The sequence below is a fragment of the Acidiluteibacter sp. genome (genome assembly GCF_055129545.1).
Genome location: NZ_JBSRUB010000025.1, coordinates 1 through 57,671 on the forward strand (window position 1 = coordinate 1; position 57,671 = coordinate 57,671).

A 57,671-nucleotide genomic window follows, 5' to 3' on the forward strand; every position below is an offset into this window, starting at 1 on the left:
CAATTTATCAAACTCCTCAGCCGTATGAACAAATGAAGCTCCAGTCCCTCCTAGTGTATAAGATGGGCGAATAACTAAAGGAAAGCCTATTTCTTGAGCAAAGTTTTTTCCTTCTAAAAATGAATTTGCGATTTTAGAGGGAGCCACAGGAATTCCGATTTCTTGCATTAGAGTTTTAAACTCGTCCCTGTCTTCAGTGACATTGATTGCTGCTATATCGACTCCAATCATTCGCACATTATACTTTTCCCAAAGTCCAATCTCATCGCATTTTATGGCCAAGTTTAGTGCAGTTTGGCCTCCCATTGTTGGCAAAACAGCATCTAGGTCTGGATGTTTAATTAAAATCTCTTCAATCGACTCTGGTTCTAGAGGAAGCAGGTAGATATTGTCTGCAACAACTTTATCAGTCATTATCGTGGCCGGATTAGAATTTATCAATGTCACTTCTATTCCTTCCTCACGCAATGATCTTGATGCTTGTGAACCCGCATAATCAAACTCACATGCTTGTCCAATTACAATTGGACCGCTTCCAATAATCAAAACGTGTTTAATACTATTATCCTTTGGCATTACTTTTAGTTTTCTTAAAATTAGTTTGATTAATTAGTTTGCAAAACTACTATTTCTAGATAAATTTTTCGATTGATTTTATTAACAAGAGGGCATAAAAAAAGCGGAACAAAATGTTCCGCTTTTTCTTTATTTCTTAGCCTACTTAGCAACTATAAACTTTGCTGTTTTAACTTCAGTAGCTCCTCTTAATGTTAAGAAGTAACTTCCGTTACTCAAATCACTCAACTGTAATTGAATTTTTTGGGCTCCTTTTGGCATATTCCCTAATTGTTTTGTTTGAACAATTCTCCCTGAAAGATCATAAACTGTAATGGTCAAATTTTCAGATTTCCCTGTAGTAAATTCTATTGTAGAATTTGATACAACTGGATTTGGATACATTTTAATTTTAGACTCAAACGTATTGGTTGACGCCATTATTTCTCTTGCACTAACAAACTTGTCTGATTTAAATATTCCTCGACCATGACTTCCTGCGTATATAACACCAGAATTAGTGGCATATTTATATCCAAAAATTTGTTGCTGAACCTCATAAACAGGAACTCTAGCTAAACCAGCATTCTCCTCAGTCCATACTACATCATTTGCGTTAGCGGTAAATGCATTGTCTGTTGCATAAACACCGAACTCTGTCCCAATTACAACATTGTTGTTATTTGCTTTATCAATCACAGCAGAATAAACAGGAAACTTACCTAAACCTGTACCTTGAATTGATTCAAAAGAAGTAACTGGATCTCCTGCTGTAGTTGCAAAAGTGGTTCTGTAAACATAAACCTGATTGCTATAATTACCACATGTTACAATCACATTATCAGCATTATTAGGGTCTACTGCTATTCCAGTTACTGCTCGACCTGAAAACCTACCGAACCTTTTACATTTGATAAGGCTTGATCCAGTTGTAAAGGAATAGTCATTTGCAGACCATGCAGCATTCAAACCAGAAACTCTATATAAGTCTCCACCAGAAGTACCAGCGTAAATAATATCTCCGTCTCTAGATACGGCCATTGAAATAACAGTTCCATCAAATCCATCAGGCAATGAAGTTGACCCTGCAATTCTATTCCAGCGAATTTCTGTGCTTGCTATACTTTTAACAGCATCGCGAGTAATGTGCAAACTACTTGAGTTTCCTGAAACAGCAGCATTTGCTAAAATTGCCATAGATTGATAAGGATCAACAACTCCCTCAAAAGTAACTTGTATATTAGAATCTAACTTAACAACAGTAGTATCAGCAACAACAGTTACCTCATGCTTGATAAAGCGATTTCTAGTTTGACTAGGTAACAAAATTGAATCACCATATCTATATTCTTTATCAGTTCGGACTGTTATATCTAAAGTATCTCTTGAGTTTACATCGTTGAATGTCTCCCATAACCTAAATGAGGTATAAAATGGACCACAACCGGCAGTACCTATAGTTGGAGAGCATCTTCCAGACAAATCACTATTGTAAAAATTTCCCCCGTTGATATTCAAGCTTAGTATATCATCAGATATACCTGTCATCTTTAACACCTTACCATAATATAGAGAAGCAAAACCAACTTCAGGTACTAAGGCTGATAATTCACTATCAAAACCATCACCACCTCGAATCTCGACTCCAGTTCGTCCTTGACCGACGCTAAAACCAACCAGAAGTGATCCATTATCTTGAGCTCCACCCAACACTTTTCCAGTTGGACCAACACCAATGTCATAAAACTGAGTAACGTTATATCCTCTATTCGTAGATACGAACTGAGGCGTTTTGTCTGTTAAATTAGAAGATCTAAAAATCCCACCATCTGTTCCAATTAACGCTTCATTTCCACTTACAAACGTAATTCTATGAATATCTGAATGCACATAATTAGGATTACCGGTTGAACCAAAATTATAAGCAATTTGTGCCCATGATCCGGTAAAATTATTATTTTGTGATTGTTTCCACTCCCATAAGGTAACTCCACCAACTAAAATGTGTCCAGGATTAGTTTTTGAGACTGCAATAGCATTATCATAACCACCTTGGCATTGTTGCGAACTACAAAAAGGATCAAAAGAAGTAGTGCCTCCTGGTCCAATTACAGTCCAGTTTACTCCACCATCAATTGATTTTAGTATTCCAGACAATCTACTTACGGTAGCAGAAGCATAAACTACATTTGGATCAGAAGGAGCTATTGCGATTTCAGTTCTACCTGAAACAATTGGCAAAGGTGAATTCACAAATGTACCTGAATCACCATTTGGAGACAAGTAAATATCTTGCCCAAAAGCAGCAATCACTTTTCCGTTAGATGCAACGTCTACATCCTGACATGCTCTAGTCATGGCAGGTATTACTTCTTTCCAAGTTACTCCTGCATCAGGAGACATCATTAATCCGTCGACTTGTGCTACAAAAATCCGATTTGAATTTGTTGGATCAACAGCAAGGTGGTTAATTCCAGACCATCTTATCCCTCTATTATTTGCGAAAGATGGACCCACTAATTGTTGAACTTGACCATTGCCAATTAATTTAAACACTCCTTCTCCAATCATTTCTGAACCGAGTCCTTTGTTATTAATTGATCCGTCAAATAAAGGCCCTGTACCAAAATAGATAGTTCCATCAGGTGCTTGAGCTAAATCAGCAATAGCCATATTGTCTAGACTATTGTTGTAAGCTGTCCAAGAAACACCTCTATTCTCAGAAATCCAGATTCCTCCGGAAACAGCCCCTGCAATGTATCTGTTTGGATTTTGGTTATCTACGATTAAAGCTCTAGTCCTTCCACCCACATTATCAGGCCCCATTTCTTGCCAATTAATATTGGCCGCCTTTGGAACGTACTTAGCTTGTAGCTCTTTCCTTACTCTTAGAACTTCATCAACAGGAATTTTACCAGTTGCATCAGCACGAAGCATTTTATAATATTCTGCCATTCCTTTTGCTAGTGGTGCGGATGCAGAAAGTGTTGTATTTTTAGGATAATAAGCCTGTTCTTGATTAGACAACATAGAGTTGGCACCTAAAATGACACCACCTAATGCTAATAACCCAATGGTAAACTTTTTGACTTTCATATTATTAATTCTTTTTAAATAAAAACTACAGAAAACAGCCACAAGATAAGTAAATTTAAAATAAACATACTACTCTTTTGACAATTTTACACTTTAATATCTTAGACTATTTTAACAACTAAAACGCTGCCTTGTTCATTCATTTTTTTTCACTCCATAAAGTAAATTAATAGAGAGACTGTAATAAAACTGCTGATTTTCTGAGTAGGCCATTATTGGAATTTTTCTGGCAAATCCATCAAAAGTAAAACCTACTTCTATTGCTTTTAACACATTATTACTGTTAGCATATTCAAAATTCAAACCTAATTTAGCATGTATACCAGGCTCTAATTTTATTTTTTCGATTCCCTTAAGTATGGACGCTCTACCATATATATTACTTGATTCATGATTAACAGGATCATACCTTTCTGTAGAATAGTAACTATTAGATAAAGGGTCATTGGGGTCTATTTCATCTTTAATAATAATTAAATAGACGGGTTTTAAGAAAGCAATTGTAGGACCGATTAACGCCGTATAATTGATTGAAACTCCACTGATGCTTTGTTTAGAAATAAATGATTTATGAACACCTATTGATGGCCTTAAAAAAGTTAATGTATTTAATTTACCAAATACATAACCTTTTGCATCTTCATGAAAAGGGTGATAGGTTTTAATTTCTCTGTGATTTTTCCAATTTACAATCTCAATTTGATACAACCGTTGTTTAAACCCAGTTAAAAATTTGCCATATCTAAAATTCGCACCAAAACCATTGGTATGGATTAAAAGTCCACCTGCCAATTCCGTATTGTACTTTACCACTGTTTCTTCAAAAATAGTTTCTTGAGAAAAAGCAGAGTTAAGAATTAGGGATAAAAAAAATGTTATTATTGCTTTATTCATAATCTCAAACAAAAATAGCAATTAAATGAATAGTATAAACGAGACACCAACCATTATAGGAAGTTATGCAAAAAACTTAAGAACTGAACTGATTCATCAGAAATCCAGTACTAAAATTTTGACAGATGCTCCATTAGATAACAATGGAAAAGGTGAACAATTTTCCCCAACTGATTTATTGGCAGGAGCGCTAGCATCATGTATTTTAACGGTAGCAGCAATTAGAGCAACTGAAAATAATTTTGAAATCGGGGAATGTGAATTTAATGTCTTGAAAAAAATGCAATCGGATCCAAGGAAAATAAAGACCATTCAAATTCAATTTATTTTCCAGAATGAATTTAATGATTCACAAAAGAAAATTATAAATAAGGCAATTAAAACTTGCCCGGTGGCGCTGAGTTTAAATCCAGATATAAATCAAGAAATATCTACTATTTATGCTAACGCGCTTAAGATAGATTGAGGCACTATGGAGTTATGCGATGCTGTATATATGACTTCGCCATTTTTGAAAATTAAAACTTGAGGACTTTCATGTTCTACCGAGAACTCACTAGCTATGAAATTAGATAAATCCCGATAACGGATCAAGTCAAGATAAAGAAACTGATCAATTGGAATAGATTCAATCCACTTATTCTCCAACCTATTTTTAGCCATTGAACTTATGGAACATCTAGTGCTATGTTTAAAAAGCAAAAACAGTCGCCCTGAATTGTCTTTTTTTACATTGTCAATAGATTCTATTGAATTCACTTCAATCCAATTCATTTTTTATGAAGGAGAGTTTGATTTCACAATCTCTGCTTTACTGTAAGCAGCACATTTGTGGGACGACTTACATGAAAATAAAACTACTGCTAAAACTACTAGAGAAAATACTAATGCTATTTTTTTCATCTTTGAAATTTCAAATTATTTTACAAATGTAAGAATTAGGAAACTAACAAATTTAAATAATTGTTATTTTATGAACATCAAATATTGAATAACCGAAATTGAAATCTATGAAAATAAAAAATAGAGAATGGCAAAAATGGCTCCATAATGAACTTGACAAAGGCTATTATAAAAAATTGGAGCAGTTTCTTGAGCATGAATATGCGAATAAAACAATATTTCCCCCACAGAGAGAAATTTTTAATGCCCTAGAAATAAATCCTCCACAAAAAATTAAAGTAGTTCTTCTTGGACAAGATCCTTATCATAAAAAAGGTCAAGCTCACGGATTATCATTTAGTGTGAATAATGGCATTGCGATTCCTCCAAGTCTCAGAAATATTTTTAAGGAAATAGAAAGTGATTTGGCTGTTAAAAATATACATACCGACTTAACTCCTTGGGCTCAACAAGGTGTACTTTTGTTAAATACTGTTTTAACTGTGGAGGAAGGAAAAGCTGACTCGCACAAGGATAAAGGCTGGGAGGAGCTTACAGATTCTATTATTTCTCAGATAAGTAAAAATAATAAAGGTGTCATTTTTTTGTTATGGGGTAGCAAAGCCATCAAAAAGAAAATCTTGATTGACGTTTCAAAACATTATATATTGGAAGCCCCCCACCCTTCTCCACTGTCGTCTTACAGGGGATTTTTTGGTTGCAAACACTTTTCAAAGGCTAATAATATATTAGTTGAATTGGGAAAAGAACCCATAAATTGGCAAACTTAAATCGACCATTAATTGAAACTCATTTTTTCTATACTATTATTAGTCATTCTACCTTTGATAACGGTTGCACAAAAGATATCGATTCAATATTTTAGTGATTTAAAAATTGATACTCGGATTCAACTTCCAAAAACTGCGAAAGACTCCATTGGCGTAATTCGAATCGCACAAAATATTATTAATCAATACAGAGAAAATTCATACCTCACTGCATCAGTTGACAGTATTGTTTATACCAATTCAGACTCAGCCAATCTCTTTCTATACATTGGCAAAGAGTTTTCATGGAGTAAATTAAGTAAAGGAAATATCAGTGATGAAGCATTAAGTAAAGTAAACTATAGAGAGAATATTTATTTCAACCGGCCATTTAAAGGCAAAGAAACTGGCATCTTCTTGGAAAATCTATTGAAATATTATGAAAACAATGGTTTTCCATTTGCTCAAATAAGCCTAAAGGTTCAGGAAATAAACAACACAGGTTTAATTGCAGATTTAAATGTTGAAAAGGGTCCGGAATATAAAATTGACAGTATTTTAATTTATGGAAACTCTAAGGTTGGTGAGCGATTCTTATACAATTATATTGGTCTAAAGCCCGGCAGCGCATATAACGAGACTTTAATAAATGACATTGGAACTCGATTGGATGAGATTCCATTCCTCGTGCAGACTAGACCATTTGAAGTACAATTTTTTGAAAAGGAATCTAAAGTACTGATATACCTTAAAAAGAAACCTGCAAGCAGGTTTGATGGAATTTTAGGAGTATTAACCAATGAAGAAACAGGAAAAATTGACATTACTGGAAACATCGAATTAAACCTAAAAAACGCAATAGGGAAAGGAGAAGCATTTGATTTAGAATGGCGGAAGCTTATTGGTGAAACGCAAAACCTTAAAATTCATCTAAACTATCCTTTCTTGTTTAATACTCCGTTTGGAGTTGATGCAGGATTTGAGCTTTACAAAAGAGATACCTTATTTTTAGATGTTTCTTTTAAATTAGGTTTGCAATATGTCTTTAAAGGCTATGATTACATTCAGGTTTTTATAAAAAATAATTCATCTCGGAGACTTGGTTCAAATACAACATCATCTGCCCCGCTTCTTGACCTGCCTCCATATGCTGATTACAATTCTATATTATACGGTATAGAATATAATAAAGAAAAATTGAACTATAGATATAACCCACAAAGAGGTTATCAATTAAATATCAATGCCTCAACCGGAAATAAAAACATTCAACCTATAGCATCACTGCAAGAAACAAACCCTTCCATTTATGAGGGCATTCCATTAAAAAGCAGTATTTTCCAAGGGAAATTTGATGGCAGTTATTACATTCCAATCGCCAAAAGAAGTGTTATTAAATTAAGAAATCAAATGGGATACTTATTTAATGAATCTTTGTTCGACAACGAATTATTTCGAATTGGGGGAATAAAAACACTTAGAGGATTTGACGAAGAATCTATATTTGCTTCTAGTTACATCATTGGAACAATAGAATACAGATTTATTCTTGACAAAAATTCAAGTATTTACTTATTCTCTGATGGTGGATATTATGAAAAAATAAAAACGACCATACACGATACCCCTATTGGCTGTGGGGTGGGAATGAACTTTCAAACAGGAGCCGGTATATTCTCAATAAATTACGCTGTTGGAAAGCAATTTGACAATCCAATTGATTTTAGGGCATCTAAAATTCATTTCGGCTTTGTTAATTTTTTCTAAACCAATTACCTTTGCTCAAACTCAAATTATTTGAAATCTAAATTCACCTTCGCGATACTGTTTTTGTTTTTAATCAATTTCAACCCAGCACTAAAAGCAGGAGGAATTGCCACATTTATTGATGATTACATTAATATAAAATACCAGCGGTCTTTTGATTCATACCTTTTTGTTTCCGTGAAACGACAAAAAATATTTTATATAAAAAACGGGAATGTGGAGAAAATCTTTCTGATCTCTACAGCAAAAAAAGGATTAGGCCAAGAAATTCACAGTGAAAAAACCCCAGAAGGATTACACCAAATCAAGCAAATGATAGGAAGTAATCTTCCGAAAGATGCAATTTTGAGGGAGAGAGAATACAGTGGAGAAATAGCTACTATCTACACAGATGAAACAGATGTAGAGGATGATTTCGTAACTAGTCGAATTATGTGGTTAGAAGGATTAGAAAGTGGAATTAATAGAGGTGGAAATGTAGATTCTTATAGTAGGTATATCTATATTCACGGCACTCCTGAAGAAGGGTTGATCGGCAAGCCAGCAAGCCATGGATGTGTCCGAATGAAAAACAGTGAAGTGATAGAATTATTTGATTTGGTTCAAGTGAATACTCCTGTTCTAATTTTGAACTATTAAAATTTCGTCCATGGAAATCTTCATCTATTCAATCATTTCTATCCTAATTGGAATTGCAGTAGGATTTGTTATTCAGAAACAAATCCTGCCGAAAGTTGAAAAAAGTGAATCCTTTTTAAGAATGGAAGCTGAATACAATTCTATTCTGTCTCAATTGATAGAATTGAAAAATGAAAAAAACAACCTTCAAGGAGAGAACAATTTGCTTCTAGCAGCAAAAAGTTCTTTGGCAGAAAGAAATAGTCAGCTCACTATTAATCAAGAAAAACAGAAGGAAGAAATTGAGAAAATGAGCATTCGTTTTCAGAATGAATTCGAGTTACTAGCGAATAAGATCCTTTCAAAAAACACCAAAGATTTTTCAGAAACACATCAATTAAAACTCGCTGAAATCCTAAACCCATTGCAGACCAAAATAAAGAACTTTGAAGAATCGATAGAAAAAAAATATATCGATGACACCAAAGAAAGGGCGGGTTTAAAGCAAGAGTTGAAACAATTGTTATTATTGAATGAAACTTTAAGAGATGAAGCAAACAACCTGACCAATGCATTAAAAGGAGAATCCAAAACTCAAGGAAATTGGGGGGAGTTAGTTTTAGAACGAATTCTTGAAAATTCTGGATTGCAAAAAGGGGAAGAGTATGATACTCAGTTTAGCGGTAAGAATGAGGCGGGCAAACGACTGCAACCTGACATTATCATAAAGTTGCCTGAAAACAAACATCTAATTATTGATTCAAAAGTTTCATTAACCGCTTACGAACGATTTTCTACATCAGATGATATCTTAGAAAAAGCGACTGAGCTAAAGTCCCATATTGTGTCTATAAAAAGTCACATCAAATTATTATCTGAAAAACATTATCAAAATATTAATCACCTGAATACTCCTGATTTTGTGATGCTTTTTATTCCAATTGAAAGTTCTTTTGGCATCGCCATCAGAGAGGACAAGGCACTTTTTCAATATGCATGGGATAAGAAAATCGTCATTGTTTCCCCTTCGACATTATTGGCTACTTTGCGCACAATAGCCTCCGTATGGAAATATGAAAAACAAAATAACAATGCGATGGAAATTGCCAAGAAAGCAGGCCAATTGTACGATAAATTTGTAGGTTTTTTAGATGATCTAGAAAAGCTAGGAAAAAACATGGATCAGTCCAAATCCAACTATGATCAATTGATGAATAAAATTAGCTTAGGAAATGGTAATTTAGTAAAACGAACCCAAGAGTTGAAAAAGCTTGGAATAAAACCGACAAAAGATATTCCTAAAAACTTTTTAGAACCTAATGAAGATTAAAAATCAACTACTTCCGACATTACTAATAACTCTAATACTGTTTAGTTGTAGTACTACACAAAACACATCAAATATCAATTTCGCCTACATGTATGATCCAGATCCTGCGATCATCCGTCCAAATTTTAAAATTTTTCATTTAAACGAGACTGAATCTAACTTCTATTTTGGGATTGAATCCACGGAAGTTTTGTACAGTAAACTCGAAAAAGACACTCTTTCTGTAGCAAATTTAAAAATTAAATATAAGCTATTCGAGCAATCCAATTTAGAAGTTATTTTGGATAGTACTACTTACCACATGAGAGATACTGTAAGTGTAAAAGTTGCAAAAACACTATATGGAGGCTTTCTTATTCCTGCAGAAGCGAACAAAAAATATTTCTTAGAGGTAAGAATAAGAGATGTAAATAGGGATTTGAATACTGTTGAGTTTTTTACTTTTGTGAAGTACCAGCAAGTCGATGAAAGCAACTTTATGTTGTTAGATTCAAATGACCTACCCATTCTAACTAGCATTGTTAATCCCAATCAACCAATTAAAATTGTCAAGAGTCCTTGGATTGCAAACAAAGAGTACAAGATTGAACAATACATTGAGCCATTTGCACTTCCTCCTCCGCCATTTGCAGACAAAGGGTTGGCATACACTCTGCCTTCAACCTCCGACTATGAAAAGGATGTGTATTTGGAGGATACTATTAATTATACTTTTATAAGCAATGGATTATATGCCATACATGATGATAGTTTAAATCAAGTTTATGCTATTTTGTGCTTACATGAAGGGTTCCCAAAGCTCACTAAAGTGGATTATTTAATAGAGCCAACTAGATATATTTCGACTCAATCCGAATTTGAAAAGCTAAAAATAGACCTTGACAAAAAGGCGGCTGTAGATAATTTTTGGTTAACCATTTCGAATGATTTTAACCGAGCGAAACAGATTTTAGGAGAGTACTACAAACGAGTAGAAAGTGCCAATAGATATTTCACTGACGTGCAAGAAGGTTGGAAAACAGATAGAGGATTGATTTACTTGATTTACGGGACTCCATCAACAATTTATAAGGGCTATAATTATGAGAATTGGGTGTATGGAGAAGAGACCAACATGCTTTCCATTACCTTTAAATTTAGACGATTAAATAGTCCATTATCAAAAAATACATACATTTTAGAACGCAGTCAAAGCTTCAAGAGCGCTTGGTATAGAGCAGTAGACAATTGGAGACAAGGACGAGTATATTAAAACCATGAGAGAAAACGAAAACGATAAGAAAAAACCAAATGAATTATTTTTTGGTATCCGAGCAGTAATTGAAGCAATAAGAGCTGGGAAAGATGTAGAAAAGGTTTTGGTTCAACAGGATTTAAGAGGCCCGTTATTAACTGAGTTAAGAAAAACCATCAAACAGTATGGTATCCCTAGTCAAAATGTTCCTGAAAACCGGTTAAAGTATATTGATGGAAATCATCAGGGAGTTATCGCTTATCTTTCTCCCATAGAGTTTTTTGATATCGACGATTTATTAGCCGGGATCTATGAAAGAGGTGAAAATCCATTTTTGTTAATTGCTGACCGAATTAATGACGTGAGGAATTTTGGAGCGATTTGTCGTTCGGCAGAATGCGCTGGAGTTCATGCCATCATCATTCCTGCAAAAGGATCAGCAGAAATCACAGCTGATGCTGTTAAGACATCAGCCGGCGCGCTAATGCGAATTCCGGTATGCCGTGTTAAAAGTTTACCAGCTTTAGCAGAGAATTTAAAAAACTCAGGAATTCAATTAATTAGCTGTACTGAAAAAACTGAAAGATTGATGACTGATGCAAACCTGAAGGGTCCAGTAGCAATAATTGTTGGAAACGAAGAAGTGGGAATTTCTTCGACACTTTTAAATTTATCAGATCAGTGTGTTAAAATTCCATTGAAAGGTGAGATCGGTTCGTTAAATGTATCAGTAGCAGCTGGAATTATTGTATTTGAAGCTTTGCGCCAAAGAGATTTATGAAGTTTGATGAGAAAACAAGTGTAAAGTATCTTCTATGGCTGATTGTTATTCTGGGCACAGCTCTAAGGCTCTTCCATTTGAACGATTGGAGTCTGACTAATGACGAATTAAGTGCAATAACCAGAACGCAACATGACTCAAACTTATCACTTTGGCTATCATACGCTTCTGCACCAGACACCCATCCTCCTCTAGTTCAGTTTTTTATTTATAATTGGACTTTACTATTTGGGTTTAATCAAGTAGCTTTAAGGATCCCATTCATTATTTTTGGAATCATTTGTATTCCACTCAGCTATCGTGTATTTCGGATGTGGTTTTCTGACATTACAGCAGTATATGTGGCTGCCGGTATCGGATTATTGCAGTACCCGATTCTATACTCTCAAATGGCAAGACCTTATAGTGTCGGCCTGCTATTCATGTTATTATTCGCTTATTACTGGACCAAGTTAGTTTTACTAAATCGGTATAATTTTAAAACGTATCTTTTATATATTCTCATTGGGATCTGCTCCCTTTACATTCATTATTTTTTATCTTTAAATATTTTCATTCTAGGAGTTTCAGGATTATTCCTAATAAAAAAATACCGTAGAAAAGCCTATTTAATAATTAATACAATTGTTGCAATTGGCTTTCTACCCTATTTGAAATATTTTCTAATTCAGCTCAAAATTGGAGGAGTTGGTGATTGGTTGCCCTTACCTGAATTCAACTTCTACCTTACCTATCTATTTTATACTTTCAATTATAGCTGGTTAACTATCCTAATAATTGCAACTATCTCTATTTTAGGATTGGTGTCTTACAAAAACAAATTCAATAAAAACTCTTGGGTTTTGCTCGTTTTGGTTTTGGCGCCTTATTTAATTGGTCATATCTATTCCATTAAAGTAAATCCAGTTTTACAATACTCTACCTTAATTTTTAGCTTTCCATTTTTATTGGCTTTCGTTTTCTCGTCAATAGAGGGCAAAGACTTGAAAGGTTTGTATGGTATTTTATTAATTATTTTTATTGGGGTTGCTACTTTCACTTCTTATAGAACTTGGGATAATTATCATTTACACCCATTTGGCAATTTCAAAAATGCCTCTACAGTGATGCACAATTGGGCTGATGAGTTGCCAGAAAACAGCAGCGATATTATTATAAATGCCGTAAACTATAACTATTACGAATTCTATTTAAAGCAGTTAAATTGCCAACATCAATTTCTAAAAACTACAATAAAAAGTGAAAAAGACTTGGGTGATTTAAGCAAGCATTTTGCAAACAGCAAAAAGGAAAATTTAATCTTTTCATGGTCTGCGGTCAATAATTATTACGAATTGAAGGAGTTGATACGGTATTACTTTCCAGAGATTAAAAAACTTGATGGTCATTTTAATTATGAAGTTATTCATTTTACTAAGGGAATACCACCTGTAAAAACGATTGATTATTATTCTAGTTTTGAAAGCCCAAATACAGAATGGAATTTCAATACCACCTTCATTGATACAATGAATAGCAAAACTGGAATTAAATCCATATTAGTAACTCCTGAACAAGAATATCCAGTTTCATTGAAAGATATTGACGCATCAGATTTTAATCCCGGAGAAGCCAATATCATTACCTTCTTAGTTCATTTTAAATCCAACCAACCCTTGGATGCTTTACTTGCCATTTCTATTGATAATGAATCAGGCAATCAGAATTGGCGTGGAATGTCGTTAAAGGAATTTAACCAACAAGGACAGTGGTCAGTGGGTTTAGTTTCTATATTTTTAGCTCAGCCCTTGGAGAAAAATGACAAAATAAAGGCTTATGTTTGGAATCGAAATCATGAAACTTTTTGGCTGGATGATGTCTCCTTTTATGCTTATTCAGACAGCAAATATTATCTAAAAAAATAACCCTTGCTTTACTATTTCATTAAGTACATAATGCGGTTTTCGTTATTCGTTTTCTATAAACGAATCATTAAAAATGGTTTTGCAAACATCCCATTAAACAAACCGAGTATTTTTGCCTGTACTCACCCCAACTCTTTCTTGGATGCTATTATTATTGGGGCTTATAGCCCTCGAAAATTATATTTCTTAGCTCGATCAGATGTTTTCAATACTTCATTTAAAAAGTGGTTGCTTTCGAAGATGAACTTGATCCCCATCTACCGATTACAAGAAGGAAGTGAGAATTTGCACAAAAACGAAGATACTTTCGCCAAGTGTTTTGAGATTATGAAAAAAGGGGGTTCTATTCTTATCTTCTCCGAAGGAATTAGTATCACCGACAAATTGGTGCGTCCCTTAAAAAAAGGAACTGCTCGAATTGCTTTTGGAGCAGAATCATACAATAACTTTTCTCTCGATTTACAAATCGTGCCGATGAGTTTAAATTACAACTATCCAGCAAAATTTAGAACCGAAGTTGTTGTTGGTGTTGAGAAGCCGATTGCTCTAAAAGAGTATAAAGAATTATATGAAGAATCGGAAGTAAAAGCGATTCGACAATTTAACGAAGCACTGCTTGCAGGAATAAAAGCAGCCAGTATCATCGTAGACGAAAAAACGGAAATTGGGAAAACCTATGAGATCATTGCTCCTATTTATCGGTCACAATTATCTGATCAATCGGTTCGTTTGGATCAAGAACAGCGCTGGGCCAATTTAGCAGACAACTCAAAATTAATCGAAACGGCAAAAGAATATTCAGTGTTAAATAATGGCATCACAAATGAAGATGCGATTGAAGAAGGAAGAGTAAATCCAGTCTACAGTTTAGGGGTTCGACTTGCTTTTTATATTTTATTTATTCTAGGCTACCTTCCAAATGCTTTACCCTTTATTTTAGCTGAAAAGGTTACAGACAAAAAAGTTAGACTTATAGAGTTTTACGCTTCGGTACGGCTATGTTTATCAGTATTAATCTACCTCGTTTACTTTCCAATTGTTAGTTATATTGTTGGTGCACTATTAAGTATACCGACAATCATAATCGGGTCCTTCTTTATTCTTTCAGGAACTTTATATACTTCCATAAGAGATACTTTTAGAAAGCAGATAGAATCCTATCAATTCTTCTCATCAACTAATTTTGAGAAGGCTATTGTGTTAAGAAATAAATTATTGGATTATCGAAAAATAACTGATTAGATTCTAATCTTTCACCCGATTAAATCGCAATGCTTTAACCATCCAAGTAGGTAAACTTTTTTCAGGATTCCGATTCTTCAAATTCAAGTACCAACCCATTTTTTTCATGATTGGAATTTTATGTGTTTCCACAAATTCTATTAGAGTTCCATCAGGATCTGAAATGTATGAGAAATGGCCTGCAGCTTCACCCATATCAAAGCTATTTTGACTGTCTACGGTAAAAGGAAAACCCTTTTCTTCACACTCATTTCGCAAAGAATCCATATGACGAATATCGAAGCAGATATGAATAAATCCAAGGTCGCCCCAATACCTATCTTTGTATATTTTAGTTCCTTTTTCTTCACTTAAAGCAACTAATTCAATCGTTGATGGTCCTAATAATTTACTGAAGCTACCCTTTCTTAAAGAGGTATGTTTTAGTTTAATTCTTCTCGCTTTTCTTTTACCACCGTTTAGGTTAGCAAAATCTTCAAAAACTCCAGTTTCGTCGTAAACCACTTCGTCATACTCCAAAATATCACGATATACTTTCAATGCAGCATCAATATCAGAAACACCAATAATAGCACCACTCGCTCCTCCTGTTGAATAACTATTGCGGTCGAACCAACCATCGGCTTCTTCCATTTGGAAAATATTTCCGTAAAGGTCTTTAACAAAAAAATGTTTCTTCCCAGCAGGATCTTTCATTACATCTGAAAGCACCTCCAATTGGTCCTTTTTATATTTTTTGTGCAAGGCCTCTACATTCACTACTTTCATTTTAGCAGCGTAAATGCCATGATCCCCAAATTTAATTTCAAAATTAGCTGGTTCGGGTAAACGAGAAGTAAACTGCCATATTTCAAAACCACCACCACCTTGCATATTTATAGCAAGTACGGCATTGCGTTTATGCACTTCATTACCAGTATAATTGATCATTAACTTTGCCTCCGCCTCTTCCTGAAAAATAGGCACATCCATCCCAAAATTTTTGCGATACCACGCCCATGCTTGAGGCACATTTGGCACTCCAATTCCAATCTGCTGAATTCCGCTAATTATCTTTCCTTGCTTTTCCAAAATGATATGAATTAAACTGGTTTGATATTTTTTGCAATTTTAAAGAAAATTGACGGGGTAAACCGTCGAATTGCTAAAAGTAATAGTTCTCGCTTTCCAACAAAAATTTCTATTCGCTTTTTTTCTAATCCACGAACAATCTTTTTTGCACATTCAGTAACATTCATACCATTTTGAAGTCCTTCGTCCATCTTTTGGTGAGAATTGCCTTTCCCATCTATAGCATGTTTCGAAATATCTGTTTGAATCCTTCCAGGGTAAACGATACTCACATCAATGCCATTGTTATTTTCTTCTAAATATAAAGTCTCTAAATAGCCTTTCAACGCATGTTTTGATGCTGAATAGGATGATCGTAAAGGGAATCCAAATTTTCCAACGATACTGCTCACTCCAACGATATGCCCTGATTTTCGCTCAATCATTTGAGGCAGAACCAATGATGTTAGTTCTAAAGCTCCAAAATAATTCACTTGCATTAATTGTTGGTGAACGGGCAAAACAGTATCTATAACTAGTCCTCTTTGACTCATCCCTCCATTATTTATGAGCACTTCAACTTTAATGGATTTTGATTGGATAGATTGAAATGCCGATTGAATGCTGTCTGAAATCGCCAAATCTAACACTTGAACAATTACTTTTGAATTATAAGATTCACACTCTTGGGCTACTAGGTCTAAATCAGGTTTTTTTCGAGCTGAAAGGATCAAGTTTGCTCCTTTTTTAGCCATTTCAATAGAGAGTGCTTTTCCAATACCTGAAGAAGCACCTGTAATCCACACCCATTTATTTTGAAATGATTTTTGTCCCATAGATATCACTTGAAAAGATCAAAACCTATTTCTTAATTCTTGATGTACTTTTTATAAGTGTTTATCAAAACGTCTTGAGAAACGCCTGCAAAAAACATCAAAAAAACAATTAAGTTGATAGAATTTACACGAAAGTAACTGTTTTTATCATATTTCCTTGTAGAAATCAAACAAGCCTTTGACATGATTTTTAATTTTGATTTCTTCTTGGCTCTCCTAATCCAATCGTACTCTTCCATTATTTTCATGGATTCATCATATCCGTCCAGACTATTGAAGAAGTCTTTTTTTACAAATAAAGTCTGATCTCCACCTCTGCAAATCATAAAATCAAATTGTGTAAAAAATTCATTCATTCGCATCCGTTTTGATTTAGTATCAAATCGACTTTGATAACAGCCAAACTTATATCCATTCATTATTGAATCTTCAATATCTTCAATATAGCTCGTGGGAGGCAATGTATCTGCATGAACAAAATACAAAACATCTCCTTTAGCCACTTTGGCCCCTTCGTTCATTTGATTGGCTCGAGATGACAATGCTAATTCTAGAACAACTGCACCAAATGATTTTGCCAAAGAAACCGTTTGATCACTACTACTTCCATCCACAACTATAATTTCTAGTAATCGCTGATCTCCGTTAGCTTTCATATATTGAAGTAACTTCCCAATATTACCCTCTTCATTTAATGTCGGAATTATGACACTCAAATTCATTCTACCAGTTTTTTTAATCCAATTCGATACCTTTGTTCATAAGGAATTCATCCTTTTGTAATGGATCTACGTAATTAGGCAAACGAAAGTAGACAAATATTAAAAATCACACAATGAAGTTTAGATTCATCACCATATTATTACTGACAATTGTTACCTCTTGCCAAACGAAAGTAAAAGCAGAGGGTTACGAAAGTTCTAAAAAGACAACCCCGAATTCTGAAATCAATTACATTGAACTTTCGGCTCAATTACTTGAAAAAATAATCGCTAACCAAGAAACTGCAAGTATTCAAACTCAGTTGGCAACTGTTTCAGTTGAGGAATTATCTGATCAACTTTCCAATGATATTCAGAAAAAAGCCTTCTGGATCAATGTATACAATGCTCACATTCAAATTATACTAAAGGAAAACCCAAACTTATATAAGGATAGAGGCGCATTTTTTAAAAAGGAGCAGATCACTATTGCAGGAGAGTTATTAAGTTTTGATGACATTGAACATGGAATTATTAGAAGTTCAACCATTAAATTATCTTGGGGACTATTAAAAAATCCATTTGTTGGAAAATATGAAAGAACATTTAGAACTGATGATACAGATCCTAGAGTCCACTTCGCTCTAAATTGTGGTGCGAAAAGTTGTCCTTTAGTAGCCATCTATCATGCAGATGGTTTTGACAAGAAAATAGATGCAGTTGCGATTAACTTTCTTAAAAAGGAAACAACTTACAAAAAGTCTGAAAATAAAGTGATGATTACACCATTGTTTAGTTGGTTTCGTGGAGATTTTGATGGAAAGAATGGAATCAAGAAATTCTTGAAAAATTACCAACTCATCCCAGAAGACTCAGATCCTGAATTGGTTTTTATTGATTACGATTGGACACTTAGTTTAGGTAACTATTATGAAGAATAAACTAATCATTTTTACATTTTGTATTATGTCATTTTTCAACTCCTTTTCTCAAGTAGAGAGCGCTCCCTATGGATTGATGCTAAAAGCACTAATCAATAAAAGCATTCCAATTGTGGCGGTTGCTGACTTAAGTCCGAATCAAATCTCCAAAGCCGCCTTCATTGATTCTAGAGAAAAGAATGAGTTCGAGGTATCACACATTAAAGGAGCAAAATGGGTGGGTTATGATGATTTTGATCTTTCAAGAATGAATGGCATTAAAAAAGATACTCCAATCATTATATACTGTTCAGTTGGATATCGAAGTGAGAAAATCGGTGAAAAACTAATTGCTGCAGGGTACACCAATGTTTCTAATTTGTATGGAGGTGTATTTGAATGGGTTAATCAAGGGAAGCCCATTGTGAATCAAAACGAAGAACCCACTCAAAAAATCCATGGATACAGTAAAACTTGGGGAATTTGGCTTTCCAAAGGCGAAAAGGTTTATTAACCAAAGAACTGCAATTTGAACAATCCAAGAAAATAGTTTGTTTGTGTAATAAGTCATGCAGCTTACTATAAATTTTACTTAAAAGAAGTAATTTTATGCAACTGTAGTTTTTACTTTTAAAAATAACTCTCTAATTATGATAAAGAAAGCCCTTTTATCAGCACTTTCTGTGCTGATGTTATATACTGCTTCTGCGCAAGAATTTGTAAAAATGATGCAAGAAGAGTCCACTAATTTTTATGAAATTCAAGAAGCTTTTGAATCTTATTATGAAGGTAAGCCTTATGAAAAAGGAAAGGGTTTCAAACAATTTAAGCGTTGGGAATGGTTTATGGATCAGCGAGTATTTCCAACAGGGGAGCGTTTTTCATCCACTGCGGCTTGGAATAATTTCATGAGTTATAAAAAACAACATCAAGCAGATTTTACTTCGGATAAAAGCGCTGGATGGGTTGCTCTGGGGTTAAACGATTTTATCAACTTAAGTTATAGTCCAGGACAAGGTAGAGTGAATGTAATTGCTGTAGACCCTGTAAATTCAAATATAATTTATGTGGGCGTGCCTGCCGGTGGACTTTGGAAAAGTATAGATGGTGGAAATACGTGGAATGTGTTAACCGATAATTTACCAGTGTTAGGAGTTTCAGGAATTGGAATTGATCCAAACAATTCAAATATTATCTACATTGCGACTGGCGATGGAGATGGAAGCGATACCTATAGTATTGGAGTTCTTAAATCTACCGATGGAGGAAATACTTTTTCTCCTACGGGAATGGTTCATACTATCTCGCAGTCTATTCGACCTACAAAAATATTAATGCATCCTACTAACTCTAATAAACACTGGGTAAGCGCTAGTAATGGTTTATTCATCACTCAAGATGCTGGTGCTTCATATACTAGAGTTCAGACAGGATTCATCCGGGATATTGAAATGCACCCAACTGATACCAATACTATTTATGCTTGTTCTAATGAATTCTTTAAGTCTATCGATGGTGGCTTTAGTTTTACTAAGATAACTATGGGATTGCCTTCTGCGAATGCTGTCAATAGAATGTCTATTGCTGTTTCGATTGACAATCCTTCTTTGGTTTATGGGTTGTATGGCGATGCATCAGACGCATCCTATTATGGATTATACCGCTCTTCAAACTTGGGAAACTCTTTTACACAGATGAGTAACTCTCCAAACATTTTAAGTAGCTCCAATGATGGAATGGGTTCAGGAGGTCAAAGTTGGTATGATTTAGCTTTGGCAGTATCTCCTGATAATGCCAATGAGGTTTTTGTAGGCGGAGTAAATGTTTGGAAGTCAGTAGATTCAGGAACAGTATTCAATATTGTTGCACATTGGGCATTACCAAACAATATTGGATACACACACGCTGACATTCATACTTTAGATTTTTACAATGGAAAATTATATTGTGGTTCTGATGGTGGAATTTATGAATCCATAAATAAAGGCAGCACGTGGGTCGATAAATCGAGAACGCTTGAAATTTCACAATTTTACAGATTGGGTGGTTCTGAATCGGATCCAACTAAAATAGTTGGTGGAACCCAAGACAATGGTTGTTTCAGAGGCTACACCAATTCAAAAACTTGGACTCATGTCTTTGGAGCAGATGGGATGGAGTGTGCGATACATCCTACTAATACAAACATCCTATTTACATCCTCACAAAATGGAGGATTAAGACGTTCAAATGACAATGGAAACTCTTTTACTGGAATTGCAGGATCAATAAGAAATTCAGAGTCAGGCGCTTGGTTGACGCCTTATGCTCTAGACCCTAACAATACAGATAGAATCATTGCTGGTTTCGAGAATATTTGGATGTCAAACAATCTTGGAGACAGTTGGGTTAAAATTTCCAACTTCCCTGGTGGACCAACATTTAGGTCATTAGCAATAGCAAAATCAAATTCTAATGTTATCTACGCGGGAACTCAAAACTCTATTTTTAGAACCACTAATTTAGGTTCCACTTGGACGGATGTAACAAGTAACTTATCTGTACTTTCAAAAACTTATATTGAGATAGATCACCAGAACCCTAATAATTTATGGGTTACTATTTCAGGATTTAATGCAGCTGAAAAGGTCTATTATTCTACAAATGGTGGAAGTAGTTGGGCAAACGTTTCATACAATTTACCGAACCTACCAGTAAACTGCATTGAGCGCGATGAACGAAATGGAGTTCTGTATGTTGGAACTGATGTTGGAGTATATTACTTAAAACCTTACACTTATGAATGGTTGCCTTATATGACAGGATTACCAAATGTAATTGTGAATGAATTGGAGATGAATTATGCCACTAACAAATTAAGAGCTGCTACCTACGGTAGAGGAATTTGGGAGTCTGATCCTTTCCAATATCCTACGAATAAGCCAGTGTCAAGATTCAGTATCCAAAAACAAGTCAATTGTCCAAATGTATCTGTTCAATTTACCGATCGATCATTAAATAATGTGACCAGTTACCAATGGCAATTTCCAGGCGGAACTCCTTCAACGTCTGCAGTCGCCAATCCGATTATTTCATATTCGGCCACAGGCACATATGACGTAATACTTATTGTTAGCGATGGAACTTTAAATGATACTTTAACAATGAGCAACTTTATAGACATTCGGAATCCGTACATTGAACAAATGCCTTTCGTGGAAGACTTTGATGTGGCTACTTTTCCTAGAAGACCTATCGCTAAATCGATTATTGTAAATGAAGACGGTGACAATACTTGGGAGCATAGTTTTAATATTCCTGCTCTGACTTATGTTTTAGGAATAAACAACTTCTTAAATTTATCTCCCGGGAAAAAAGATATTCTTGAACTTCCGGCTATCAATATGGATACCGTTAATTATCCATTTCTGTTTATTGATCGAGCATATACTTCAAGAACAATGAACGATTCTGATACTTTAAATTTCTACTATAGCATTGACTGTGGAGCGACTCGTGTCAAATTTGCATCATTTTATGGAGCAGCCTTAAGAACCGTTAATCCAATTCAAACAGAATACAAGCCCACAAACCCCTCAGATTTTCAAACTATTTTTTATCACATTGCCGGAGCAGCCAATCAACCCATTGTTAAATTGTACATAGAAAATGTGTCAGGACTAGGCAATAACTTATACATAGACAATATCAATATCAAATCATTATTGACAGACATCACTGAAAATAAGATTCCTGATGCCTCCTTTAATGTGTTTCCGAATCCAACATCAGATAAAATACAGATTAATTGGACGAACTATTCTGAATCGCCAATAATTCAAGTATTTGATAACTTAGGAAAGTTAGTAACAACAATAAATACAGCTAAAAATAATGGCACGGTAAACTATGATTTAAGTGGATTTAGCAAAGGATTGTATTTAATCAAATTATCTACAAAAGATAGTGAAACATCAACAAGAGTCATTTTAAAATAATATCAAATAACTATAAAACCGCTTGAAGTAAGCCTGAACCGTTTATCTTCAAGCGTTTTTTTTATCTCATAGATTGATGTAATTTAGTCGATCGAAAAATTAATTATTCATAAATAGATAGTACAATGAAGAAGATTGCATTAGTTTTTATTGCAGCAATGTTTTTACTAGGGGTTCCTAAAGTAAAGGCAGATGAGGGGATGTGGTTGCCAATGTTTATTAAGCGACTGAATTATGTAGACATGCAAAAGCAAGGTTTACAGTTAACTCCAGAAGAAATATACAGTGTAAATAACTCTAGCTTGAAAGATGCGATTGTGCGTTTAGGTGGTGGTTTTTGTACTGGTGAAATTATTTCAGACAAAGGATTAATGTTGACCAATCACCACTGTGGATTTGGTGTGATTCAGGAAAACAGCACGAAAGAGAACAATTACCTGAGAGATGGTTTTTGGGCGAAGGAAAATAAGGATGAAATTCCTGCAGGTTTCAGCGTTTCATTTTTAGTAAAGATGGACGATGTAACTAAAGACATTATTCCATTTTTAGGTGTTGAATTAACTGAAGCTCAAAGAACTGCTAAGGCTGATTCTATCATTAAAGTATTGGAAGAAAAAGCAAGTACTGACAATGAATATGACATTCAGATTAAAAGTTTCTACAATGGAAATGAATATTATTTATTCGTGTATGAGACTTTTGGTGATGTTCGATTTGTAGGTGCTCCTCCATCATCAATAGGAAAGTATGGTGGCGATACTGACAACTGGATGTGGCCACGTCACACTGGCGATTTTACATTATTTAGAGTGTATGCCGATGCTGAAAACAAGCCAACAAAAGAGTACAGTGAAGACAACAAACCTTATACTCCTAAGCACTCATTGCCTGTAAACATTGCAGACAGAAGAGCAGGAGATTACTCTATGATTTTTGGTTACCCCGGAAGTACTGATCGTTATTTGAGTTCTTACGGAGTAGAAATGGCTGTAAATATTCAGCAGCCTTCTATCGTAAAATTAAGAAGACAAGTACTGGATATCTACGAAGCTGAGATGGCAAAAGATGAGCAAACTTACATCAACTATGCTGACAAACAAGCTTCTGTTGCTAACTATTGGAAATATTTCCAAGGTCAAACTGCCGGTTTGAAGCGTTTGAAAATTTATGACAAGAAGAAATCAGAAGAAGATGCATTTGAAGCTTGGATTGCAAAAGATGCTAAAAAAGCAGATGAGTATAAGAATGTAATTACTAATTACGATCAAGGTTACCAAGAACTTTCAAAAATTATTTTGAAAAGCACTTACGACATCGAAGCGATTTACAGAATCGAAGCAGTTTCATTTGCATGGAGAAGCAGAGGTTTACTAGCTGCACTTTCAGGAGATGATAAAGAGAAACAAGCAAAAGCAGTAGAAACTTTCAAGGCAACAACTGAAAAGCAGTTTAAAGAATATTCATACAGTATCGACAAACAAGTTTTTGCTGCGATGGTAAAAGCTTATTCTACTGACATTCCAGCTGATCAGCAGCCGAAAATGTTTAAAGATTTAGTGTCTAAATTCAAAGGTGACTATGCAAAGATGGCTGATAAAATTTACAGCAAGTCGATCTACACTTCAAAAGAAAGAATGATGAAGTTTTTAGATAAGCCGAAAGCTTCAACCATTGAAAAAGATCCATTGTATCAATTGGCGAAGACCATCATCCTAGAAGATTATGTTCAAGCGTTAGGTGCTCAGAAAAAAGAGATCAACGAAAAGTTAGACAATGCAGGTCGTTTGTACTTGAAAGCTATACGTGAAATGAATCCAAATCACGCCTATGCGCCTGATGCGAATAGCACTATGCGTGTAACTTATGGTTCTGTGAAAGATTACTACCCAAGAGATGCAGTATACTATAACTACTATACGACTATCGAAGGAATCATGGAAAAAGAAGATCCAAAAAATCCTGAATTTGTAGTTCCTGCTAAATTGAAGGAATTATACAAAGCAAAAGACTACGGTCAGTATGCAAACAGCAAAGGTGAAATGATCGTTAACTTTATTTCTAACAATGACATTACCGGTGGTAACTCAGGTTCTCCAGTTATTAATGGTAGAGGTGAATTAATCGGTACTGCATTTGACGGAAACTGGGAAGCAATGAGTGGTGATATCGCTTTTGAAACTGAATTACAACGTACAATTTCAGTAGACATTAGATATACTTTATTCATTATTGACAAGTATGCAGGTGCGAAGCACTTAATTGATGAAATGAAAATCATCAGAGAAGTTAGCCCGAATGCAACTGTGAAAGCTCCAGTGAAGGAAGAAGTGAAAGAAGAAAAAGTAAAAGAAACTAAGAAGTAATAACCCTTAAGGTTTAATACAAAAAACGCCCATTTCGAATTGTCGAAATGGGCGTTTTTTATTTAAAAAAATCTAGCTTTTAGAAATTTCGATACTTAGTGGTTTCTTCAAAGATGTATTCTAGAATTGATTTATCGGCATCAGTGAAAGGAACATGACGCCTTTCCATCATTTTCTCAGCCACTTCAAAGGCTTTATTGGTTCGAAAGGTAATCCATTTATCTGCACCACCCCATGCAAACGAAGGAATGAAGTTTCGAGGAAATCCTCCTCCATAAATGTTTGCACTCACACCAACTAGCGTCGCTGTGTTAAACATGGTATTGATTCCACTTTTAGAATGATCCCCCATCATCAGTCCGCAAAATTGCAAACCAGTACTTTTAAAACCTCCTTTTGTATAATTCCAAATCTTTACCTCAGCATAGTTATTCTTAAGGTTAGAAACATTCGTATCAGCCCCTAAATTACACCATTCGCCCAACACTGAATTTCCGAGAAAGCCATCGTGCCCTTTATTGGAATAGCCAAACAGGACTGAATTACTCACCTCTCCTCCTGCTCTGCAATGTGGACCAATAGTGGTGGCTCCATATATTTTGGAAGCCATTTTTAGTTGAGCTCCTTCGCACAATGCTAACGCACCACGAACGACTGAGCCTTCCATTATTTCGGCATCCTTTCCAATATATATCGGACCAGTAGTTGAATTCAAAATGGCACCTTGCACCTTTGCCCCTTCCTCTATGAATAATTGATTTCCTATATGAGTATTCGTATCGTCCAAAGGTTGAGAAGTTCTTCCGTTGGTCAATAACTCAAAATCCAATTGGATAGCTTGGTCATTTTTAGAAAAGATATCCCACACTTCATTTATGGCGATGATCGCTAACTCACAATTTACTTGATGAAAACTAGGTACATCAAAAGCACCCAACTCTACTTTTTGTGAAGATCTAAATGCAATTACTTTTTCTTCATTCTGATGGTACAACATCTCTCCATCTTGTAAATCATAAATGCTCTCTAACAATTCAACTGAAGGGAAGATAGTTCCATTGATATAACAATTGTCGGTACTGTATTCTACTTTGTATTTTACTTGTAGATAATCTGCAGTTAGAAATGAGATATCTCCATCTAAATAATGGGCCCACTTTTCAGTGATAGTCAGTATGCCACATCTGATTTCTGAAACCGGACGTGTATATGTAAAAGGCAATAAATCAACCCTTCTATCATCAAATAAAATATAATTCATAGCAAAATTGTTTGGTAATATTCAAGAGGAAAGATAAGCGGAGGAGTTGAGTTTTACAAGAAATAAAAAGGCCTTTCGAAATCGAAAGGCCTCCATTGTTTGAATTTTAAATCTAACTTATTGAACAATCAACTTAATGTTCTTTCTTTCATTGTTTGTATTCACCTGAAGGAAATAAATTCCTTTTTCCCAAGCGCTCAAATCTAAATCAACAACTGATTGTGTCGCATTTTGCTGAACGACAATTTGACCTTTACTATCAAAAACAGTCATTTCTGCTGACTTCTCGTTTCCTAAATTAACTGTAAATTGTCCCTTACTTGGATTTGGATAAACTTCTATCGATGAAAGACTGTATTCATTCAATCCAACTGCAGCTCCAAGATCTTCTACTTTAAAATCATCAATTGCCATATCGGATGTAAAGCCATTTCCAGTATTTGCTCTAAATTTCACATTGACCATACTCCCAATATAAGGCGTTAAATTAATATTGGCTTGTTTCCATGTATTTCCCTGATTAAACTGCACCATAGGGATTACATCTTCAATTAATTCCCCATCGACTAACAAGTCAAAATGCAATTCACCCATAGTTACCCCATACATGTGATACCAAACTGATGCTTTAGGAGTAACAGCACTTGTTAAATCAATACATGGTGAAAACAAATCAGCTGTTTTTTCAAAACAACTAGAAGTTTCAAGGTATAAATATTTGCCAGATCCATTACCAGTAGTATGATCTGCAAAAGGACCAGTATTACTAGAAGGAGTTCCTGCAGAATTTATTCTGAAATCAAACTCATCCCAAATGGTGTTGGTTAAGTTTGTCCATCCTTGTGAAAGTTGACATACCCCTTGTTCGCAATTGTTTGTGGTCGTGCAATTTGAGAAACTATCAAAATTTTGGGTGTAAGGTGCAGTTACTGTAACCGAGTTCGCATACAATTGGAATCTAGAACTAGCGGTATCATTATAGATGTTCAAGTCTAAAGAGTCCACTATTACCTGAAGATTGTGAATTCCTGAAGGAATATTCATTGTATTGACGAACTCATAAATCTTAGTTTCGCTTGGTTTAATTGTATCTAGGTATAGTTCTTTGGGAGAACTTACCCCATTTAGACTAAAAGATAAATTGAAGTTCGTTTTGTTAGATTGTCCATTGTTTTTAATTGATACTTTTACTTTGGTAGCAGTAGTATTGGCACAATCAAATAATGCATTTCCTCCAGGAGATAAGATTGATTCAATTGAAATGTCATCATTCAATACACAGTTTGAAACCCCTGCACCTTTAAATATTGCAACGGTTCGCTTTCCAACTACATTATTCCCAATTGCTCTGATGGCCACCCAAGTTTCTTGATTTGATGGATAGGTGATCAATGCAGGAGAAGTAGTAACAGTGGTAATTGAATCCATGAATTTAGCACCCAATACAAATACTTCATAAGCAGTGGCTCCGGGAACAGTGTCGAAATTCAATGTAAATTCATTTGGACAAACCGCAATAATCGCCAAGTTATTTGGACGATCAATTATGTTAAACGGCTGTTGAGAAACTCCTGAAATACCATTTCTAGAAACTCGAATTAAAGCTTGTCCGCTTACTACATTTGGCGCATTAAAATAGTGATACCTTCTACTAGCAGGAACATTTGTAGATAAGTTTGTCCAAGAAGAACCATTATTTAACGAATATTCAACAGTAAAATTACCAGTAGTATCATAAGTATCCCAACGAACAATATTAGATGTACCAGACTCCAAACTCTCTCCAGCCGCAGGATAAGTTACAATAATGTCATCCATAATAAATGAATAAACCACTACATATGCTTGTGGTCCTTGTGGAATGGAAGTTCCTTTTACACTAATCTGCAAATTTCCAGAAGCAGGATTGTCAATCGAAATCTGTTCCATATTATTTTTTGAATCCACTCCATTTGTTGCAGGGGTATTTAAAGCCGTTGCATTAGGCGTAGAATTTAATATATATGGTAAATAGTTAACATTATTTACATCCCTTCCAGACATGTCCAAGTTATTCACTAAAGCTGAAGTCGTATTTACAGATGCTTCATAATCGTTCCAGTATACCATTACTTTGACTTGTTTTACCCCTGTAGGAATGGCAATTGTATGAGAATTAGTATCTCCTTGTGCAATCGTATCGAATAAGTAAGTACTGTTCTCAATTACTTCTAGCACTTTTCTAGCATTTAAACGGCCCCAACCAAAACTAAAGTCCGGTCCTTTATTTCCTAAATCATCTGCAGAGTTCAACATCGCAGCTTTCATCAATGAAGAAGCGGGAACTTGACCGTTGTTAAATTCCTTATACGCATGCACCAATGCAGTATATGTTCCACTTGCTCCAGGTGCTGCCATGGAAGTTCCAGTATTGTTTACATAATTGTTATTCGGAAAAACAGAAAATACATTGGTTCCATTGGCACAAATGTCAGGCTTGATTCTACCGTCGGTTGCAGGTCCACGACTACTCGAATTTGCCAATCCATCTGTTAACGTTACATTTCCAATGGCCATTACATTCTTTCCTGATTTGATACCACCAGTGATGTTTCCCCAACCTGCACCTGCACCATATCCGCAATCTGAAGAACCAGAGTTTCCTGCTGAAAACACGTGCATGATTGTTTTCAACTGTCGCACTTGTTGATCGGCAGTTTGTGCAAATGCATTGTAACCTGCATTACATCCATTTCCATAAGAAGCAGAGGTTACCACTATTCCAGGGTTCGTTACCGATGTTGGAGCACTATAAATAACATCCCAAACATCATAGACTTTTAGGTCCGCTGCCCAAGCCATTCCTTGTGCATCTGGGTCTAGATTTCCGGCTCCAATTGCAATTCCACATACATGATCTCCGTGCTCGCCGCGACTAGCACCAGAAACGGTTTGATCTGTTCTTCCTTCAAAATCGATGTGTGGGCCAATAGCTCCATCGTCACCAACTCCCATCCATACACCTTCTCCATTGTATGCAATTCCATTGATAACCTTATTCCCAATCCAGTTAACTCGATGATTGGTTCTTCCTACTAAATCCTCTTTTACTGGTTCAGGATCGATTGGTTCCATATACTTCACCATTGGATGTCCAGCGATTGCAATTAAATGCTTTGGAGAAACGGCAATAGTTGTCAAATTCGAAAACTCATATTGACTCAATACATCAGCCCCGAAATTTTGTAAATACAATTTCCAAACTTCATTATTGAACTCAGGATTAGTCTGTACATTCACTTGCACTTTCTTCCCTAATTTAGAATGCTCAGGATAATTCTCCGTTGCCAAATCGTGGTGCATCTTAAACTTTGGCGTCACCACATACAAACCATCAATGTTGAAATTACTCAATGATTTCAAAGACGTATTTTCTGATACCTTTACTAGAAAAGTATTGTTAGTGATGTAACTATCAAAAGAAACACCAGCCGCTTCTAAGGCTATTTTATCCGATTGAGTTGGTATTTCTGTAAAGTGGGCATAAAGATGGTAAGCATTTTTATACTTCGCCAATTCTAGATCGGCTGTTGTGATTTTTTCGATGTTAGGTGTTAGCTTATAATCTGCTGACTTTAATTCTAGAATCGTCTCTTGACTAAAACCTGAGAAGTTTAAAGCCAAAAAACTAGCGACTAATAGTAAGTATGATTTCATAGATGTAAATTAATTGTAAATTCTTAGCCCATAAATTTAACGATTTAATAAGGTAGATTTTGTCTTCTTGCTTACTTTCTCGTAGGTAGATATACTTAATTAAACAACATCAAGAGGTCTTTTGAATTTAAAGGGATTATAATTTGACAAATCTAGAATCTCATTAAACAGATTTTTAAATAAACTGAAAAGAGGGCTATTATGTAATTGGAAGACAATTTTATTTGTCACATTGATCATCAACTAATGATATCAACTATTTGTCCATCATAGAATTATGGTATGCAAACTCTCGGAGGGTTAGTATTTAATGGCTTACTAACCCTCCGAGAGTTATTAGCTTATTGAATTATCCTTTGCCTTCACTTCAACTACCCTCAGCATAAACTTCTCTGCTATGGATGACAAAGGCAAGGTCATGAATTATTTATCGGAAAGTTAATCACCAACAAAAAGAGCCTTCCAATATAAAATCAGAAGGCTCTTAAATAAATCACATATCATTAGTTTTATTTCACCAATTCCATTTCTTCAATTAATCGCGTTGCGCCGGCGTATTTATCTACTACCCACAAAATGTATCGCGCATCTACTGCAATGTTTCTACATTGATCTGGATCGTACATGATGTCACTCATGGTTCCTTCCCAGTTTCTATCGAAATTCAATCCGATTAATTCTCCATTTGCATTCAAAACAGGAGAACCTGAATTACCGCCTGTAGTATGGTTAGAAGCTATAAAGCAAACGTGCAGTTCACCCTCTTCTGCATAATCGCCAAATTCTTTGTTATTGATCAAGTCAATCATATCAGCAGGCAATACAAAATCTTTGTTCATAGGATCATATTTTTCAATGATTCCGGTTGCAGTGGTAAAGTAGTCGTACTTAACTGCGTCTCTTGGCTCATAAGTATCTACTTGTCCATAGGCTAATCTTAGAGTAGAATTGGCGTCTGGATAGTAGGTTCCTGGTAACAATTCACGCATTCCTTTTACATATATTTTGCTCCATTTGTCAATCTCATCGTTGATTCGATTGTATTCAGGACTAATCTTATTCAAATAGTTGCTCCACAAACTTTCAGAAACTTGAAAAGCAGGATCTTTCAATAGTTTCTTGGCGGCACCTTTATCGTAGTTATTCAGCAATTCCAAGACTTCTTCTTGACTATCGAAAATGGTCTTTTTATATACCATTTCTGTAAATGCTGAAAAGTCGCCTTTATATTTTCCATTGATTTTATCGAATACATCAGGCAGATAACTTTTAGGCGCTTCATTGGCATATTTAAACATCAATTGATTGAACAACTCCTTGTCTAGTTGCTGATCATAATCTTTATAAAAACGCTCCACTGTTTTCTTTAACCCATCAATATGTGCTTGATCAAATGTTTTTCCCGCAGATAAATCAGTAATGTCTTTTCTGAATGTTCTGGCTATGGAAACGATATCTAATCCACGGTAAGCAATCTCAATAAAGTAATCCCTTGCCAATGCTAAGTCTTGCAATTGGTCGTACAATTTTTTCAACTCAGGCAAAGCCATTTCATATTCTTTATTCTCGCTTTTCGTGGCTGCACTTTGAAATGCCTTCTCTTTCTCCAACTTTACCTCTACTGCATTCAATCGGTCCAACCCTCTGTTCTCTCCGATCCATTTTTTCCAGTAATTACTTACTCTAGCATACTTCGCGGAATACTTAATTCTCACCTCATCGCTCTGACGCATATTTCGATCCATGATGTCCAAAATAGATCTTCTGATATCAATCATCGCTGGGTTTTCTACATTCCGAATCAAGTCCACAGCATAGGAAGTTAAATACTGCTGCGTTCTGCCTGGGAAACCATACACCATTGTAAAGTCTCCTTTCTGAACCCCTTTTGTAGACACTTTCAAGGCTCTTGGTGCCTCATAAGGTACATTGTCTTCACTGTATTCTGCTGGCTCGTTATCTTTTCCAGCATAAATTCTAAACATCGAGAAATCGCCAGTGTGGCGAGGCCACATCCAGTTGTCTTCATCGCCACCAAATTTACCAATGCTTGAAGGTGGCGCTCCTACCAAACGAATGTCTTTATAGGTTTTTGTGATGTACATGTAATATTCGTTGCCATAGAAGAAAGGCTTGATCACTGCATCATAAATGGTTCCTTCGGTTGCTTCGTCTCCAATTCTTTTGATGTTCTTTTTGATTTGACGCTCTTTTTCCTCATCGGTTAATTCTACTCCTACACTGTCCAATACTTTTTCGGTCACATCTTCCATTCTTACAATAAAAGTGGCTGTCAGTCCTGGGTTTTTCAATTCGTCTTTCAACTCTTTTGCCCAATATCCATTGGTCAAATAATCATTTTCTACTGAAGAATGGAATTGGATTTGTCCATATCCACAGTGGTGATTCGTTAAAATCAAACCTTGTTTGGATATAATTTCTCCGGTACAAAACCCTCCAAAGGAAATCACTGCATCCTTTAAACTAGAATTATTTACGTTATAGATGTCTTCCGCCGAAAGCTTTAAACCCATGGTTTGCATATCACTTTCGTTCAAACTTTTTAAAAGTAACGGCAACCACATGCCTTCTTTCGCAATATTTACGGTATTGAGCACTAAAAGTGCGGTCAAAAAAGTGGCTAACTTTTTAATCATGCTTAAATTTGTTAAAGATTAGTTCTTGAATTAAACGACTAAAATAGTCATTGCTGCTAATCTTTGAAAAGAAACTCGAGCAAAAAGCTGCTTTTATAGAAATAATTAGAAAAACAATCAGATGACAGCATCAGAACAAAACATTGAAATCAATCGATTGCAGAAAGAAATCGAGAAATACATCGCTTTAAAACAAAGCAATATTATTTTCGACTTCCATACCCACAACGATAAAATAGTACTCGATGTGGTGACGGTAAATCCGAGACACCAGCAATCATTTTTATTTCACAGCACGGAAGGTTCCACTAAAGTAGAAGCGTTATCAAAAATGCTTCATTACATCAAAGAATACAAGGACAAAGAAAGCTCCTACACCATTCAGTGGTCGCTAAAAGACAAGCAAGAATTACATACCTCCTATTTCATGGCCAACAACATCATGATGGCGATTGAAAAGTGCTTTTACGGAAACGACCCAAGCTCAATGGTTATTTTTAGTGTGGTTTTGAATCCGATTACATAAAGATGATTGAAAAAACATTTGTCCCCTTTCACGAAATTGGCGACCAAGAAGTCATCATTGTAGATGGTTTGCACCCTCGTGGTTTAATTCTTTCGCATTGGAAAGGTGGAAATATCCATTCTGAAATAACAGACGACACTTCTGGCGGTATCGTATTGAATGCCATTGAAAAAAACTTCCCGGGAATTGACAATCCATTGATTTCTGCCACTCACTTTGACATTGATGGATTTGTAGGTGTTTGGGCCTTATTTGAGCCTGAACTCGCCATGCAGTATAAGTCGGTGTTGCATCAGATGGCTGTTATTGGAGATTTTAGAGAATTAAACCTCAACAATGAAGGTGCTGATCACGCATTAAAATTGGTGTGCTACCTCAACGCTATTGAAAAAGAGAAGTTCTATATCCCTTTTGGAGAAGCTGATGAGATCAAATTGTGTGTGGAGAAGTTTGACTATTTCATTCCAACTTTCAAGGAAGTATTATTGAATCCTGAAGATTTCAAAACTAGTTGGGAAAAAGAATACAACCATGCTTTGTCCGATTACAATCGAATAGATTCAGGTGAATATCCAGTCAACAAGTATCCAGAAATTGGATTTCAATGCATTCATGCAAAAGCGCCGATGCATTATTATGGATTGTTCTCAAAAAGTGAAGGTTTTGATATTGTGATGAGTATTTATCCTGAAAACAAGTACGAAGTAGAATTCAAATACACCACTTGGGTGGATATTACGAGCCGCCTTACTCTGCCAAGGGTTTCATTCAAACCACTATTGCAGCAACTTAATATTTTGGAGCAAAACAACTTTACTTGGCATGCGGATGGCATTTCGGATACTGGACCCATTTTACGCTTAGAGAAAGACACTTTGTCGAAAGCTGAACGTTATGCCAATCCTACTGAAAGAGAAATTTATCCATCGAGCATTGACCCGTATATTTTTGAGCGTTTGATTACCGATTTTTTCCAATTTACTTACCGGAATATTTCACCGAAAAAGAATTGGACTTGGAAGGAAGTTAGGGGACTATCGGTAGTGGATAATTAAATCAAAAGGTATAAAAATGAAAACCACATTAGTACTATCAACATTTGCTTTCCTCTTTATAATCGGCTTTAATTCTTCTAAAGAAATATCAGAAAGTACATCAACTGAAAATACTGCTGAAAAGCAATCTTTTGAACCTATAGTAGAAAAGTATTGGAAGCTAATCAAACTAAATGGTCAAGAAGTGAATATGGCCGAGAACCAAGAAAGTGAAATGTATTTTATGCTTAAAACCACCGATAATCGTGTAACCGGATTTGCCGGCTGCAATGGTTTGGGTGGTTCATATGAATTAGAAGAAGGAAATAAAATTAGGTTCTCTCAAATGATGACAACATTAAAAGCATGTATTGATCCAACTATTAGAGAATCTGAATTTATGGAAGTATTTAAAATGGCTGACAATTATACTATAGTTGATGATACTTTATCATTGAACTTAGGAAAAAGAGCCCCATTAGCAGTTTTTGAAACCATGTACTTTTAAAGTCTTCTAAAAAATGGCAGCTTTAAGTCGACTTTATATTTCTCACAATAAGAAAGAAGATAAACCAAACTTCATTCGACCAGATAAAACGGAACATCAAACAAATTAATTGAATGACACAATTCTTTGAAACTTATAAAGACCAAATCTACACCGGAATCATTATCATTCTGGCGGTAATCATTCTGCAGGTTGCAACCAAAATCATTTACAAATGGCTCATCAAAAAAGAACAAAAACGATTCCCTGAGGAGGATGCACACACCTTAACTTTAGTCAAACGCATCTTGAATGCGTTATGGATGGTTTTAGGAATAATAGCCTTTAGTTTTCTATTCGCTGAACGCGATAAATATGCAGTATTGGTAGATAACTTTAAGCTTGTATTGTACTTGGGATTTCTAGCGATTGCTACCATCGTAGTTGCTGCGACTACAAACATGTGGTTCAAAAGAAGTATAAAACGAAAGATCGTGGCTGGAGAAGACCCGACTAGCTATAAATTCCTGCGATATGTAGTGGTTTTTAGCATCTACTTTGTTGGTGCCCTATTTGGGTTGCTCGCCTTCCCATCCTTAAGAGGAGTTGCTCAAACTGCTCTAGGTGGTGCCGGTGTTGTCGCCATTATAGCTGGTGTGGCATCACAGGAAGCCCTTTCGAACTTAGTAGGTGGAATATTTATCATATCATTTAAGCCATTCAAAATTGGAGACATCATCAAGGTGACCGACACCATGGTTGGAACTGTTGCTGATATTACATTGCGACATACAGTGATTCGGAATTTTGAAAACAAAATGATTGTGATCCCAAATGCCATGATTAACAAAGAAAAATTAATCAACTATGATTTAGGCGAAAAGAAATGTTGCGAACGAATAGAAATTGGGATTTCATACGGCAGTGACATCGATGTAGCAAAAAAAATCATGCAGGAAGAATGCGAAAAGCATCCTTTCATTATAGACAATCGAACAACCGAAGAAAAAAAAGACAAATCTCCAATTGTTAAAACAGCGGTTGTCAGTCTAGCTGATTCATCTGTTGTAATTCGAGCTTGGGCTTGGTGCAAAGATTTTTCAGATGCATTTGAATTGAGAATCGATGTATTGGAAAGCATCAAAAAACGATTCGACAAAGAAGGCGTGGAAATTCCTTTCCCGCACCGAACCATCGTGATGAAGAAGGAAAAAGTGAGTTCTATCGAAAAAGATAGCTCAACCAATTAATTAAGATTATTTTTAAGGCTCAAAAAAATCCAATTATGAAGAATTTAGCATTCGTTTTCTTGTTATTTCTAACCACGACATTGTCGGCACAAGACTTTAACATTGAAGAACAACTGTACAATTTACCTGATATTATCTTTAAAAAAATAAACACGCCTTTGGGATATGAGGCCGCTTATGAATTAAGGATAAAGCAACAAATAGATCATAAAAATCCTGAGAAAGGCTATTTCTATCAACGCGCTTATTTGAGTCATAGAGGATTCAATCGACCAACAACGATGGTTACTCAAGGATACACGAGCAGTAGTAATCGAATCTCAGAAGTTTCAGAATTGATTCAATCCAATCAAATAGACATCGAACACCGCTTCTTTGGAGAAAGCATGCCGGATTCTTTGGAATATCAATATTTAACATTGGAGCAAGCCACAGCAGATTTGCACCACATCAATGAAATTTTTAGACAAATCTACCCCAACAAATGGGTGAGCACAGGAATCAGCAAAGGTGGACAAACCACTATTTTCTATCGTTATTTTTATCCAGAAGATGTGGACGTCAGTATTCCTTATGTGGCGCCATTAAATAGCAGTTTAGAAGATGAGCGCATTTATACTTTTCTAGACACCGTTGGTACGGATGAATGTCGAGCGAAGATAAAAGCACTACAAACTCGACTACTGAAAGAAAGAGAAACAGTTTTGCCGCTTTTACGATGGTACACTTATGGTGCTCGATTGCATTTCAACTACTTAACCTTCGAACAGGCTTTTGAATACACTGTATTGGAATATTCTTTTTCTTTTTGGCAATGGGGAAGTGATTGTGATAAAATCCCAGGTACTGATGCGACGATAGAAGAAGCTTTGTACCATTTTGTGAGCGTTTCAGGAGTGGACTTTTTTGCAGATCAAAGCATGGAAGATTTTGCATCTCACTATTACCAAGCAGGAAGCCAAATGGGGTATTACGGTTACAACATCAAGGACTTTAAGCCACTATTGAAAGCTTTACCAACAGATAAAAATCCATCAGCTGTGTTTATGCCCAATAAAATGGAAGTCAAATTCAATAATTCAACTCCAAAGAAAACGGCAGAATGGGTAAAAAAGCACGGAAACAGAATGGTTTATATTAATGGAAACTCAGACACATGGTCTGCAACAGCAATTCGACCAAACGATAACGTTGATGCCATTTGGTTTTTTCTAGATGGAAAAGACCACAGAGCTGCACGAATTAAAAATATGACACCCATCGAAAGAAAGAAATTAGTGAACAACTTGGAACGATGGTTGAGCATGGAGATTGAATAAATATTCTCTGCATTAAAAAGAAATAATCCCCCTTAACTATGATTGAAGCTATAAAAAACTGGTTACAAAATCGCTATCGAAATATCATTCATAGCATTGCATTCTTTCCAGTGGTTATAGGGTTTTTATTTTTGCTTATTTCTATTGGGTTGATTTCATTAGACTATTCTCCTTTCGGAAAAGAGTTAAAATCCAACTATGAATTCTTGAGTATTAAAGATGCAGAAACTGCAAGAAGTATACTTTCTGCAATTGCAGGCGGGATCATTTCATTGACTGTCTTTAGTTTTTCAATGGTGATGATTGTTCTAAATCAAGCAGCTTCCAACCTCAGTAATCGAGTTTTGGACAACTTAATCGGAAACCGCCAACAACAATACATCTTGGGAACTTATATCGGAACCATCGTGTATGCGTTCTTTATTTTAGCAGCGGTTCGAGATGTGGAGGCTTCTAGTAACATTCCATCCATCAGCACTTATTTTGGAATATTCTTAACTGTTTTTGATATTTTCTTATTCATCTATTTCTTGCATTACATTACTCAATCGGTGAAGTTCAATGTAATTATCTCCAGAATTTATCAAGAAACAAAAGATTCTATCTTAGAGAATAGTGCAGAGGATGCCGATCAAAAGAATTTTAAACTACCTTCTCCTAACTATGAAATATTGGCCGGAGACACAGGAGTTTTTGAAGGGTTTAGAACATCAAGTATCAAAGAATTTTGTGAGAAAAATGAGGTTAAAATTGAAGCCTTACTAATGAAAGGCACCTTTGTGCTCGAAGGCACTCCGATAGTAAAAATTTCGCGTCAATTGGAAGATGATAGTCTAAAGCTTTTAAACAACTGCATTCAATTAGTGACTCAAGAATCCATAGAAGGAAACTTCACCTTTGGGGTTCGTCAGCTCAGAGAAATTGCTGTAAAAGCCTTGAGTCCGGGAATCAATGACCCAGGCACAGCGCTAGAAGCATTGAAAGCAATTTTTCAGTTGTTTAATTTATTTCTCGAGTCTAAACTTTATCATACCATTTCCAATGAATCTGGTGAGCCAATAGTTGGGATTTCTCCAATCGAATTTGATCAACTTTTCAATGACAACATCCTGACCATTTGGGATTATGGGAAAAATGACAGAAGTATAAGTAATCAATTAAACTTATTGGTAAATCAGTTAAACAAGAAGCACCCTCAAGGTGTTTTTAATCAGTTTTTAATGAAAATGAAAGAAGGGAATAGTTTATAATTTTATCCCTTAAATAACAATAGATCCTTTGCAAAACCCATGAAATTAAAAATAGAAGCCCCTTTCAAACCAACTGGAGACCAACCCGAAGCCATTAGACAATTGGTGGAAGGAGTAAACAGCGGAGATTATGCACAGACACTTTTAGGGGTGACTGGCTCTGGAAAAACGTTTACTGTGGCCAATGTGATTGAGCAGACTCAACGACCAACATTGATTTTAAGTCACAACAAAACATTGGCGGCTCAACTTTATGCTGAGTTTAAAGAGTTCTTTCCAGAGAATGCGGTGGAGTATTTTGTTTCTTACTACGATTATTACCAACCTGAAGCCTATTTACCGGTTTCAGACACTTATATAGAAAAGGATTTATCTATCAATGATGAGATTGAAAAATTGCGATTAAGCACGACCTCTTCCCTGTTATCTGGACGAAGAGATGTGATTGTGATTAGTTCTGTTTCTTGTATTTATGGTATTTCTAATCCTGCCGATTTTAAACAGAATGTAACACATATTGATGTGGGACAAGTCATCAGCCGTAATAAATTACTGCATCAATTTGTCAATGCGCTTTATTCTAGAACCACCGCAGATTTTGAACGAGGAAATTTTAGAGTTATCGGTGATGTAGTAGACATCTTTCCGGCTTACGCAGACATTGCTTACAAGATTACCTTTTGGGGCGATGAAATTGAAGAAATTGTCTCCTTCAATCCGATCAGTGGAGGAACGATTGAAAAGTTTGAACACCTCTCCATCTATCCAGCGAACATTTTCGTGACCACTAAAGATAGGATGACGCAATCTATTTTCCAGATTCAGGATGACATGATGAAGCAGGTGGAATATTTCAAATCCATCGGAAAACATCTGGAAGCCAAGAGAATTGAAGACCGAGTAACCTATGATTTAGAAATGATGCGTGAACTGGGCTACTGCTCAGGAATAGAAAATTATTCAAGGTACTTTGATGACAGAGCTCCTGGCACTCGTCCATTCTGTTTGATGGATTACTTTCCAGACGATTATTTATTGGTGGTCGATGAAAGCCATGTAACGGTTTCACAAATCAGTGCCATGTATGGTGGTGATAGAAGTCGAAAAATAAACTTGGTGGAATACGGATTCAGATTGCCGGCAGCAATTGACAACCGTCCTTTGAAATTTGCAGAATGGGAAGGAATGAGAAACCAAACCATATATGTAAGTGCCACACCCGCAGAATACGAATTGAAAGAGTCGGAAGGCATCGTGGTGGAGCAACTGATTCGTCCGACCGGATTATTAGATCCGATAATAGAAGTACGTCCAAGCTTGAATCAAGTAGATGATTTAATGGAGGAAATTGTGACCCGTTCTGAAAAAGGCGAAAGAACATTGGTCACTACGTTGACCAAACGAATGGCGGAAGAATTGACGAAATACTTTGCGGAAGCAGGAATTCGTTGTCGATACATTCACTCGGATGTAGACACCTTAGAACGAGTTGAAATTTTACATGAATTGAGAACCGGTGTGTTCGATGCTTTAATTGGTGTCAACCTTTTAAGAGAAGGATTGGATCTACCGGAAGTATCCTTGGTGGCTATTTTAGATGCCGACAAAGAAGGATTTTTACGTTCCAATCGTTCATTGACACAGACAGCAGGTAGAGCAGCAAGAAACATCAATGGGCGTGTTATTTTCTATGCGGATACGATTACGAAATCCATGCAAAAAACGATGGATGAAACGGAAAGAAGACGTGAAAAGCAAATCGCTTACAACACTGAGCATGGCTTAACTCCTCAAGCGTTGAACAAGAAACAACGAGGCACAATTGGAAAATCTAACAGTACGATTGAGAAAGAAGCCAATGATTATGAGCTTCAAGAACGAAGAGCAATTGCTGCCGATCCTGTGGTGAAATACATGGACGAAAAGCAATTGAGAAGAGCGATTACTAGAATCAAAAAAGACATGGAAATTGCAGCCAAAGAACTAGACTTTATGGAAGCGGCAAGATTGCGTGATGAAATGTATGAAATGGAGAAGTTGTTGAATAAGAAAATTTCTTAATTTTTAATGGTAAATGATTAATTGTTAATTACTAACAATAGAAACAAACCTTTGCGACCTCAGCGAAACCTTTGCGCTTTTTGCTGTAAAAAAGTGCAATAAAAGTTTAAACACTAAGATCACAAAGAAAAACCCACTAAGGTCACTAAGAAAAAAAATAAACAATTCATTGAAATCGAACTCTTTGCGACCTCAGAGAAACCTTAGCGTTCTTTGCGGTTAATAGAATTGAATTCGTTAAAGAATACAAATCAAATAATTAACCATTCACAATTAATAATTAACCATTATTCTTCGTATTCAAAGCGCAACTGAATCCCGTATCGGACTTCTTCTTTTTCTAGATTAGAAAGTGAAATACCCAACAATCGGATCGGCTTTTCAGGCAATTCAGGAGTGCGCAATAATTCAACAGCAAGCGTCCAAATGTGATTAAAGCTAGAGACGAAACTTCCTACTGTCTTTGACCTAGTTTGAATCGTAAAGTCGTTATATTTTAATTTCAGACTCACCGTCTTTCCTGCGTTCTTCGCTTTTTTAATACGATTTGCTACTGTCTGACAAATAGGCTGTAAAGCTTTTAGTAAATCTTGTTCAGTCTCTAAATCATCCTCAAAAGTATTTTCTGCTCCAATTGATTTCCGTACTCGATTGGGTTGAACTTCACGTTCATCAATTCCACGGGCGATTCGATAATAATGTAATCCCGCTTTTCCAAAATTGCCGTGCAGCCATTCATTGGATTTACTCTTTAGGTCAGCTCCATTAAACACCCCAAACTTTTTCATTTTTTCAGCCGTCACTTTACCGATTCCATGAAATTTCTCAATTTTCAATTGTTCAATGAAAGCTTGTCCTTCTTCTGGGAGAATGACACTCATTCCATCTGGCTTATTGATGTCAGAAGCGGTCTTAGCTAAAAACTTATTGTAGCTCACTCCTGCAGAAGCAGTCAATCCTGTTGTTACCAGAATCTCCGCTCGTATATTCATCGCTATTTTCATGGCTGAAACGATGTTTTTCTTATTCTCTGTCACATCTAAATAAGCTTCATCCAATGATAAAGGCTCTACCAAATCGGTATAATTCTTGAAGATTTCCATGATTTGAAGGGACACTTCTTTATACCGTTCAAAACGTGGTTTTACGAAAATCAAATTGGTACACCGACGCGCAGCAGTGACAGATGGCATCGCCGAATACACTCCATATTGCCGAGCTTCATAACTTGCAGCAGCCACTACTCCCCTTTCCTTAGAACCTCCAACAGCAACTGGTTTTCCTTTTAATTCAGGATTATCCAATTGTTCTACAGAGGCATAAAAAGCATCCATGTCAATGTGAATTATTTTCCGAGAAGTGGCCGGTTCAATCAATCGATTAAGTTCATTTTTTTCAACAGAAATGTAGCATTCATATTCTGACAAACTCCTTTTTTCAACTTGTAGTCAAAATGTAAATCATCTCCTTTCATCTCTACTTCGAATGCATAATTTTGAATATTATTTGGATAGATTGCATTCAATTCGCACAACGATAAATCGTGCGTAGCAATAATCCCTGATAGCGGATAGCGCAACAATTTCTTTAAAAACTCAGCAGAACCAGTCGCTTTATCCCTAGAATTGGTTCCTTTTAAAATCTCATCTAAAATGGCAAAAGTCGGTTGGCCCTTTTCCAATAAATCAACCAACTGTTTCAACCGTTTTAATTCTGCAAAAAAGTAAGACTCATTATCGTTTAGTGAATCTTCTGTCTTCATGCTCGAAAACAACGCTACAGGTGTATAGTTTAACGTTCCAGGTAGATTACCCCCAAGTGTTCCCATAACCATACTAACCCCTACAGTTCTCAAAAAGGTACTTTTTCCAGCCATGTTGGCACCAGTCACTATATCGATTTGGTTCCAACCGTCAATCATTAAAGTATTAGGCACTCGAATAGTAGGTTTTAGCATTGGATGAGAGAGCGATTCAGCATGATAGTAAAATTCATCTTGATCAATTACGATTGGAAAATGATTCTCAGGATTATTAAAAACATAGTTTCCCAATGAAATCCGAGCATCAATCTCATATATCGCCGACAGCCATCGATTTAAATCTTCACCATGACTTTCCTGCCATTTTGAAAAACGCAATAAGCATCTGACATCCCACAACAAGAAAGCATTCAAGACAATACCCATGATCATATTGTTTCTATTATCAAAGGCATTTAAAATCGACTTTAATTGGTTTAAAGACTTAGATGCAGGTTGATTCCCTTTTAGTTTATTTTGTGCTTCTTGATTCAGCTTCTCATCAAACGTTTCCTTTTCGATTAGTTGGATGTAATCCGTATAAGATGAAATATCTTCCAATAAATCTTCCACATTTTTCACCACTTCTGATGTCTTTTTTAAAAACGTTCCCGTAAATAACAAGGCTGCAATGATCGAATAGGTGACGTAATTCGTACTCAAAAAATCAAATAAGTAGGCAATAAAAATTCCAATAACTATTACAGGAATCAGGTAGAACATTACCCTATATATCACATTTGAAAAAACTTCCACTGAAGGAAATGTAATGGATACTCTATTATTTTGGTTTCTTGTGTAGGCACGAAACTGATGCTGCCATTCCGTTTTTTGCGCTAATTCTTGCACTGCTTTCTGCCGTAACTGTATCACTGAAGTATCCATTTCTGGATGCAGCAATTGATTTGCCAATTGTTGAGCCCCACCTTTAGTTACTGTTCTATTCAGCAATTGAAAAATAGAGCCTTTGCCTAAGATTCCAAAATCAGCCGCAAAAGGATGTTCTATTTCTGCAAATTCACTTCCATTTTCATTGGTTGAAAAATCATAATTTAAAGCCTGTTTTTCCTTCTCTTGAACGGCAATTAAGTTCTTTACGTGGTCAATCTGCTCGTTCAACCGACCACTTCGCTTTACTGATATGGCAAAAATAATAATGGGAATCAGAAAGCCTATTGCAGCGTATAGTGCATCATAAAATAAGAAATAAAACAAAGTAAAAGCCGTTGCAAAACTAATAATACGAATCGCTGTTATGATTCTTGATTGAGTTTGTAGCTGTGATAATTCAGTCTCGAATTGCTCTTTTCGAGTACTGTAATAAGTAAATAATGAATTCATAGGGTGTAAATTTCCTTCTTTTTATCGGAATAGGGTCTCTTTTAAAAAGAATAATCACATCTATTAAAAACATAAACAATTAGCAATCTTACCTTTAAAATAATTTAACAAAAATTTAAATAATAATTGTACCTACATTAAATGTATATACATATATTTGCTTCATCAAATTTAAACTAAAAAAAATGAAAAAGATTTTATTATCAACAATGGCTATGGCTATCGCTGCAATCACTTTTGCAGGAAATGGAGAAAAAAACACGTATAAAGTAGACAACAAACTGTCTAATTTGGAGTGGATTGGAAAAAAAGTAACTGGTGAACACACAGGTACTATTGCAGTAAAAGAAGGATCAATCGTGGTAGAAAACAACATGATTAAATCGGGAACTATCGAGTTTGACATGAATACTATCAACTGTACAGACTTAGAAGGTGAGTACAAAGGAAAGTTAGAAGGTCACTTAAAATCAGAAGACTTTTTTAGTGTAGAAAAGCACACTGCTTCTACTTTGAAAATTAAAAGTGTAAAGAAAACTGAAGGACAAGACACTTACGAAATTACGGGTGACTTAACCATCAAAGGAATTACACACCCAACAACTTTTCCTGCTGTTATCAAAATGGAAGACAACAAATTAGTAGCTATTGGAACTGTTGACATCAACAGAACTAAATATGACATCAAATACGGCTCAGGACAATTTTTTGAAGGTTTAGGTGATAAAATGATCTATGATGATTTTACAGTAAAATTCAAATTAGGTGCGAAGAGTTAAGACTTCTCATATAAATTAGTTTTTAGGTTTAGCCGTCGTCTCTTTCAATATAGGCGGCGGTTTTTTTATGAAGAATGGTCACTTACAATTTTCCACATTCCACCCATTCTTTTCCAAATCAAACTGTAATGACCTTCTAGATTTCCTGCGGCCCTCTCTAAATGCCATTTTCCTATCACGCTCACATAATCTTTGCTTAATTGCTCGATATAAAGGTTGGTAAAAGTCAGTTTTCCCATGGCCTCAGCTGATGGATAGGACTTTTTATAATTGTCTAATGTTTGCTGCCAGCCGTAAGTCAATCCTTTGCTCCCAATAAATTTCAACGAATCAGAATGCCAATAAGGTTCCATAAAGCATTCCAAATCACCGGCAGACCAACAGACTTCTTGTTTCTGCATCAATTCTGTTATAGTTTTCTCCGTATCTGTAGTTGAAGGTGGAGAACAACTCATCGTGAAAACAATAAAAATTCCGCTAATTAATCGGGAAATAGATGGGATGTCTTTCATTGTATTTTCTTAAAAATATGAATAATCGTTCTTCTTTTCTTCCTTTATATTTCTTGTACTCATTCCATAGTGATGGATCTTTTTGAAAAATAGGCTCTGTGTTTTTTGAGGTAAATGTGAATACCTTTCCATTGTCAAAATTCAATAAAAATTGGACTAAAGTTCTGCTCTCAGTCGGGACTTGAAATCCATAAGGATCTATTCGAAAGCTAGTAGTAGTGACATAAGCAGCAAAATGTGAAAATTCCCCAATAGATATCAATCGATTGAAATCACCTTCAGCTGAAATATAAACTCCTCTTCCAGTAGAGTAGCCCCAAACTCTATCCGGATTAACAGGTAAGTATTCTTTCAGAGAATCATCATAAATAAGAATGGATTCTCCCTTTCGTTGCAATCCTTCAGTAATTCTTGGTTGATTATTTTTGAATTCATCGAAGCTTAAATAAACCCCTTGGTTAAATTCAAAACTAGGCAGATACATTACTTCATCCAACTGCGCAAATCCGCGGAAGGAAATAAAAAATAAAAAGAGAATTACTGACTTTTTCATGCTTCTTTCATGCTTAATTGAATTCGTTTTCTTGACTCGTCCACCTCAATTACTTTCACTTTTACGGTTTGCTGTAAGTTAACCACTTCATTTGGATTAGCGACAAAATGATTGGCTAAATGGGAAATATGAACCAATCCATCCTGCTTCACCCCTATATCTACAAACGCACCAAAATTGGTAATATTGGTTACTATTCCGGGCAAAACCATTCCAATTTCAAGGTCAGAAATCTTGCTCACGTTTTTATCAAACTCAAACAGCTTAATCCCCTTTCTTGGATCACGAGCCGGTTTTTTCAATTCCTCTTTCAAGTCATTTAATGTGGGAAGCCCAATCTCTGAAGATGCAAACTTTTGAAAATCGATTTGATCAATTGCTTTTTCATTTCTGATCAATTCATCAACAGAAACACTGACTGACTTTGCCATTTTCTTCACTAAATCGTATCGTTCAGGGTGCACAGCCGAGTTGTCCAATGGATTCGTACCTCCAACAATTCTTAAAAATCCTGCTGCCTGTTCAAAAGACTTGGCCCCCATTCCTTTTACTTTTAACAACTCTTTTCTAGATTCAAATGTTCCATTCTCTGATCGATAATCCACAATACGTTGCGCCAACTGAGGCCCCAACCCAGAAATGTATTGCAACAAATGCTGAGATGCAGAATTAACATTCACTCCCACTTTATTTACCGCACTTTCTACTACCCTATCGAGCGATTGTTTCAGTAATTTTTGATCCACATCGTGCTGGTATTGTCCAACACCAATAGATTTTGCATCAATCTTTACCAACTCCGCCAATGGGTCCATCAATCGCCGACCGATAGAAATTGCCCCACGAACAGTGACGTCATATTGAGGAAACTCATCTCTTGCAACCTTTGAAGCCGAATAAATAGAAGCTCCATTTTCATTCACGACATAAACTTCAACTGCTTCATTAAAACGCATCTTTTGAATGAATCGCTCCGTCTCTCGTCCTGCAGTTCCATTTCCGACTGCGATGGCTTCTACTTTATAGCGGCTAACAATGGTGTTTATTTTTTTTGCCGCCATCGCACTTTCATTTTGAGGTGGATGAGGATAAATCGTTTCGTTGTAAACAATATCTCCCAAATCATTCAAGCAAACAACTTTACAGCCAGTTCTAAAACCAGGATCTATGGCCAATACATTCTTTTGTCCTAACGGTGGCGCTAACAACAACTGTTTCAAATTTTTGGCAAAAACATCGATTGCTTCTAGGTCTGATTTCTCTTTGTATGTATTCTTAAACTCCGTCTCTATTGAAGAGCTGATCAACCTTTTAAAACTGTCTTTTGCAGCTAATTGTAATTGTTCTCTCAGTTCTCTATTGTTTGTTTTTATGAAAGCCTGTTCAATTTTATTCAACGCTTGCTCTTCTTCAATGGCAATCTTTACCCTTAAAAACCCTTCACTTTCACCTCGAGAAATTGCCAGAAATCGGTGGGATGGAATTCGCTTTAATGGCTCTTCCCACTTAAAATAATCTTTAAATTTTTCACCTTCATCGTCTTTGCCTTTTATCACTTTTGAGGATATGAGGGCTCCTTTTTCGAACATCCAACGAATGTTCCGACGGATGTATTCATTCTCATTCAACCATTCAGCGATAATGTCTCTTGCTCCAGATAACGCCTCTTCAACGGTCTCTACTTTATCAGTCAGATATCGTTCAGCAACCTCATCCAATGAAGTGAGATTCTGAGCCATCATTATTTTAGCTAAAGGTTCTAATCCTTTTTCCTTGGCTACAGATCCTTTGGTTGATCGCTTCTGCTTGTATGGCAAATAAATATCTTCCAAAGCTGTCAAGTCTTGACAGTTTAGGATCTTTTCTTTCAATTCTTCCGTTAGCTTATCTTGTTCTTCAATGGACTTTAAAATAGTAGCCTTTCGCTTTTCGATCTCTTCGAATCGATTTTTTTCCGTTTGAATATTTTCTATTTGAACTTCATCTAAATTTCCAGACCATTCTTTTCGATATCTAGCTATGAAAGGAATGGTTGCACCTTCTTCTAGAAGCTGAATTGTAGCCTCGACAGACTCTTTATTAATTCCAGTGGATTTGCCAACATAGGTAATTAAGCTAACTCCCATTTATTTAAATCTTTTAATATTTTTTTTACGTAATTGTTTTAAACAAGAGTGCTAATTTAATGGTTTATAATCTACACTCTAAGCATCTATTAAAAACTCATTTATATGAAAAAGATTTTCACCTTAAGCATTATGCTTTGTTTACTTTTAAGTGCTTGTGCGCAAGACACTCACCAGAACGAAGACCAATCGAATAAAGAAATTAAATTGAGACCTGTTTTAACAAAAGCGGAGTACAAAAAAACACTTCCTAGTGATGTTTACGAAATAGCGATGGAAGAAGGAACAGAACGTCCATTCTCTGGAAAGTATAATGACTTTAAAGGGGACGGGATTTTCACTTGTGCAGTTTGTGGAAATCCACTATTTGACTCCAAAACAAAATTTAAATCAGGAACCGGATGGCCAAGCTTTTACGATGTTTACAATGACAAAAGCATTGTAGAAGCAGTGGATAGAAGCCTGGGAATTGTTAGAGCTGAAGTAGAATGTAACCGATGTAATTCGCACCTCGGTCATGTATTTGATGATGGCCCAAACCCAACCGGCTTGCGTTACTGCATCAATTCTTTGGTATTAGATTTTGTTCCTAGATAAATTACTATTTTAAAACTTCATCTATAAACTCAGGCTGATTGGGTGCGCTTGCATTGTTATTCTTAATGCTTCCGTCCGGATTAATGATTACAAACCTTGGAAGACTTGATACTACAATATTTTCAGTTTGGGATAGCTCTACTGATTCTAAGGTAAACCACATCATTGAATTTCGGTAACTATCTCCCACCCAATAGTGATTACTCTGAGAGGGCAAAGTATCGCTGTAGGCGAACCAATCATCTAAATTATGATCAACAGAAATTTTTAAAAACTCTAGGGTGTCGTTTGCCATTATTGCACTGATAGAATCAAAAGAATGAATCAGGTTTTTTGATGGTTTTGACCAAGTAGACCAAACATTAATGACCACCGTTTTTCCATAAAATGCGGCATAATCAACATCGTCTGCATCAAGACTAATCATTCTGAAAGGGAGTAAAATTTCACCTACAGAAGCTTGTTGCATCAATACCACCTTTTTATCATTATCAGAAGAGAAACCCATTCCATTTTGGGCAACCAACCAATAATTGGAAACGAAACACAATAAGATTGAAAAAATTATTTTCATTAAACAGAATCGGTTTTATAATTCATTTTCAATAGCATGATTACTTTTTGTCTGTCCCGGAATCTCATATACTTCGATTTTTAACTCCCCCTTTATCATTTCCTCTCGAGGGTTAAATATATATGTTTTCAAGATAGCTGAAGAAGGAAATGTATTAATTGTGTAAAGAAAATCAAACTTTATAGTTTTATCCTCAGCAATTTTGGAACTAGTAAATGGCCCAAATCCGCCATAGTTATAACCTTCATGGGTTACGGAATCTTCAACTGAAAAAATAATTGGAAACGAACTATTAGTACTTACATCAAAATACACCCCACTACACCTAATATAAATAGGCGATTTTTTTTGATTGGGCATTAAATTATAGAATTGCTCCTTCCCGTCAAAATTAATATTAAACTCATTTATTTTTTTACGCTTCAAAAATTGATTTCGCTCAAATAGAATCAATTTAGAGATCGTATCTACATGTAATTCATGATACAATTCTCGAATATTAGGCCTCAATTCTTCCAGTTGAATTATATAATCAAACAAAGTGTCGCTCTCTGAACGGGCCAATTGAAATGCCCGTATGGGATATTCTTCTTGTTTTGTGATTTCATCATCCAATTGCCAAAAACGAGCACCCGTTGCAGGTGGTGTTCCATTCACTTCATCTGGAATTAAGCTAAACAGCTCCTTATCTACATGCTCATAATAATATATCATGGTATGGGTGAAATTAAAATTTACCCAAAAGAAAAACAGCGTAACAACAGTAATTGGAACATACAGCCATCGTTGTGAAAATTGATCAATTATAAAAGCAAGACTGCCATAAAACAGAACAACCAAATAAGCTGCTGCTCTATTTTCAGGATAGAATATTCCAAAAACTAAATTCTGTAATAAGATTCCTACTACTCCAACAAATAAGAAAATTTGAAATATATTTTTACCATCAAACAGATTCTTACTTCGAATCACGCTATAAAAAAGATGGGCACTCAGCAGTAAAAAAATAACAGTTAATAGAACATCTAACCAAGTGCTACCGCTTTTCCACATTAACTTGGATAAAGATTGAATTGTAGTGGCATAAAAATCAGACTCAGCTCCTAAATATAACTTCCCTACTTTCTGGAGGTCTAAAGAATACTTTACTGCAATTGCTATTGGAAATAACGATAAAACAGTGAATACTTTTCCCCACATTTGCTTTTTTTGAAGGCTAAAAAGAAGCAAAAACAATATTCCAAACAAAGCTATTGGCAATAAAGATAAGTTTGTATAAATGGCCAACAACCAACCCAAAGTGGCCATACCAACATTTCTAGAATTCGTATTTTCAAAAAAGAAAGTGGTTTGTAATAAAGCAAATGTCATGAATGAAAAAGACAGACCATAACCTCTAGCGATACTGAAAAACTCTAAGAAAAAACTAGTGCAACAAACGCTTACAATTAGAAATAAAATACTCCAGTTTGATTTTAGATACCTTTTAAATCCTACTAGAGAATAATAAAACAAAGGGAATGCTAAAATACTTGGTAAACGTATAATCCAAATAGATTCAGAATTAAATATTCTATAAAACAGTCCACCCAAAAAACTCAGGACAAAGTGGTTATTGGCATCAATGTAACCGGTATAAGGTAGGAAATTCCAATCAATCATGTACCCATTTTTAGTCATGATTTCATCATTGACATAAAATACAAGTACCGCTCTTAATAAGACATAAGCAAAGAGTAAAGCAAAAATTACATGAATAACTATACCGTCATTTAGAACTTTTCGCTTACACATTCTGATTAACTAGTTTGTTAGATTTTACTAAGAACATTCCTACTTTACTCTCTTAAAGTTCAGGTGGTAGAAATGGAAATCGGGATTTGGTAAATCAATAGTAAATCCATCAGCTGTACCATCTTTTACCTCAAACTTAACATAACCTTCTGGCAAAAATCCATCGTTAAATTTGATTTGAAATACATCACCTTCCCATGGCGTCATTTCACTATAGAACAATTCTTTAGCAGGAACTAATACCAGCTTCAATTGCTTCTTCTCGTAAGTCACAATTGCCTTACCATACATCTTGTCTTCATAGGCACCCGCATATTTCTCTAAGTCTAAAGTTGGCTTCAACTTCTTATTTCTAGCATCTATCACTTTCTTACGATCTTCTTCTAATCGCTTTTCATATCGCTCAGAAGACTTTAAATATAAATCTGCCCAATCTCTAGCGTCTTTGGTTTCTAAAAACTCATCTAGAATTTTATACATTAATGCTGCCGGCAAAGATGATTCATCGTTCGTTAGAATTACGAAACCTAAGTTTTCTTCTGGAACAAATCCGATTTTAGAAATAAAGCCTGGTAATCCGCCACCGTGATGAGCTACTTTTTTACCTTGGTAATCGAACAAAAACCAACCCAATCCATATCCTTTAAAATGAATGCTATTTGATTCATCAAAATTGGAAACAGATTGAGGTGTTTGAAGTGAAAGAAGATGCTTTACTGTGTTTGATTTCAATAAAGTGTCTCCATTATAAATTCCATTATTGGTCCACATTTTTAACCAATTACTTAAATCCATTACACTAGAATTTAATGCTGCTGCACCACCAGAATTGTCGTAATTCAGGAACAATGAAGCTGTTCCTTTTACATGTGGAATCGCTAAATTATCAGCTTTAGTAAATTTACTAGTAGATGTTTTTGAAGAAGTCATTTGTAAAGGTTGGAAGAAACGGGTTTCAATAAATTTGTCCCAACTCATGCCACTTACTTTCGCCACTAATTCACCGGCTACAATAAACATGATGTTGTTGTAACCATATTCCTTTCTGAAAGAGGTTTTATTTGGCAATTCTGAGATTCTATTCATGATTTCTGCACGAGAATAATCTGTTCCGTACCACAGCAAATCACCATCAAATGTATTGTAACCTGAACGATGCGCCAACAAATCTTCAACTGTGAAATTTTGAGTGGCATAGTCATCATACAACTTAAAAGAAGGTAGAATATCCACTACTTTATCGTCCCATTTCAATTTACCTTCATCTACCAACATACCAATAGCTGCTGCAGTAAATGCTTTACTTAAAGAGGCTATTCCAAAAACAGCATTCACATCCATCGGAGTGTTTGTTTCCTTATTTTTTAATCCGTAAGCATTTTGAAAAACAATTTGTTGGTCTTTCACTATGGCGACGCTCATGCCAGCAATTCCATAGTTTTTAAACGCCTCTCTGATGTAGGTATCCAATTCGGCATATTCTCCTTTTATCAACTGACTCGGTTCTCTATCAATAGGAGCGGTTTCCACTCTTTCTCTTTCTACTTGCGCAATTGAAGTAACACTATATAATCCAAAAATTACTGCAAAACAAAAATTCTTTATCATCTTTTTTATTTTAATACGATCCATTTCTCTTTCTAACTAACCACTCTAAAGCGAGCAAGCCTAAAATTAAAAAGAAAATCCATTTTAAATTTATCAATTCTGAGAGTTTCACTTGTGAGTAAGAAATCGACGTGATGTCTTCTCTTAACTCTAACTCTTTTATAATCTCGCTCATTTGATTTGGGAAGAAACTTTTTCCTCCATTCTGCTCACTAATTTCTTTCATCAATCCGAGGTTCGCTTGCAAATTATTCCCTTCCACATCGATAGGCAAAATAGATAGCGTTCCTGTTTCTTTCAATTGTTTTCCGCCATAATTAACGGTAGCTAAATAGGTGTAATCGCCTACCGCAAGATTTCCTGCATTCAAATAATAGCGTTGGTTGGTGGCAGTAAAACTAAACGAATATTCTTGCCCGTCTGTATTTCGAATCAACAAACTAACCTCCGGTTCATTTACCAACTCATAACTCTCGTTGTACAATTCAGCATCAAAAACAATGGATTCATTTTCAAGAAAATCATTTTTAGTGGTCACGCGAAATAAACTCTTATCCACTTTTAAAGAAAGGTATTGAACCGTTTTTCCCATTAATTCCTGAAAGTTCGCACTGCTTTGATTTCGCTCATAATCCGCTAAACTCCACCTCCACAATCCTTCTCCCAATACAAAACCTAATTTCTGATTTTCGTCTTGTATAAAAAACCACAAAGGAGTTTGGGTTTCTACTTTCGAAATTTTCTGATAAAGTAGCGTATATGAAGGTTTACTAATGGATACTTCACCAAAAGGCGAAGCCAACGGGGGGAAACTGGCGACTTGTTTACCAACCGATTCTTCTAGCTTAAACAATGGAAATGTCGGATTCTGAATCCCTGTTACATCATTGGTTTGTTTGCCCCGAGCTGAAATGGAAACACCCAGCTTTAGTTCATTTAAGATTGGAATAGCAGTTTGACTGGACACAACAAACAAAGCAGACTGATTATTTAACAGTGATTTCACCTTTGCTAACTGAGCCGTATTGGTGGGGATTCCATGAAAAATCAACAAATTATATGCTCCTGTTTTGGTGTCCAGTTTATCGATTAGTTTGACATCGACTTCATAATTTTCATTTCGCTCAATGTTTCGTTTTATTGCAGCTACATCCGGATGCGCAGAATTGGCCACAATTAATATTTTCTCTTTCCCGTCGAGTACATCAATGTAAATGGCTTTACTATTATTGACCAAACTCATTTCTCCATCTACTTCCGAAAGGGAAACGATATACTTCTGTAATCCAACCTCCTTTGCTTCCAATAAAATGGACTGCTCTTTAAAGAAATCATCTGAATCAATGGAAATTACTTCTGAATACAAAATAGAGCCATTGTGAGAAACCGTTAATTTCGATGTTTTTCCAGCCAACTTTTGTGCGTTTATTGCTACCGAAATTGGAAATTGATTTCCTCTAAAAGCAATCTTATTGGCGATTACTTTAGAGATTTGAATGTCTTTATTGATATTGGTATCTCCTAAAACAATGGAGTAAATGGGAAAGTTGAAATTAGCCGATTGAAACAATGGATTTGAACCCGTATTGTAGATTCCATCCGAAGCCAATATTAAGGCACCTACATTTCTATTGCTAAAACGATTCTCAATTTCATCGATAACATTGGAAATATCTGTTTGTTGAGCAGTGTAATCAATGGTGCCACTTTCTTCCAATTGATTACCAAAAGTGTAGGTCTTCAATTCATAATCTCCACTCAACTGCTTTTTTAACTCTTCTAGCTGAGTTAAATAATCTGTTTTGTAAAAACTAGAATCTTTGTTGAGTAATATACTTTGAGAGTTGTCTTGTGCAAAAAGCACAATCGGAGGCTCAATCTCTCTCTCCAAATGTTTGATGTATGGCGACAACAGTAGAAATGCCAAGACGGATACCGCAACAAAACGAAGCGTAGCCAATCCTTTCACTTGCCATCCGACAAATTCGCTGTGTTTCTTATTGTTCCAATACAGGATAAAAGTGTAAATACCCCCTAAGGTCAAGCAAAATAGAATAAACCAAAGGGGGTATTTTGTGATGATAGAAAAATCCAAAATAAGATCTTTAATAGGTATTTATAGCTCAATTACTCAAGCATTAATTGCAATAAATTAAGTCAGCATTGCACCGCAAACATTAATCGTTTGTCCTGATACATAAGCTGATAAATCAGACGCCAAAAACAAACAGGTATTGGCTACATCCTCAGCTGTTCCTGGTCTTCCCAAAGGAATTCCTTTTAACCAACCTTGCATAACCTCCTCTCCCAATTCTGCAGTCATTTCTGTAGCAATAAATCCGGGAGCGATGGCATTACATCTAATATTTCTTGATCCTAACTCTTTCGCGATAGATTTCGTAAATCCGATAATCCCTGCTTTAGAAGCGGCATAGTTCGATTGACCTGCATTTCCATTTACTCCTACTACTGAACTCATGTTGATGATAGAGCCAGAACGTTGTTTCAACATGGTGCGCTGTACATGCTTGGTAATGTTGAATACTGATTTTAAATTCACGTCGATTACTTGTTGGAAGTTCTCTTCAGACATTCGCATCAATAAACCGTCACGAGTAATACCTGCATTGTTCACTACGATATCAATCGTTCCAAACTCTGCAACGATGTCATTGATCAATTTTTCTGCTTGTGCATAATCTGCGGCATCAGACTGATAACCTTTCGCTTTTACACCAAAAGCGGCTAATTCCTTTTCCACTTCGGCTGCTCTGTCAGGAGATGATACATAAGTAAAAGCCACTTGAGCACCTTGCTCAGCAAACTTTACTGCTACTCCTTTTCCAATTCCTCTTGTAGCTCCTGTGATTAAGGCTACCTTTCCTTCTAATAATTTCATGTATGTTGTATTAATCGAATTCGAACTATCAAATATAAGTAAAGACTGTTGTAATACCTATGTGATTAAAAAAATGGTCTCATTTTTTTAATCTTACAGTGGTAAATGCCGATTGCTAAAATAAACAGTATTATGAGGCATTGCCGATATTAGACTGTATTATTTTTCATTTCGGTATAAAATGGTAAGAAAAGTGGAGATAAAATATAGAGAATGTTGGAGATAGTCGAACTTAGTTATTCATGACTTACTTTTATTAATCCTTGTATAGATTGCAGAATGGTAAATGAATCAATTTCTAACTTAGAAAAGGCAAACCATTTCTTGCCTAAATCCTTCAATGAGGCTCCTATATGATAAACCTCATTATGATCTAGAATTAAAAATCGGTCATGTGCTTTATCAAAAGAAACACCAACAAATGTAGGGTATTGGGTATTTGCCTTTTCAATATCTAGCAGTAGTTTTTTAGAGATGGTTTTACTCAGTAGATATACTTTAATATCCGCTTTCTTCTTGGTCAATTGTGTAATAACACTATCATCGATGTAATTATCAATTAGTACAATACTGTGTTCAGCTTTCTTAATCAGGTTATTCACAAAATCATAAGCATCATACGTTTGCCCGTCAAAAAACACCCCTTGACTACTTTCTTTTTCTGGTGCTTCTAGGGCTTTAAACACTTTTTCAAATTGCAAATTAGTTTCCAATTTATACTTTACAAAATCATTAGATAATTGCAATAGCTGCTGGTGATTTCCAATTGTTTTTCGCATTTGCACGAATGCATTAATAATTTGGATGCTTACTTTTATTGCAATTTCGCTTCTTAAAACTGCGGATAACATTGCTACTCCTTGCTCGGTAAAAACATAAGGCAAGTATTTCCTATGCTTACCCCTTTCATTTTCTAAGGTCACAGATTGTGACCTTAAAGATTTAATCACAGTTTGTGACCGTAAGGTTTCATTTTCAGTTTCGTCAAGTTGAAAACGAAACTCATCTGGAAAACGCTCTACATTTCTTTTTACCGCTTGATTAAGCACCTTAGTTTCTACCTGATACATCGCTGCTAAGTCTGCGTCAATCATTACTTGCTCACCTCTAAAAGTGTAAATTCGATTTTCAATTAAGGCAGAACTAATTTCTTCCATTTTACTCATCCACTTATTTTAATTTTTACTATTACAGGACATCCAACCTTTCATGAATATAAATATAGGTAAAGACGGTTGTAAAATCTTAGTAGAGATAAATATAAACAATTCACTTCGATATAATTTCAAATAGCCTTCTAGTCATTTCTATCCTAATTTTCCGAATATTTGTATTTGCGAACAAACTGAAATCGATACTTTTCAACTTCTTCTCCAAGAAATTTAATTCCAATGGATTTCATTAATTTACTAATCTCCCACATTTGCTTAAAATTATAATCAATAAAATGAAATTTCCTTCCCGACTTGAGGTACAAAATATAAATGGGAAAAGATATTGACCTAATTCCTACTCCCTTCAAATAAGACTTTTCCGATTTACTAAAACCGACTATATCTACCTTATTAAATCTTTTAGAATATATAAAAGGAAAATAACCGAGTAGTAATCGTTCATCTTTTATTGCAAGAAAATTTGGCTCTTGATAAATATTCAGTCCTAAGAATAGAACAATCAAGAATAAGAACACAAATATTATAACCGGAATTAACTCGAACTTCAAGATAGTAACTGTAGTGCTAGTGATGAAAAATGAAGGTAAAATTAAAATGAACAATGAAATTACTCTCAAAACATAACTTATATAATTGGTCTTTGCTCTTTTCATAAATCTATAACACCTAGAGAGTACCAAATGTAATAAATCTCTACATGAATCATTTTTACCAAATCAAAAAGCCCCTTATCTCTTCCGAGATAAAGGGCTTCAACTATTTATGTTTCAGAGAATCTTAAGCAGTAACGCCCATCAATTCAGCCATTTTCTTACCAATTTCAGCAGGAGATTCTGCTACAGTAATACCACAAGCAGCCATAATCTTCATTTTAGCTTCAGCCGTATCATCAGCTCCACCAACAATTGCACCTGCGTGGCCCATTGTTCTTCCTGCAGGAGCAGTTTGACCAGCGATAAAACCAACTACTGGTTTTGTACCGTTTTCTTTAATCCAATGAGCTGCATCAGCTTCCATATTACCACCGATTTCACCAATCATGATGATGCCTTCAGTTTCTGGATCGTTCATTAATAACTCAACTGCTTCTTTAGTAGTAGTTCCAATAATTGGATCTCCACCAATACCAATTGCAGTAGTAATTCCCATACCTGCTTTCACTACTTGGTCAGCTGCTTCATAAGTTAAAGTACCGGACTTAGAAACGATACCGATTTTTCCTTTCTTGAAAACGAAACCTGGCATAATGCCCACTTTCGCTTCTCCTGGAGTAATCACACCCGGACAATTAGGACCTATTAAACGACAATCTTTATCAGAAATGTAATTTTTTACTGCGATCATGTCCTTCGTAGGAATTCCTTCAGTAATACAAATAATCACTTTGATACCTGCTTCAGCAGCTTCCATAATTGCATCAGCAGCAAAAGCTGGCGGCACAAAAATGATGG

45 protein-coding genes (1 of these 45 running past the window's edge) are annotated in these 57,671 nt (G+C 35.5%); 22 read left to right on the forward strand and 23 right to left on the reverse strand.

Annotated features, from left to right (window positions below; all coding sequences use genetic code 11):
* From ACTB0X_RS12105 to ACTB0X_RS12115, 3 genes are all read right to left on the reverse strand, one after another.
* A partial coding sequence (locus ACTB0X_RS12105) for a carbamoyl phosphate synthase preATP-grasp domain-containing protein (RefSeq protein WP_463025291.1) occupies window positions 1-576 on the reverse strand: 576 nt, incomplete at its 3' end.
* Between the two features lie 141 nt (window positions 577-717).
* Window positions 718-3,651, reverse strand: a complete 2,934-nt coding sequence (locus ACTB0X_RS12110) for a T9SS type A sorting domain-containing protein (RefSeq protein WP_463025292.1) — start codon at window positions 3,649-3,651, stop codon at window positions 718-720.
* 135 nt (window positions 3,652-3,786) lie between these two features.
* Window positions 3,787-4,545 (reverse strand): hypothetical protein, encoded by a 759-nt coding sequence (locus ACTB0X_RS12115; RefSeq protein WP_463025293.1) that lies wholly within the window; start codon window positions 4,543-4,545, stop codon window positions 3,787-3,789.
* A 25-nt stretch (window positions 4,546-4,570) separates the two neighbouring features.
* On the opposite strand from ACTB0X_RS12115, the gene ACTB0X_RS12120 reads away from it, so the two are divergent.
* Entirely contained in the window at window positions 4,571-5,011 is a 441-nt protein-coding gene (locus ACTB0X_RS12120; protein WP_463025294.1) for an OsmC family protein, read from the forward strand.
* Here the strand turns inward: ACTB0X_RS12120 and ytxJ are convergent.
* On the reverse strand, window positions 4,984-5,319 hold the full coding sequence (ytxJ, locus tag ACTB0X_RS12125; protein ID WP_463025295.1) for a bacillithiol system redox-active protein YtxJ: 336 nt from the start codon (window positions 5,317-5,319) through the stop codon (window positions 4,984-4,986). The genes ACTB0X_RS12120 and ytxJ overlap by 28 nt on opposite strands.
* Window positions 5,320-5,555: 236 nt before the next feature.
* Between ytxJ and ung the strand changes: the two genes are divergently transcribed.
* From ung to ACTB0X_RS12165, 8 genes are read left to right on the forward strand one after another with little or no spacing between them, the layout of a single operon-like run.
* Window positions 5,556-6,218: a uracil-DNA glycosylase gene (gene ung / locus ACTB0X_RS12130; protein WP_463025296.1), complete on the forward strand. Its 663-nt coding sequence runs from the start codon at window positions 5,556-5,558 to the stop codon at window positions 6,216-6,218.
* Between the two features lie 12 nt (window positions 6,219-6,230).
* Window positions 6,231-7,964: a ShlB/FhaC/HecB family hemolysin secretion/activation protein gene (locus ACTB0X_RS12135; RefSeq protein WP_463025297.1), complete on the forward strand. Its 1,734-nt coding sequence runs from the start codon at window positions 6,231-6,233 to the stop codon at window positions 7,962-7,964.
* 30 nt (window positions 7,965-7,994) lie between these two features.
* Window positions 7,995-8,603 carry a L,D-transpeptidase family protein gene (locus tag ACTB0X_RS12140; RefSeq protein ID WP_463025298.1) on the forward strand — a complete coding sequence of 203 codons (609 nt, stop codon included), beginning with the start codon at window positions 7,995-7,997 and terminating at the stop codon, window positions 8,601-8,603.
* Window positions 8,604-8,613: 10 nt separating this feature from the next.
* Window positions 8,614-9,912: a DNA recombination protein RmuC gene (locus ACTB0X_RS12145; RefSeq protein WP_463025299.1), complete on the forward strand. Its 1,299-nt coding sequence runs from the start codon at window positions 8,614-8,616 to the stop codon at window positions 9,910-9,912.
* Window positions 9,902-11,164 carry a GWxTD domain-containing protein gene (locus tag ACTB0X_RS12150; RefSeq protein ID WP_463025300.1) on the forward strand — a complete coding sequence of 421 codons (1,263 nt, stop codon included), beginning with the start codon at window positions 9,902-9,904 and terminating at the stop codon, window positions 11,162-11,164. The genes ACTB0X_RS12145 and ACTB0X_RS12150 overlap by 11 nt, the downstream gene beginning before the upstream one ends.
* A 4-nt stretch (window positions 11,165-11,168) precedes the next feature.
* Window positions 11,169-11,927, forward strand: coding sequence for a 23S rRNA (guanosine(2251)-2'-O)-methyltransferase RlmB (rlmB, locus tag ACTB0X_RS12155; RefSeq protein ID WP_463025301.1), 759 nt, complete (start codon window positions 11,169-11,171; stop codon window positions 11,925-11,927).
* Entirely contained in the window at window positions 11,924-13,831 is a 1,908-nt protein-coding gene (locus ACTB0X_RS12160; RefSeq protein WP_463025302.1) for a glycosyltransferase family 39 protein, read from the forward strand. Before rlmB ends, ACTB0X_RS12160 begins: the two co-directional genes overlap by 4 nt.
* Before the next feature lie 30 nt (window positions 13,832-13,861).
* Window positions 13,862-15,073, forward strand: coding sequence for a 1-acyl-sn-glycerol-3-phosphate acyltransferase (locus tag ACTB0X_RS12165; protein WP_463025303.1), 1,212 nt, complete (start codon window positions 13,862-13,864; stop codon window positions 15,071-15,073).
* Window positions 15,074-15,076: 3 nt separating this feature from the next.
* Here the strand turns inward: ACTB0X_RS12165 and ACTB0X_RS12170 are convergent, their stop codons facing one another.
* The 3 genes from ACTB0X_RS12170 to ACTB0X_RS12180 are packed head-to-tail and all read right to left on the reverse strand — an operon-like array spanning window position 15,077 to window position 17,681.
* Window positions 15,077-16,144, reverse strand: a complete 1,068-nt coding sequence (locus ACTB0X_RS12170; RefSeq protein ID WP_463025304.1) for a VOC family protein — start codon at window positions 16,142-16,144, stop codon at window positions 15,077-15,079.
* Window positions 16,145-16,155: 11 nt separating this feature from the next.
* A complete protein-coding gene (locus ACTB0X_RS12175) occupies window positions 16,156-16,959 on the reverse strand; it encodes an SDR family oxidoreductase (RefSeq protein ID WP_463025305.1) in 804 nt (267 codons plus the stop codon).
* 32 nt (window positions 16,960-16,991) lie between these two features.
* Window positions 16,992-17,681 carry a TIGR04283 family arsenosugar biosynthesis glycosyltransferase gene (locus tag ACTB0X_RS12180; protein WP_463025306.1) on the reverse strand — a complete coding sequence of 230 codons (690 nt, stop codon included), beginning with the start codon at window positions 17,679-17,681 and terminating at the stop codon, window positions 16,992-16,994.
* Between the two features lie 113 nt (window positions 17,682-17,794).
* On the opposite strand from ACTB0X_RS12180, the gene ACTB0X_RS12185 reads away from it, so the two are divergent.
* From ACTB0X_RS12185 to ACTB0X_RS12200, 4 genes are all read left to right on the forward strand, one after another.
* Window positions 17,795-18,601 carry a DUF547 domain-containing protein gene (locus ACTB0X_RS12185; RefSeq protein ID WP_463025307.1) on the forward strand — a complete coding sequence of 269 codons (807 nt, stop codon included), beginning with the start codon at window positions 17,795-17,797 and terminating at the stop codon, window positions 18,599-18,601.
* A 25-nt stretch (window positions 18,602-18,626) separates the two neighbouring features.
* Complete coding sequence (locus ACTB0X_RS12190; RefSeq protein WP_463025308.1) at window positions 18,627-19,094, forward strand: rhodanese-like domain-containing protein; 468 nt, start codon at window positions 18,627-18,629, stop codon at window positions 19,092-19,094.
* A 136-nt stretch (window positions 19,095-19,230) separates the two neighbouring features.
* Entirely contained in the window at window positions 19,231-22,557 is a 3,327-nt protein-coding gene (locus ACTB0X_RS12195; protein WP_463025309.1) for a VPS10 domain-containing protein, read from the forward strand.
* Between the two features lie 125 nt (window positions 22,558-22,682).
* Entirely contained in the window at window positions 22,683-24,920 is a 2,238-nt protein-coding gene (locus ACTB0X_RS12200; RefSeq protein WP_463025310.1) for a S46 family peptidase, read from the forward strand.
* 79 nt (window positions 24,921-24,999) lie between these two features.
* Here ACTB0X_RS12200 and ACTB0X_RS12205 read toward each other — a convergent pair whose 3' ends face one another.
* The 3 genes from ACTB0X_RS12205 to ACTB0X_RS12215 form a co-directional block, all read right to left on the reverse strand.
* Window positions 25,000-26,181: a GlmU family protein gene (locus ACTB0X_RS12205; RefSeq protein ID WP_463025311.1), complete on the reverse strand. Its 1,182-nt coding sequence runs from the start codon at window positions 26,179-26,181 to the stop codon at window positions 25,000-25,002.
* Window positions 26,182-26,298: 117 nt separating this feature from the next.
* The gene (locus tag ACTB0X_RS12210) at window positions 26,299-29,877 is read right to left on the reverse strand and encodes a S8 family serine peptidase (RefSeq protein WP_463025312.1); all 3,579 of its coding nucleotides are present in this window, start codon (window positions 29,875-29,877) and stop codon (window positions 26,299-26,301) included.
* Between the two features lie 509 nt (window positions 29,878-30,386).
* Window positions 30,387-32,534 (reverse strand): S46 family peptidase, encoded by a 2,148-nt coding sequence (locus tag ACTB0X_RS12215; RefSeq protein ID WP_463025313.1) that lies wholly within the window; start codon window positions 32,532-32,534, stop codon window positions 30,387-30,389.
* 121 nt (window positions 32,535-32,655) lie between these two features.
* Here ACTB0X_RS12215 and ACTB0X_RS12220 point away from each other — a divergent pair, with 121 nt between their 5' ends.
* From ACTB0X_RS12220 to uvrB, 7 genes are all read left to right on the forward strand, one after another.
* Window positions 32,656-33,060, forward strand: a complete 405-nt coding sequence (locus ACTB0X_RS12220) for a hypothetical protein (RefSeq protein WP_463025314.1) — start codon at window positions 32,656-32,658, stop codon at window positions 33,058-33,060.
* Window positions 33,061-33,062: 2 nt separating this feature from the next.
* Complete coding sequence (locus ACTB0X_RS12225) at window positions 33,063-34,115, forward strand: DUF6687 family protein (RefSeq protein ID WP_463025315.1); 1,053 nt, start codon at window positions 33,063-33,065, stop codon at window positions 34,113-34,115.
* 16 nt (window positions 34,116-34,131) lie between these two features.
* Window positions 34,132-34,602: an META domain-containing protein gene (locus tag ACTB0X_RS12230; protein ID WP_463025316.1), complete on the forward strand. Its 471-nt coding sequence runs from the start codon at window positions 34,132-34,134 to the stop codon at window positions 34,600-34,602.
* Between the two features lie 113 nt (window positions 34,603-34,715).
* Window positions 34,716-35,831: a mechanosensitive ion channel family protein gene (locus ACTB0X_RS12235; protein WP_463025317.1), complete on the forward strand. Its 1,116-nt coding sequence runs from the start codon at window positions 34,716-34,718 to the stop codon at window positions 35,829-35,831.
* 35 nt (window positions 35,832-35,866) lie between these two features.
* On the forward strand, window positions 35,867-37,150 hold the full coding sequence (locus tag ACTB0X_RS12240) for a S28 family serine protease (RefSeq protein ID WP_463025318.1): 1,284 nt from the start codon (window positions 35,867-35,869) through the stop codon (window positions 37,148-37,150).
* 38 nt (window positions 37,151-37,188) lie between these two features.
* Window positions 37,189-38,400 carry a DUF2254 domain-containing protein gene (locus tag ACTB0X_RS12245; RefSeq protein ID WP_463025319.1) on the forward strand — a complete coding sequence of 404 codons (1,212 nt, stop codon included), beginning with the start codon at window positions 37,189-37,191 and terminating at the stop codon, window positions 38,398-38,400.
* Between the two features lie 39 nt (window positions 38,401-38,439).
* Window positions 38,440-40,461, forward strand: coding sequence for an excinuclease ABC subunit UvrB (gene uvrB / locus ACTB0X_RS12250; RefSeq protein ID WP_463025320.1), 2,022 nt, complete (start codon window positions 38,440-38,442; stop codon window positions 40,459-40,461).
* A gap of 287 nt (window positions 40,462-40,748) precedes the next feature.
* On the opposite strand, the gene dinB is transcribed toward uvrB, so the two are convergent.
* Window positions 40,749-41,888: a DNA polymerase IV gene (gene dinB / locus ACTB0X_RS12255; protein WP_463025321.1), complete on the reverse strand. Its 1,140-nt coding sequence runs from the start codon at window positions 41,886-41,888 to the stop codon at window positions 40,749-40,751.
* Entirely contained in the window at window positions 41,834-43,603 is a 1,770-nt protein-coding gene (locus ACTB0X_RS12260; protein ID WP_463025322.1) for a MutS-related protein, read from the reverse strand. Before ACTB0X_RS12260 ends, dinB begins: the two co-directional genes overlap by 55 nt.
* Window positions 43,604-43,788: 185 nt before the next feature.
* Between ACTB0X_RS12260 and ACTB0X_RS12265 the strand changes: the two genes are divergently transcribed.
* The gene (locus tag ACTB0X_RS12265) at window positions 43,789-44,382 is read left to right on the forward strand and encodes a YceI family protein (protein ID WP_463025323.1); all 594 of its coding nucleotides are present in this window, start codon (window positions 43,789-43,791) and stop codon (window positions 44,380-44,382) included.
* 65 nt (window positions 44,383-44,447) lie between these two features.
* Here ACTB0X_RS12265 and ACTB0X_RS12270 read toward each other — a convergent pair whose 3' ends face one another.
* Genes ACTB0X_RS12270 through ACTB0X_RS12280 form a run of 3 tightly spaced genes read right to left on the reverse strand, consistent with a single transcriptional unit; the run spans window position 44,448 to window position 47,573 of the window.
* Window positions 44,448-44,894 (reverse strand): YybH family protein, encoded by a 447-nt coding sequence (locus ACTB0X_RS12270; RefSeq protein ID WP_463025324.1) that lies wholly within the window; start codon window positions 44,892-44,894, stop codon window positions 44,448-44,450.
* Window positions 44,860-45,447, reverse strand: coding sequence for a hypothetical protein (locus ACTB0X_RS12275; protein ID WP_463025325.1), 588 nt, complete (start codon window positions 45,445-45,447; stop codon window positions 44,860-44,862). The genes ACTB0X_RS12270 and ACTB0X_RS12275 overlap by 35 nt, the downstream gene beginning before the upstream one ends.
* Complete coding sequence (locus ACTB0X_RS12280) at window positions 45,444-47,573, reverse strand: Tex family protein (RefSeq protein WP_463025326.1); 2,130 nt, start codon at window positions 47,571-47,573, stop codon at window positions 45,444-45,446. Before ACTB0X_RS12280 ends, ACTB0X_RS12275 begins: the two co-directional genes overlap by 4 nt.
* Before the next feature lie 105 nt (window positions 47,574-47,678).
* Between ACTB0X_RS12280 and msrB the strand changes: the two genes are divergently transcribed.
* A complete protein-coding gene (gene msrB, locus ACTB0X_RS12285; protein WP_463025327.1) occupies window positions 47,679-48,170 on the forward strand; it encodes a peptide-methionine (R)-S-oxide reductase MsrB in 492 nt (163 codons plus the stop codon).
* Window positions 48,171-48,174: 4 nt separating this feature from the next.
* Here the strand turns inward: msrB and ACTB0X_RS12290 are convergent, their stop codons facing one another.
* The 8 genes from ACTB0X_RS12290 to sucD all read right to left on the reverse strand — a co-directional run.
* On the reverse strand, window positions 48,175-48,744 hold the full coding sequence (locus ACTB0X_RS12290; RefSeq protein WP_463025328.1) for a TlpA family protein disulfide reductase: 570 nt from the start codon (window positions 48,742-48,744) through the stop codon (window positions 48,175-48,177).
* A 15-nt stretch (window positions 48,745-48,759) separates the two neighbouring features.
* A complete protein-coding gene (locus ACTB0X_RS12295) occupies window positions 48,760-50,538 on the reverse strand; it encodes a hypothetical protein (RefSeq protein ID WP_463025329.1) in 1,779 nt (592 codons plus the stop codon).
* 39 nt (window positions 50,539-50,577) lie between these two features.
* A complete protein-coding gene (locus ACTB0X_RS12300) occupies window positions 50,578-52,146 on the reverse strand; it encodes a serine hydrolase (RefSeq protein WP_463025330.1) in 1,569 nt (522 codons plus the stop codon).
* 10 nt (window positions 52,147-52,156) lie between these two features.
* Window positions 52,157-54,241, reverse strand: a complete 2,085-nt coding sequence (locus ACTB0X_RS12305; protein ID WP_463025331.1) for a hypothetical protein — start codon at window positions 54,239-54,241, stop codon at window positions 52,157-52,159.
* 57 nt (window positions 54,242-54,298) lie between these two features.
* On the reverse strand, window positions 54,299-55,045 hold the full coding sequence (fabG, locus tag ACTB0X_RS12310) for a 3-oxoacyl-[acyl-carrier-protein] reductase (RefSeq protein ID WP_463025332.1): 747 nt from the start codon (window positions 55,043-55,045) through the stop codon (window positions 54,299-54,301).
* Window positions 55,046-55,281: 236 nt separating this feature from the next.
* Window positions 55,282-56,211 carry an ORF6N domain-containing protein gene (locus tag ACTB0X_RS12315; protein ID WP_463025333.1) on the reverse strand — a complete coding sequence of 310 codons (930 nt, stop codon included), beginning with the start codon at window positions 56,209-56,211 and terminating at the stop codon, window positions 55,282-55,284.
* A gap of 146 nt (window positions 56,212-56,357) precedes the next feature.
* The gene (locus ACTB0X_RS12320) at window positions 56,358-56,873 is read right to left on the reverse strand and encodes a hypothetical protein (protein ID WP_463025334.1); all 516 of its coding nucleotides are present in this window, start codon (window positions 56,871-56,873) and stop codon (window positions 56,358-56,360) included.
* Window positions 56,874-56,997: 124 nt separating this feature from the next.
* Window positions 56,998-57,671, reverse strand: partial view of a succinate--CoA ligase subunit alpha gene (sucD, locus tag ACTB0X_RS12325; protein WP_463025335.1) — the 3' portion only. It continues 205 nt past the right edge of the window; 674 of the gene's 879 nt are visible here — the last part of the coding sequence; the start codon falls outside the window, past its right edge; it ends in the stop codon at window positions 56,998-57,000.

What these genes read in the sequence shown, in the direction of transcription:
- ACTB0X_RS12110 (WP_463025292.1), bottom strand. Translation starts at nt 3,651, where the DNA reads ATGAAAGTCAAAAAGTTTACCATTGGGTTATTAGCATTAGGTGGTGTC.
- ACTB0X_RS12115 (WP_463025293.1), bottom strand. Translation starts at nt 4,545, where the DNA reads ATGAATAAAGCAATAATAACATTTTTTTTATCCCTAATTCTTAACTCT.
- ACTB0X_RS12120 (WP_463025294.1), top strand. Translation starts at nt 4,571, where the DNA reads ATGAATAGTATAAACGAGACACCAACCATTATAGGAAGTTATGCAAAA.
- ytxJ (WP_463025295.1), bottom strand. Translation starts at nt 5,319, where the DNA reads ATGAATTGGATTGAAGTGAATTCAATAGAATCTATTGACAATGTAAAA.
- ung (WP_463025296.1), top strand. Translation starts at nt 5,556, where the DNA reads ATGAAAATAAAAAATAGAGAATGGCAAAAATGGCTCCATAATGAACTT.
- ACTB0X_RS12145 (WP_463025299.1), top strand. Translation starts at nt 8,614, where the DNA reads ATGGAAATCTTCATCTATTCAATCATTTCTATCCTAATTGGAATTGCA.
- ACTB0X_RS12150 (WP_463025300.1), top strand. Translation starts at nt 9,902, where the DNA reads ATGAAGATTAAAAATCAACTACTTCCGACATTACTAATAACTCTAATA.
- rlmB (WP_463025301.1), top strand. Translation starts at nt 11,169, where the DNA reads ATGAGAGAAAACGAAAACGATAAGAAAAAACCAAATGAATTATTTTTT.
- ACTB0X_RS12160 (WP_463025302.1), top strand. Translation starts at nt 11,924, where the DNA reads ATGAAGTTTGATGAGAAAACAAGTGTAAAGTATCTTCTATGGCTGATT.
- ACTB0X_RS12165 (WP_463025303.1), top strand. Translation starts at nt 13,862, where the DNA reads ATGCGGTTTTCGTTATTCGTTTTCTATAAACGAATCATTAAAAATGGT.
- ACTB0X_RS12175 (WP_463025305.1), bottom strand. Translation starts at nt 16,959, where the DNA reads ATGGGACAAAAATCATTTCAAAATAAATGGGTGTGGATTACAGGTGCT.
- ACTB0X_RS12180 (WP_463025306.1), bottom strand. Translation starts at nt 17,681, where the DNA reads ATGAATTTGAGTGTCATAATTCCGACATTAAATGAAGAGGGTAATATT.
- ACTB0X_RS12185 (WP_463025307.1), top strand. Translation starts at nt 17,795, where the DNA reads ATGAAGTTTAGATTCATCACCATATTATTACTGACAATTGTTACCTCT.
- ACTB0X_RS12190 (WP_463025308.1), top strand. Translation starts at nt 18,627, where the DNA reads ATGTCATTTTTCAACTCCTTTTCTCAAGTAGAGAGCGCTCCCTATGGA.
- ACTB0X_RS12195 (WP_463025309.1), top strand. Translation starts at nt 19,231, where the DNA reads ATGATAAAGAAAGCCCTTTTATCAGCACTTTCTGTGCTGATGTTATAT.
- ACTB0X_RS12200 (WP_463025310.1), top strand. Translation starts at nt 22,683, where the DNA reads ATGAAGAAGATTGCATTAGTTTTTATTGCAGCAATGTTTTTACTAGGG.
- ACTB0X_RS12205 (WP_463025311.1), bottom strand. Translation starts at nt 26,181, where the DNA reads ATGAATTATATTTTATTTGATGATAGAAGGGTTGATTTATTGCCTTTT.
- ACTB0X_RS12210 (WP_463025312.1), bottom strand. Translation starts at nt 29,877, where the DNA reads ATGAAATCATACTTACTATTAGTCGCTAGTTTTTTGGCTTTAAACTTC.
- ACTB0X_RS12215 (WP_463025313.1), bottom strand. Translation starts at nt 32,534, where the DNA reads ATGATTAAAAAGTTAGCCACTTTTTTGACCGCACTTTTAGTGCTCAAT.
- ACTB0X_RS12220 (WP_463025314.1), top strand. Translation starts at nt 32,656, where the DNA reads ATGACAGCATCAGAACAAAACATTGAAATCAATCGATTGCAGAAAGAA.
- ACTB0X_RS12225 (WP_463025315.1), top strand. Translation starts at nt 33,063, where the DNA reads ATGATTGAAAAAACATTTGTCCCCTTTCACGAAATTGGCGACCAAGAA.
- ACTB0X_RS12230 (WP_463025316.1), top strand. Translation starts at nt 34,132, where the DNA reads ATGAAAACCACATTAGTACTATCAACATTTGCTTTCCTCTTTATAATC.
- ACTB0X_RS12235 (WP_463025317.1), top strand. Translation starts at nt 34,716, where the DNA reads ATGACACAATTCTTTGAAACTTATAAAGACCAAATCTACACCGGAATC.
- ACTB0X_RS12240 (WP_463025318.1), top strand. Translation starts at nt 35,867, where the DNA reads ATGAAGAATTTAGCATTCGTTTTCTTGTTATTTCTAACCACGACATTG.
- ACTB0X_RS12245 (WP_463025319.1), top strand. Translation starts at nt 37,189, where the DNA reads ATGATTGAAGCTATAAAAAACTGGTTACAAAATCGCTATCGAAATATC.
- uvrB (WP_463025320.1), top strand. Translation starts at nt 38,440, where the DNA reads ATGAAATTAAAAATAGAAGCCCCTTTCAAACCAACTGGAGACCAACCC.
- ACTB0X_RS12260 (WP_463025322.1), bottom strand. Translation starts at nt 43,603, where the DNA reads ATGAATTCATTATTTACTTATTACAGTACTCGAAAAGAGCAATTCGAG.
- ACTB0X_RS12265 (WP_463025323.1), top strand. Translation starts at nt 43,789, where the DNA reads ATGAAAAAGATTTTATTATCAACAATGGCTATGGCTATCGCTGCAATC.
- ACTB0X_RS12270 (WP_463025324.1), bottom strand. Translation starts at nt 44,894, where the DNA reads ATGAAAGACATCCCATCTATTTCCCGATTAATTAGCGGAATTTTTATT.
- ACTB0X_RS12275 (WP_463025325.1), bottom strand. Translation starts at nt 45,447, where the DNA reads ATGAAAAAGTCAGTAATTCTCTTTTTATTTTTTATTTCCTTCCGCGGA.
- ACTB0X_RS12280 (WP_463025326.1), bottom strand. Translation starts at nt 47,573, where the DNA reads ATGGGAGTTAGCTTAATTACCTATGTTGGCAAATCCACTGGAATTAAT.
- msrB (WP_463025327.1), top strand. Translation starts at nt 47,679, where the DNA reads ATGAAAAAGATTTTCACCTTAAGCATTATGCTTTGTTTACTTTTAAGT.
- ACTB0X_RS12290 (WP_463025328.1), bottom strand. Translation starts at nt 48,744, where the DNA reads ATGAAAATAATTTTTTCAATCTTATTGTGTTTCGTTTCCAATTATTGG.
- ACTB0X_RS12295 (WP_463025329.1), bottom strand. Translation starts at nt 50,538, where the DNA reads ATGTGTAAGCGAAAAGTTCTAAATGACGGTATAGTTATTCATGTAATT.
- ACTB0X_RS12300 (WP_463025330.1), bottom strand. Translation starts at nt 52,146, where the DNA reads ATGATAAAGAATTTTTGTTTTGCAGTAATTTTTGGATTATATAGTGTT.
- fabG (WP_463025332.1), bottom strand. Translation starts at nt 55,045, where the DNA reads ATGAAATTATTAGAAGGAAAGGTAGCCTTAATCACAGGAGCTACAAGA.
- ACTB0X_RS12315 (WP_463025333.1), bottom strand. Translation starts at nt 56,211, where the DNA reads ATGAGTAAAATGGAAGAAATTAGTTCTGCCTTAATTGAAAATCGAATT.
- ACTB0X_RS12320 (WP_463025334.1), bottom strand. Translation starts at nt 56,873, where the DNA reads ATGAAAAGAGCAAAGACCAATTATATAAGTTATGTTTTGAGAGTAATT.